This is a genomic window from Actinomadura chokoriensis (assembly GCF_039529475.1).
Lineage (GTDB): Bacteria > Actinomycetota > Actinomycetes > Streptosporangiales > Streptosporangiaceae > Spirillospora > Spirillospora bangladeshensis.
In genome coordinates, this window is record NZ_BAAAMW010000010.1 from 1 (window position 1) to 56,086 (window position 56,086).

The following is a 56,086-nucleotide window of genomic DNA, read 5'->3' on the forward strand; positions in this document are numbered from 1 at the left end:
GGTTGCTCACGTGTTACTCACCCGTTCGCCGCTCGAGTACCCCCGAAGGGGCCTTTCCGCTCGACTTGCATGTGTTAAGCACGCCGCCAGCGTTCGTCCTGAGCCAGGATCAAACTCTCCATTAAGGCCTAAACGACCACCAGCGGGGCGAACCGCCGGCAGCCAAACCTCGAAGAAAATCCCAGCAAAAGCCCGACCCCCGAAGAGGTCGCGCATTGCCTCAAAGAAATCCCCACCACCATCCCAAAGAGATGATGGCCACGGGGCGACCCGGCCAACTGACCGAGCCGATAAAGGCACTGGCTTTTAACACGCTGTTGAGTTCTCAAGAAACGGACACCCACCGCGCCGGATCCGCTTTCGCGTTTCCCGCCTCGGGGCTGACTCGTCTTACTTTATCGGATCCGGCCGGTCTGTCAATTTCGGCTTTCTCCGATAACGCCCGTCCAATGCCGTTTGCGCGGCACCTTCGGAGCGGTGGAGCTATTTCATCAGATCCGGCCCGATTGTCAAAACGGAGCCTTTCCGATGCCACCGCACGGCACAGCGGACGCGACGAAGCCGCATCGGCTGGTTCGTTAGGTGGTTTCCCCTCGGGCCGGCCGCCGGCAGGCGTCCCGCACCCCGTGGGGCGAAGTGAACAGTATGCCCAAGGGGGATGGACGTCAAACCGGCTCGCGGGAACGAATCGCCCCGAGTCGGCCCGTCCGCCCGGTCGTTGCGCGGCACGAGACCCGATCTACCTCGGATTATGTCCGATTCATCCCTGATCCGGCGCATCTGGCGCAGCGTTCGGACCGCCAATGTTTCTTTTCGGCAACGCCGCCCGGTCGGCTGCGCTCACGGCTTGGCGAGGTATCCGCCGACGAAGAGAACCGCCTCGGCGAGGACCCAGATGAATGCCGCGACGGTGAGGAACGCGTCCAACCGGCCGGGCCGGCGCCGGACGCCCTGCAGGGCCCAGGCGGTGACGGCCACGGCCAGGGCCATGGCGGCGACCGGAGACGAGAGCCTCACCGCGTCGTCGAAGCCGGCGCCGCATCCCGGATCGTGGCGGTCGTCCTCACCGCAGAAGGCCGCGTCGCCCCAGCCTCCGATGGCGGAGAAGAACCAGAGGGCGGCGAGCGCGCAGTTCGCGATGGTCGGGACGGCCGGCGATATCCACCAGCCGTTCGCCCGCCCGGACATGGCCTGCACGAACGGAAGGTACCTCGCCCCGCGGAGGCCGTGAAGGCCCATCCGCGGGCGCGGCCGCGGTCAGGTGATCTCCTTGGCCTCGTGGAGGTTCATGTCCATCACGATCGCGGTCATCACGGCCATCGTGCGGAGCGGTTCCCGGACGGGATCGGAGATCTCGATCGAGTACTTGTCCGCCGTCGTCAGCAGGTGGGTGGCGAGCCCCGCCCATTTCTTGCGCACATGCGCGACCTGGCCGCCGTCCGCGTCCTTCACCAGGAAGTTGTTGCGCGGCACGTCGACGTCCACGGCACCGATGAACGTCCCGTCGTCGTCGTAGATGACGTAGCGGCGCCCGACGCGCTCGGTGACGAAGGACCCGACGCGCTCGCCGTCCGGCCGGAAGACCTCGGTGTACTCGCGCCCGCTCTGCTTGTCCACCATCAGCAGCGGCTCGCCGTCGGGCGTGGTCAGCAGGACGGCCCGGGCGTCGAGGTTCGACTTGCCGGGAAACAGGCCCCGCATCTCGGAGCGGCCCTCGTCGTTCGTCTGGCCGGCGATCGCGAGGACGGTCCCGTCGCCGTCCATCACCTTGTACTGCGACTTCGCGAACGGGCCCCGGCGAGGCTGTTCGACCTTGAGCACCGGGGAGCTGAACACTTCGCTCACGTGTTCTCCTGCCTCATCGGCCGCATGCGCGGGCCGCCTCGCTTCCATGACCGCACACCCTTTGCCCGGGGTGTCCAACGGGCGATCCTGCCAAGCTCTGCCCCGGAAGGGAAAGCTCTTTCGGCCCCCAGCCCCGCCCCGTAACCCTCTGGCACACGCTCACACCGCAACTGACCTCACCAAACTCCAACCGCGACGGCAATGCGAAAGACACACCCTTCTCGCCGTCCAGGCACCCCGACCTACCCCACCCGTACACACACCACGACCTGGCAGGCACGTCGACCGGTCGTCGGAGGAAGCGCGGGGGCGCGCGTCAGTCGGTTGTGAGTGTCGGCGGTCAGTCGAGTGGCCAGTCTTTGTTCTCGTACAGCATCAGGTCGATCGCGAGGGGGGCGGCGGGCACCAGGACTCGGAGCGGGTCGGGGAGCGGCTGGAAGATCTCCAGCGAGTAGCGGTCGGCGGTCGTCAGGACCTCGGTGACGGCGCCCTTCCACTTCTTGTCGAGCTGGGCGACATGGTGTCCGTGGGCGTCCAGCACCGGGAAGCTGCGGCCGAATCGGCTGCCGTCCAACTGCCCTACCTGGCGGTCGGCCGCGTCCAGGAGCGCGTAGCGGTAGCGGTCGAGGTGCTGCACAGACCCGATCGGGACGCCCTGGGGCGCGTGCACGCGGGTTCGTCGTCTGCCGTCTCTGGCCACGATCAGCAGCGGGGCGCCCTGCGCGTTCTCGACATGGACGATGCGGCGGCCATCGCCTCCGCCGAGGGCCGTCCGAGCCGCCTGCCGGAGCAGAGAGACGTCACGCTCCTCCGCGGTCGCGAGCAGTGCGCCGTGGCCGTCGAACACCTTGTACCGGGAGCGGGCCGCCGGCGCGCCGCGCGGCTGGTCGACGCGCAGCACCGGGGAGCCGAAGAGGTCGTCCATGGGGCCGCATGATGGCAGGCCGCGGGGAACGCGAAAGGGGCGGCCCGGTGGGGGCCGCCCCTTGAGACTCACCGACGTGAGGAACCGCGTCAGAAGTCCATGCCGCCGGCGTCGGGCATGCCGCCCGCCGGGGCCGGGTTCTTCTCGGGCTTCTCGGCGATGACGGCCTCGGTGGTCAGGAACAGCGCGGCGATCGACGAGGCGTTCTGCAGCGCGGACCGGGTCACCTTGGCCGGGTCGAGGATGCCCGACTCGAACATGTTGACGTAGTCGCCGGTGGCGGCGTTGAGGCCCTCACCCGGGGTCAGGTTGCGGACCCGCTCCACCACGACGCCGCCCTCGAGGCCGGCGTTGACGGCGATCTGCTTCAGCGGCTCCTCGAGAGCGCGCTTGACGATGTTCGCACCGGTGGCCTCGTCGCCCGACAGCTCCAGCTTGTCGAACGCCTTGGTGCCGGCCTGCAGCAGCGCCACGCCACCGCCGGGGACGATGCCCTCCTCGACCGCGGCCTTGGCGTTGCGGACGGCGTCCTCGATGCGGTGCTTGCGCTCCTTGAGCTCGACCTCCGTCGCGGCGCCGGCCTTGATGACCGCGACACCGCCCGCGAGCTTGGCCAGGCGCTCCTGGAGCTTCTCGCGGTCGTAGTCGGAGTCGGTGTTGTCGATCTCGGTGCGGATCTGGTTGACCCGGCCCGCGATCTCGTTGGCGTCACCGGCGCCGTCCACGATGGTGGTCTCGTCCTTGGTGATGACGACCTTGCGGGCGCGGCCCAGCATGTCGGTCGTGGTGTTCTCGAGCTTGAGACCCACGTCCTCGCTGATGACCTGGCCGCCGGTCAGCGTGGCGATGTCGCCCAGCATGGCCTTGCGGCGGTCGCCGAAGCCCGGGGCCTTCACGGCCACGGACTTGAAGATCCCGCGGATCTTGTTGACGACCAGGGTGGCCAGGGCCTCGCCCTCGACGTCCTCCGCGATGATCAGCAGCGGCTTGCCGGACTGCATGACGCCCTCGAGGACGGGCAGCAGGTCCTTGTTGGCCGACGCCTTGCCCTGAACGATCAGGATGTACGGGTCCTCGAGGACCGCCTCCATCCGCTCGGGGTCGGTCACGAAGTAGTGCGAGATGTAGCCCTTGTCGAAGCGCATCCCCTCGGTGAGCTCGAGCTCCAGACCGAAGGTCTGGCTCTCCTCGACCGTGATGACGCCTTCCTTGCCGACCTTGTCCATCGCCTCGGCGATCATCTCGCCGATCTGCGGGTCGCCGGCGGAGATGGAGGCGGTGGAGGCGATCTGCTCCTTGGTCTCCACGTCCTTGGCGAGCTTGGACAGCTCCTCGCTGACCCGCTCGACCGCGGCCTCGATGCCGCGCTTCAGCGACATCGGGTTGGCGCCCGCCGCCACGTTCCGCAGGCCCTCGCGCACCAGCGCCTGGGCGAGCACGGTCGCGGTGGTGGTGCCGTCACCGGCGACGTCGTCGGTCTTCTTGGCGACCTCCTTGACGAGCTCCGCGCCGATCTTCTCCCACGCGTCCTCGAGCTCGATCTCCTTGGCGATCGACACACCGTCGTTGGTGATCGTGGGGGCGCCCCACTTCTTCTCCAGCACGACGTTGCGACCCTTGGGACCAAGGGTCACCTTTACTGCATCGGCCAGCTGGTTCATGCCGCGCTCGAGACCGCGACGGGCCTCCTCGTCGAACGCGATCATCTTTGCAGCCATAGGCTCCAGTCCTCCCGGAACAAGGTGGCTTAAAAGGATCGAGCCGACGCCCGCGACGGACGGCCCCCGCCGACGACTGCCATTCCGCCGCCGGACTGAGGCCTCATCGCCCCGACCCAGACTGTGAAGCTGTCACTCTCCACAGTAGAGTGCCAACCGTTTGTTTAGCACTCTACCCTGCCGAGTGCAAGCGCCACACATCCTGAGCGGGGGAAGGTTCATCTACCTGCCCCGACCCGTTCTCACCTGCGGCGGAACCCCGTCCGGGAGCCTCACGGGTGTGTCGCCGTGATCCACTGTGTGTGATCGTCCGTCGGTAGTCGCGGAACGATCGCGGAACGCGTGCACTGGGGTGGGGCAGCGGGACGACGGTCTGTTCCGCGCGTTCCGCGACGGGGGTAGGAGGAGCCCCGAGCGCTGCATCAATGCGCCGGTTCATGATCTCCTCGTCGCCGTCGATGCAGTGAGCATATGTGCTCTGGAGCATGGCCACCGAGTGCCCGGCACGAGCCGCCACGTTGGCCGCCGGCACCCCACCGTTCAGCCAGAGCGACAGGCACGCATGACGCAGGTCGTACGGCCGTTGAGCGAGGGGCGTGGCGAGTTGGGCAGCGGTCAGGACGTGTTCACGAGCCCGCCGCCAAACCGACTCGTAACTGACCGGCGCGAGACGGTTGCCGCGTTGACTGCGGAACAGCCGACCATCCTCGGCCGCACCGAACTCATCGACATGGGCACGCAAGATGGCAACCAGTTCAGGGCAGGCCGGTACCGGACGCTTCACCCCGTCGGCGCGCGCCTTGAGGCTGCGGGTTTGGTGGTACTGGCCGTCATCGGTCCACTGTTTCCCCGATGCTGGGCTTGAGCCCGCCAGGAGGAGACGGCCCCAGCCGGTTGCCGGAAGTTCGCAGTCATCCAGCCGCAGCGCGACCGCTTCCGAGGGACGAAGGCCCGCAAAGTACAGGCAGGCGAAGAACGCATACAGGTGACGTCCCACCCGAGGAGCGACGACCGGCACGGCAGCCAGCATCGCCCGAGCCTGCCGAGGGTTGGGCACCTGCCGAGGGTCGACCTGGCCCGCTGTCTTGGGAACCTCCCACCGGATGCCGCCGAGCGGATTTGCCGAAAAGACTTTGAGTTCAACGGCGTAGTCCAGGCAGGAGCGGAACACCGAGAGCCGCCGCGCGACCGACTTTGGCGCGGCCGGTTTCCCGTCCAGGTTGACCGCCATTCCGTCGAGGGCGTTCCGGAGGACAGCCGGGTCTTCCAGGTCAGCCAAAGGGACCGACTTCTTGGAAAGCCAGGCGAGGGCGGCCGCGATCTCTGCCGGAGGCGTCTGCTTTTCGGTGCGTTGCCGGTTGAACGCCCAGGTTGCGAGAGCCCGGTGCAGGGTCTCAGGGCCGGGTGTCCCCCGCTCGTCCAGGACCAGGCCCCGTGAGACCGAGGCCAGGCAGTCAGCCACAGTCGCGCGAGTCTTGGCAGCGCTACCCGACCAGTTGCGAGCGGTGTACGCCCGAGCATGGTCGTACCAGGACCCCACCTTGTGAATCCGTTGCTTGGACTCGGGGAGGCCCGTCACCGTGTCGAAGGCTTCACCGCGACGAGCAGCCTGGACGAGTTCCGAGCGGAAGTGCTCGGCCAGGGTTTTCGTGACGAACCATTCCGACTTCTCTTGCCCGCCCACGATCCAGCGGACGCCGAACGGACGACGGCGGTTCTTCACGGTCTTGATGGACCAGAACCGCACCTGATACGACATCATGCCGCCGCGCCCCCTTGCTCAAGGGAGTCGATCCAGGCGAGGACGTCAGCGCGCCGGAAGCGAAGTTCGCCGTTGGGCAGCTTGAGCCCGGCCGGAGCCCGCCCCGTGGAGCGCCAGCGGTAGAAAACGTTCCGATCCACGTTCCCGCCCAGTTCGGCGAGGACTTCTTGAGTGGTCATCAACTCACTGCGCTTCACGCCGCCTCCGCAGTTGCCGAAAGTTCCGGGGTGGGGTTGTGGGTCGCGGCGTCGAGCTGGCGGCGCCGTTGTATGCGTTCGTTGATCAGGAGCAAGAGCCGTTGTTCGGCGGGTTTCACGTCGGGGTCACCGGGGCTGGCTCTCTCCCAGACGTGGACCGCTTGGGGATCGGCCGGGTTGCTCACCGGGACACCGGCCTCAGCCAGCCGCGCCAGGACCCAGGCTTTGCGGTCGGCTTTGTGGTCGGCGAGGGTTTTGCCGGACCATTTGCGGGAGACCAGGACGCGGCGGCCGCCGTAGCCGAGATGTTCGCGTCGGTGGGCTTTGCCCTTGCAGTAGCCCGGCGTCATGCCCTTGCGTGCGTTCTTGGGTTGGACGCCGTAGCGCAGCCAATTCGCGCACGTCGGCGAGCACGGTTCGTAGCGGAGTGCTTCGGCCATCCGGTCGACGTGTTCACGCTGCGCCGCAGTCTCGGCCTGGTGGCATTCGGCCACGCCCTTGACCAGGTACTTGGTCAGGTAGCCGATGCAGCGCCGGGAGTCGGCCGAGTCGGCGAGAACGCCTTGCGCGTCGATCTGTCGCCCGAAGCGGACCACGTGCAGGGGTTCGGCGTCCTCGTCCTGACCGAGGGCGTCTAGCGCTTCGTCCCAGGTGGGGAGGATCTCGCCGGTGGCCGGGTCGAGGTAGCCGCCGTTACCGTTCTCGCCCGCGATGTCGTCCCAGACGGGCAGGTGTTCGCCGTCGAAGACGACGCGGTCGGTCGGAGGCCACCACACTTGGTGATAGGTGGCCGCCACCACCTGCCGCAGCTCAGCCCGCGAAATGGTGCCGCGTATGGCCATGTGCAGATGCGGGGCGAGACGCCGTTGCGGTTCGACGGCCGCGAAGTACTGGACGTCGTAGCCGACGAACCGGCGCAGGTTCTGCACGAACCGGTCGACCAGCTTGGAGAAGTGCAACGCGTCCCGCGCCGCCCGCGTGTAGTCGTAGGTGTGTGGGTCGACCGGCGTACCGTCCGAGCGCGCCCGCCCGTAGGAGTCCAAGGTGAGGGTCAGGAACAGCGATGGCCGGAAGGTCTTCCCGTCCGGACCCCGGAACACCTTGCCTACCGTGCGGGAGTCGACCGGGCGCCGAGGAAGGTCGGGCGCATCCTGCCGCCGCCGAGTCGACCGAGTGCGCCGGCCCTTGGCTTGGTCGCCGGTCTTGAGGGAACCGCGGACCCCGGTGCGTTCTAGCTCGTTGTCGAGGTCGCGAATGACCGCGTCCCAGAATTCGGTGTCTTCCCCGTCCGCCGTCCCGTCGACTGCTGCGCGGTCGCGAGCTGCCGTAGCGTGTGCCCGCAGTTCCATCCACGCGCGTTGTTCGGCGTCGGGGTCGGCGCGTGTGATGACCGGTTCTTCGGTCAGGTGCCAGCCCTGGCGGCACTGCACCGCGCGGAGTTTGCGCTTGCGTTCGGCACACGAGGGGCAGACCGAGGCCAGGGTGTGACCGCACGGAACGTAGACCATTTCCGCCTCGCCCGTGTTCAGGTCGACCCGCCGCATAGGCACGGGACGGATGCAGACGCCATGTTCGACCGCGACCGCTTCCAACACGCCCCGCGCCAGAGGAGCCAGCGTCTTGACGACCGGTGCCGGGCCGGGTTCGGCCGACGAGGACGGGGCGACGTCGGGAGCGTCGAGGGTGGGTTGGGTGACGCCGGGAGCCGATGCCGTCACGCAGCCCCCCAGATGTCGAGGTCAGGCACCCCGTAGGCGACCATGTCGCGGATGTCGGAGTCGCAGACGTACGCCGCCCGGACCCGCACCGGGTCAGGCGAGGTCTCCAGCCGGACGAACCCGACGCCCGCGCCGATCTCCGGGATGGAGGAGATCTGGTCTGCGAGGGCGCCACGGTCGCGGGCGCCGTCGCCGAGCACCATGTCCACCTGTTCGTCTTCATCGAGGCGCAGGGCGATGCGGTCGGGGAACAGGTTGCGCAGGTTGTTGACCTCTTTGCGCGCGTCCTGCTGCGCACCGATCACGCAATAGCCGACCGAGCGCCCCTGACTGGTGAGCACCGCAAGCGCCGACTCGGCCCGCTTGCGTAGATCCCGTTCGGGGCAGTAGGCGGTCAGGAACGCCAGCTCATCCACCACGATGACCCGGAACGGGTGCTCATACGAGGGCGCGAACGACCGCGTCACACCGGCGAACTGCTCGGCACGGGCGTTCATGTCCTCGGCCGCCGCCTCCAGCAACTCGACCATGCCGCCTTTGGGGTCGTCGCTGTAGCGCCCGTACCGCTCGAACAGCGGGCGCCCAAAGGACAGCTCCATGCGTTTGGGGTCGACGGCCCACACCTCCACCAGGCCCGCGAGCATGAGCGGGAGGAGTGCGCGGACCGTGGACCAGATGACCGAGCCCTTGCCGGCCCCCGTCGCCCCCGCGATGAGGACGTGCGTGCCGAGCAGCCGCAGCCGCCACGGCGACCCGTCCTCGCACCGCCCGATCTCCAGCCCGGACAGGTCGACCGCGGAGCCGTCCGGGACGGGCAGCGCCGGTATCGGGACGGCGAGGGCATCGCGGCGGACGAACTCCAGCCAGATGCGGCCCGGACGGTCCCCGTCCCGGACGCGGACGAGGGTTGCGCCGAAGCCGTGCGCGAGGTTGACCGCGACCCGTTCCCACGCGTCCGGAGCCTGCCCCTTGAGCATCCGCACGAGCACCCGATCCGAGGTCGGACCGCAGCGAACCCGCATCAGGGAGGGCAAGTATTCGCGGCCCTTGTGGACCTTGGTCAGGCCCGCCGTGACGAGGACGGGTTGCCAGTCCCGCCGGTACACCGCGACCAGCCGCCACCGGGCGAGCGCGGGACGGGCGATCCAGCGGACGAAGGACGGACGGTCCACCCCCGCCCACACCCCCAGGCCGACCGCGACGAGCACCAGGACCAGGACGGGGACCAGCCACCCGAAGCGGACGCCGAGCCAGCCCAGACCGGCGACGGTCGAGACGGGGACGATGTTGCGGACGAGGAACACGGCCGTCCGGACGAGCGCGCGGACAGCGTTGACGATGAGCACCAGGCCCTCGGGCATGTGCCACACCGGAGGCGCCCACTTGGGCGCGGCGAACGGGTCACGCTGCGCTTCAACGGCGACGTTCTCACCGGGGCCGAGCTTGCGGAACTCCCAGGCCATAACCTGGACACCTCTTCTCTTTCAAAGCTGTGGGAGAGCGAGAGAACGGGGCGGCCGGAGATGCGACCTCCAGCCGCCCCACCCAGATCAGCCGGGGACGACGCGCGGAACCTCGGCCGACAGCGACCGCGACCGGCACACCCCGCAACCGGAGTCGCCGCAGAACCGCGCCAGGGTGTGAGCCCACCGCACCGACCGGCGCCGTTCACCGGCGTCCATCACCAGCCGCAGCCCGAGCCCGCCGGCACCGGCCAGCACGACGAGCGCGAAGGCGAGCATGCCGAGCGTGTTCACGCCGCACACTCCCCACCGGACTCGCCCGAGTCGCCGTCCAGGACGGTCCGGGAGTGCAGACGCTCCACCTCGGCCGCGTAGGTCGCGAACGACTCGGCGAGCCGACGGGCGGCCCGAACGTCACCGGCGGTCGGCGCGGTAGGGTTCGTCGGGCAGAACGTCACGTCGGCGCGCGCGTGCATCACCGAGATCTGCGCCCGGTCACCACCCCGCACGCAGACGACGGTCATGTCCGCGTCCGGGTGCAGGGACACGTGGACCGCCGCCGTTCCGTCCGGGTCCACCCGGACCGTGGTGTAGCTGTAGGCGTCCATCAGGCAGCCGCCCCCTTCCCCGACGAGACCCGGCCCGACGACGACCCGCCCGACGAGGGGCGACGGCCGGAGCGGTACAGCCGCTCCACCTCCACCGCGTACGCCGCCGCCTGCTCGGCCAGACCCCGCGCGAACTCCACATCCCCGGCGTTCAGCCGCTCGGGAAGGGTCAGGGTGACCAGCACCCGGCCCGCCGAGACGGTGAACAGCGGCGTACGCGCCCGGAACGACCGGAACTCGGTCGAGGCCGCGCCGTCGATGGGCAGCGACAGCGCCGACATGCGCCCGCCCGCCATCACGCAGCCTCCTTGCCCGCCGCGCCGCCGTCCTTGCCCGAGCGACCCGCCCCGCCGGCCTTGAAGTTGGCCGGACGCACCGCCGACGCCTTCAGCGAGTAGGCCAGCCGACCGGTACCGGAGTTGACGTAGGGCGTCACCGTCAGGCCGTCGAACTCCACCGGCACGAACGGGAACCCCGCCGGAGCCTCCGGGACGAGGGGCTGCACCGGTGCCGCCAGCTTGACCTTGAACGTGCCCTTGGACTCGGGGTCGGCGTCCAGCACCTCCACCGCCCACACCAGTTCCCCGGTGTCCTTGTCCCGCGCCTGCACGAAGTTCTCACGGGTCGACCGGTCGAAGTCCCGCACCGCCTCCACCCCGCCCTTGACGAACGCCCCGAACGGGAACACGTCCCCGAACGCGACCTTGAACGGACCCTGCACCGCCATCACAAACCACCCTTGTCATTCACCCGACCGCTTGTCCGGACGAGTGCTTGTGACATGAGTGTACGTCGCCCACTCGACCGAACAAGCTCAGAAGGGAGTGACGTGCATCACATCAAGGGACGGGTCAGGTCGGGACGCTGTACACGTCCTCCAGCTCATGCAGCGACCCCGGCATCACGACCTCCACCACGAACCGCACCACGTCCGAGGCGTCATGCACGCCCGCCAGCATCGACAACACCGGCTCAGACTTCTTGATCTCCAGCAACCCGGCTTCATCACCGGCGGGAAGCCGCGCGGTCAGCCGCTCGGAGATGTGGTCGACCCGCAGGCCCTTGACCGTCCGCAGGTGATCCCGCAGCCCGACCGGCAACGCCGCATCCTTGTCCAGGTCGGTACCGAACACCAGCTCAGGCGGGAACCAGCAGGTCACCAGATCCGAGGAGATCCCATCCCGGACTGTCAGCGACCGCCGCGCCAACACCCACCCACGGCCGCCGTCGAGGCCGAGCAGCGCCGCCACCGGCCCCGGAGCGTCGACCTGGCCGACGTCGACCAGCCGCACGCCCGGCAGAGTCTCGGGACGGTCCAGCAGCGCCAGGCCCCGCCGACTGGCCCGCACATCGGAGGCGGGACGGCCCTTCACGAACGAGCCGCGCCCGTGCTCACGGGTGATCCATCCGTCCTGCTGGAGCATCTGCAATGCCCGCACCACCGTGGTACGCCCCACCGCGAACTCACGCACCAGCTGTGATTCAGAGGGGAGCATGGAACCGGACGGATAGTCGCCGTTCTCGATTCGGCGCCGCACCTCCAGCACCACCCGCGCATACTTCGGAGGCTCAAACTCCAAGCTCGACATATCGACCACCTGACTACTAGGACGCTTGACCGCATAAGTGCGCCTCACGGCACTGTAGCCCGTGTAACACCCACCCGTCAGCCTTCAACTACCCCGACCACATGCCCAGGACGAGCAGATCCGGCTACCGGCCGTAGCCCCCGTCACATCCGTCAGGCGGTACCGGGAAACCGGCCGCAACCAAGGCCGTCCGAACCTCGCCAACCCGCCGCGCACCCATTCCCCGCACCTCGGCCAATCGCCCCGAGGCCAACAACTCCAGTACATCCCTTACTCGCACTGAACGACCCAAGCCATGCCGCAACGCGTGCACCACATGCGCCGACAACCCCAGGCACTCGACCGGACAGGCCGCCGTCACCTGCTCGTGCTCGTGCCCGCCCTCAATGCTCGCCGCCGGATGCAGCCCCGACAATCGGCCCGCCTCCACCAGCAGGCCGACCAGATCCCCGACCGTCCGCACCCCCAGACACCAGACCGGGCACTCAGGCCCGATGCCCGAGTGCCCGACCCTGTGACCGCCATCGCCGTTCACCTCGGCCACGGCCACCCCCGCGCGTTCACGATCGCCTCCCGCAACTCCCGCGGACTCAACGCCTCCACCAGCCGCACATCACGGTGAACTCGCACCATCGCCCACCAGGCGCCCGTGGCCTGCCCGTACCAGACCACCCCGGAGAACTCGCGCTCAATCTGCGCCGCGATCGGTCGCCGACCCGTCTCGTCCGACGCTGACACCCACGACACCCCCATCACCCGCACCCACCCGACGACCCGGACGATGAGGGAGACGGCGCGGGAGACGACGAGGCCGGCGAGCTGGCGAAGGGCACCGCGACAACCCGCGCGATCCGGGTCACCGCCGTGACGACATCGGCGACCGGGCACAACGGCTCCAACTCCGGCGGAGACGTACGCGAAGGCCCCGGCCACACCCAATCCCACCAGAGCACCCCGTCCCGACGACGGCACACCACCTCCTGCCCCAACCCCGGCGCGAACACCTGCCCGCGCGGGTCATCCGGGTCCGGTTCACCAGCCGGGTTGCGCACCCGCACCACCCCACTGGCCCGCACCTCGGCCACCAAGCCGAGCCGCTCCAACTCCGCGACCAGACCCAACGCCGCCGGACGCCACGCGCCACCAGCAGCCCGAGACCACACCGACACACCCACAAGGCACCACTCCCGAGAACAAGAGAGCAGGACCGGCAGGAACGAGCGGCCACAGGGACGACCTACCACCCCGGAGAGAGCCACCACGACACCCCACCGGCCCCGCAGTCTGGACGAACTACGCCGCACGCACCTCACGCGATGGCGCACACCAGCGACACGGCACCCGCTCAACCTCCGGCCCGGCACCACCCGGCACCCCGACCAGCACCTCACGCCGAGCGTGAGCGAACTTCCACCCACGACCGCCGCAGTGCCCGCACTCGTTGCCCGCTTGCTCGTCTCGCATAGGCCAACACTCCCGCCGTGGAGCGTCCTAAAGAAGGCCGCCTATAGGTCTCTTATAGGACGTTATAAGGACGCTACTGAGCGTTAGACGGGTCACAGAGTCCGCTCAGTGCCCCTATGGGCGCTAAAGTCGGACCCGAAGAGGACTCACAGCGAAGGGGAACGAGGATGCCGCGCCCAGCAGGAAACACCCGTCTCAAAGCAGCCCGGCAACATGCCGGCTACGCATCCCAGCAGGCACTAGCCGACGCCATGACGGCCGCCGCCCCGCTGCTGGGCTTGGGGAACATGCAGGTCAGCGCCCGCCAGATCCGCCGTTGGGAGTCCGCCTCCCCGCCGTGGCCGCGCGCCGACCACCAGCGCCTCTTGGTCCACGTGCTGCAACTGCCCGTTGAGGAACTCGGCTTCACCCCGCCCTGGGAGACCTCGAACGCACCAGCGCCCGCGCGGCCCCACCCCAGCGCCTCCACCGGCCCCGCCCCAGGGACCGGCGCCGCACTCCCACTCCCCAAGGCCAACGCCGCCGTCCAGCCGCCCACGGTCGGAGCCGACTTCTCCGCCATCAACGGCGCGCTGCGTCGCCTCTACTTCTCCGTCCAGCCCGCCCAGCTCCACCCGACTGTGGTCGAGCACACCAAACTCGGCACACAGCTCCTCGCCGAGACCACCGGCGTCCCTCGCACCATCCTGGCCACCGCCCTCGCCGAGTCCCTGCTTCTGGTCGGCCGCATCGAGTTCTTCGACCTACGCCAGCCAGACGACGCCGACGCCTCCTACGTCCGCGCCCTCCAGGCCGCCGGCGAAGCCAACGATCCGCTGTTGGGCGCGGCGATCCTGGCGCACGCCGCGTTCATCCCCGGATGGGACGGCCGACGCGACGAGGCCGCCGAACGCATGCGCGCCGCCCGCACCTACGCCCGACGAGGCACCGCCCCCGCCGAGTTCCTGGCATGGCTGGACGCCGTCGAGGCCGAGTGCGAAACCCGTTGCGGACACCCCCGCGAAGCCTTGCGTCTCATCAACCACGCCGAACACCTGCTATCGGAGAGCACCGGGCAGCCGGCTCCCGAGTGGTTCAACTGGTTCTCGCCCATCAGCCTTGCGTCATTCAAGGGAGACACCCAGCTCAAGGCCGGGCAGCCCGCGCAGGCCAAGGCCACACTCCTCGGCGTCCTGGAGGCGATCGGCGACAGCAACGCCAAACAGCGCGCGGTCATCCTCGGCGACCTTGCCGCCGTCGAGGTCGCCCAGAACGACCCCGAGGCCGCATGCTCCTACGCCGAGCAGGCCCTAGACCAGCTCGCCGTCACTTGGTACGCCACCGGCATGGACCGCGTGCACACCGTCCGCCGCGCCCTCCAACCGTGGGCCGACACCGAATGCGTCCGCCGCCTGGACGACCGCCTCTACGGATGGCAAACGACCCTCAGCGCGCTCCAGCGTTGAACTCAGCGACACGGCCCGGAAGCTCGGCCAGCGAATCAATCCGCAACGTCGGAACGCGATCGGCTTCCGGGTCGTCCTGCTGAACGATCCCCCACGGCCCCCGCCGGATCAACGCCGTCCGCAACCCCATCGCAGCCGCGGGCCTGATGTCGTTGTCCAACCGGTCACCCACATACAGCACCTGGTCGGCCTCACACGGCGCAGCCTCCACCACGCACCGGAAGAACCCCGGATCGGGCTTGGACACACCCCAGTCATCCGACGTAGCGATCATGTCGGAAGGCAGCTCCAGCGACCGCAGGATCCCGCCGGCCCGCACCGTCTGATTCCCCGCGATCCCGACCCACAGCCCATCACCCCGCAGCTTCGCCAGCGTCGGACGCGCATCCGGGTACAAGTCCTCTTCCCCAAACGTCTCCGGTCGCCCCACCTCGGCCCGCTCCTCACGCTGCTGCGTCAGATTGAACCCCGGCGCGAACACCTGGAACGTCTCCCGGTAGTCCAACCCCCGAGCGATCACCGCCCCGAACATCGCCGAGAACGTATGCCGAGGCACCCCCAACCAGTCAGCCCACGTCCCATACTCCCGAGACTCATCAACCAGACACTCACCGACATCAAACACAACCGCACGAATCATGCCTAACACCTTACGACGGCCCGATCTCAAACAACTGACGGCGCCCTCAACGAACATCCTGCCCCAGCTGCGAAGTGGACCTAGTCAGCTCGCAGTGCTGCGACCAACCCTCAAGGTTCAGGAAAGCTGCATACATCTGTCCCATACACAGGTACAACACCCAAGCGGGCAGTCCGCTCATCAGCAAGCGCTAGGCTGGACTTCCAAGCCCATTCAGCACAACCGGCCCCCATGCACTTAAAGGGAAACCAAGGGTTTCCCATATTCACCATTAGCGGATTCTCTACAAATCGCCCCCGAAGGCGTTTTTCTTCATTCATTTCCTCGCCATGAGTTACCGTTTGGGGCCGGAAATGAACAAGTCGATTCCGCAGGTAAATTAGCATTGATGCATCTTGATAGGGATCACTGCCCCGATCAAATTTAGCCTTTCCTGCAAGCAGCAGGGCCATCTGGTATTTTTCGAGAACGCCAACATAGCGACTTCCACCCTCCGAAGCGTCCCAAAATTCCTTCATAATTCCCTGAGAGCGGCCATCGAGAGATCCCAGCCGACCAGGGTGGGCATCGGCAGCATCCTGAAAGACTTCATTAACCAGAGCTTCAAGGAAAGTGACTGCCGAAAGCACAGCACTAACGGAATGGCTATAGTGCTCCATATCGAAGGTCTTGCTCCCAAGAACCCTTTTTTCAACGTCTGCACACAGTCGGGCGTAGTGGCGAGATGACCAGAGATGAAGAGAAGCGAAATAGTGTCGGCTTGCTGAAGACGTAACCCGCAGGGTTACTCTTGCGGGGCCTATGTTCTTGGATCCACTATCAACCATCCCGCCATGATGGCTCTCTGCGAGGCCCCGAGCAACCGGTTTGACGACTGAAGCCAAGTCTGTGCAGTGCCTTGCCGAATTGGGCTGTTTGGGATCAAGGGGCGGCGGCGCTCAGGCCGCTGCGCGGCCCCGCGCCAGGCCGCCCGGAGCGTGCGGCGTGGGCGCCGGTCACCGGACGGCCGCGCCGGGCCGCGCATCGCGACACGTCCGCCGGCTCTGCCCCAACCGCCCGCCACGGGGGCGCGCCGCCGCCGAGCATTGTGCATCAAGCAGCTACAAGCCGTCCCCGGCACAGGGATGTTGCAAGTTGAGGCGGAAATCCGCGGGACTCCCCCCGACCCCGAGCTGTCGAGGATGGCGGCGGCCGGAACCCGTCAAGGGCGCCCTTCGGGCGTCACTTCGTGATGGCTTCGCCACCCTTGACAGAACCCGTCCACCGCTAAGTGCAGGTCTCGTCGGGGCCGGGGGGAGGAAGGTGGGGGAAGAACAGCGGCTACGCCGCAGGTCCCCGCTTGCGGTCCCGGTGGAACCATAGGGCGAGGCCCCGGACAATCTTCGGTAGGTCCTCAGGACGGGCCCGGAGTGCAATGATCATCCCCAGCACGAGCTGGACGCCGTACCGAACGGCCGTCGCCCCGAGCATCACCCACACGAACAACTGGGCGTCTGCGATTCCTGACACAGGCTGCGTCTCCTCGACATGCGAAGGCACAGCCTCTAGATGTCCCGAGATTCAAGGTGGGCGCGCGAGGCCCTTCGCATCGGGACGAGGCCGCATGAACAGTCGAAGTAAGCGCGTGTCCAGGCTACGCGACATGGACCAGGCCTGGCCCAACGTTGCCTCGCGGAGCAATCACGGAACGGACGGCCCCGTTCGTGCCGGGTGGGGTCGTCCGTTCGCTGGTCAGGTGGGGGTCAGTCTTCCTCTTGGTCACTCCACCCTGCCGAGTGCAAGCGCCACACATCCTGAGCGGGGGAAGGTTCATCTACCCGTCCAGACCCGTTCCCACCTGCGACGGAACCCGTCCACGACCCTCACGGGTGTGTCGTCGCCCTCCCCAGGTGCGTGTCCACCGGCCCGGCGCCGCCGAGCCAGAGCGACAGGCGCGCAGGGCGCGGCCCGTACGGCTGCCGAGCGAGCGACGTGGCGGACTGGGTGGCAGGTCCGGGGCAGGCCGGTACCGGACGCTTCCCTCGATGGAACCTCGACCGTTCTTGGACGCTCACATGCGATCGAGCGGTTCGGCGGGTTCAAAGGGTGTCCGTGTCGGAGAGCCGAGGTTGAGCTGTCCGCGGCAGGAGAGAACCTGATCCCGCGCCCACGCGCGAAAGGCGTCACCATCCCCGACCTTGTCATACGATCTGCGCGCTCGCTCTTGCAGTTCAGCGGCCCATGGGAATGGAGATGCACCCTTTCCATCGGGGTCATTCAGTACCTCTTCAAAGCAGGTCCGGGAACGTCTCACATCGCCGAGCAAACCGGCCACCACCGCTGCGTGGTACCAGTCCCAGATTGTTGAATTCCTCGTCAAATGTGATTCGAGGTGCTCTGCCACGGCAGCAAGTGTTGGGAAGTGCTCTCGATACGCTTCGACCTGGTCGGCGGCAGTCGTGGCCAGGCTACGGGCCGCCTTGGCGAACTGGGTGTCGTCCCTTTACTCGAACCACCACGAGCCACCAATCGTGGTCGTCGAGCCAAATGCGGGAAGAGCCGCGTTGCTCTGAGTCAGCAGGCGCGAGGCAGGGGAAATTTTGCTCACGCCTAGAGTCTGTCACTAGGGATGGGACCCGTCCTGGGAACAATTGAGAAACGGACGTCGAGGGCTCCTCTCGGTACGCCGCCTTGCAGGATGGGCGAGGTCGGCGGGTAGCCTCGCGCGGAGGTTCTTGATCGATCGGGGTGGAGTTGAGCATGTCCGAGTCTGCCGGCGGGTCCGCGCGGGACGTCGAGGTGCGTCCGGGGACGCGGGAGGACGTTCCGCGCGCCGTGCGCACGCTGGGGCGGGCGTTCGCCGACTACGCCTATACGCGGCACGTCATCGCGGCGGACGATCACGAGCGGCGCGTCGAGCGGTTCCAGGAGCTGTTCATCGACCGGATCGGCCTCCACCACGGCAGCGTCTGGGTCGCGGGCGGCGGTGACGCGGTCGCCGTCTGGACGACGCCGCGCACGGCCGACGCCGGAGACGTGTTCGACGAGCTCGGGCCGCGCTTCGCGGAGCTGGCCGGCGACCGCTTCACCGCGTACCAGGAGGCCGAGGCCGCCATGGCGGAGCATCGGCCCGAGGAGCCCGTATGGTTCCTCGGCGCGGTCGGCGTCGACCCCGGCCGGCAGGGACGCGGCCTCGGTGCCGCCGTCATCCGTCCGGGGCTGGACGCCGCCGAGCGTGAGGGCGTCCTCGCCTTCCTGGAGACCTCCGAGGCCCGCAACGTCGCCTTCTACGAGAGGCTCGGGTTCGAGGTGACCGCCGAATACGTCCTGCCGGGCGGCGGCCCCCGCACCTGGTCGATGACTCGTCGGCCGGGCGGCCGGCACCGGCCGCTTCGGCGTTGAGACGGGCGCCTGCTGGACTGGTCGGTTTTCCGCGATGGCGGATTATGGGACGTCCGGATGCATCTTCCGGATGGCGGCGAGGTGGGACTGGTGGGTTTCGATCCAGTCCTTGGCCACCTCGATGGTGAGTTCGACGCTGACCAGGTAGGAGTGGACGTCGGCCACGGTGACGGTCACCTGGTTGTCGTCGGTCTCCAGGTGGACTTCAGGGGCGCGCTGCCCTTCACGCCATGACGCGGCGTCGGCGCCTTCCGCCAGGGAGTCGAGGACGTTCTCCCATTCGGTGAGGTCCTCGGACGTCACGCGGGTCTTGATACCGCCGTTGACGAAGTAGCTGCCGATCTCGATGACGCCGTTCAGGCCGCGGGCGTCCTGGCCTGTTATGCGAAGGACGACGCTGTTTCCGAGGTCGTCGGCGAGATGGATGAGTTCGACCGTGTCATGCTCTGCCACCGCGCCATCCTAGGGTCCGGTCACCCGGCTCCGCAGGCGAGCGGGCCCGGCCGGAGCCGGGCCCGCAGGCGGCGTCAGCCGCCGGCGACGGCGGGGATGATGGAGATCTGGGCGCCGTCGGGGGTGGGGGTGTCGAGGCCGTCGGCGAAGCGGACGTCCTCGTCGCCGACGTAGACGTTGACGAAGCGGCGGATCTTGCCGGCGTCGTCCAGGATGCGGGCGGAGATGCCGGAGTAGTTCGTCTCCAGGTCGGCGACGACGGCGCGCAGCGTGGTGCCCTCGGCCTTCACCTCGGACTCGCCGCCGGTGTAGGTCCGCAGGATCGTCGGGATGCGCACGGAAACGCTCATGGTTCTCCTTCTCTCAGGCCAGGCCGGCGGCGCGGAACGCCTCCAGGGACGGGGCGATGTTCGCGGACGGCGCGACGACCGGGGCCACGGCGTCCAGGGTCTTCAGGCCGTCCCCGGAGTTGATGATCACGGTCTCGGCGGACGGGTCGAGGGTGCCCGCGCCGATGAGCTTGCGGAGGGTCGCGACGGTGACGCCGCCGGCGGTCTCGCCGAAGATGCCCTCGGTGCGGGCGAGGAGGCGGATGCCCTCGACGACCTCGGCGTCGGTGACGTCCTCGACGGCGCCGTTGGTGCGGCGGGCGACGTCCAGCACGTAGGGGCCGTCGGCGGGGTTGCCGATCGCGAGGGACTTGGCGATCGTGTCGGGCTTCACCGGGCGGACGACGTCGTGCCCGGCCTTGAACGCGGCGGCGACCGGGTCGCAGCCGGCGGCCTGGGCGCCGAACACGCGGTACGGCTTGTCCGCGACGAGGCCGAGCTTGATCAGCTCCTGGAACGCCTTGTCGATCTTGGTGAGCTGGGAGCCGGACGCGACCGGGACGACGATCTGGTCCGGGAGCCGCCAGCCGAGCTGCTCGGCGATCTCGTAGCCGAGCGTCTTGGAGCCCTCGGCGTAGTACGGCCGGACGTTGACGTTGACGAACGCCCAGTCGTCCTGCTCCCCGGCGATCTCCGAGGCGAGCCGGTTGACGTCGTCGTAGTTGCCGTCGACCGTCACGAACGTCCCGCCGTACACGGCCGTCGTGATGATCTTCTGCGATTCCAGGTCGGACGGGACGAACACCGCGCTGCGGATCCCGGCGCGGGCCGCGGCGGCGGCGACGGCGTTGGCGAGGTTGCCGGTGGACGGGCAGGCCAGCACCTTGAAGCCGAGTTCGCGGGCGGCGGCGAGCGCGACGGCGACGACGCGGTCCTTGAACGAGTGGGTCGGGTTGCCGCTGTCGTCCTTCACCCAGAGGCTCTGCAGCCCGAGGCTCTCGGCGAGGTTGTCGGCGCGGACGAGGCGGGTCAGGCCGGGCTCGGTGTTGGGCGTGTCCGCGACGTTGGACGGGACGGGCAGCAGCCCCCGGTAGCGCCAGATGTTGCGCGGCCCGGACTCGATCGACTCGCGGGTGACGCCCTGGAAGTCGTAGGCGATCTCCAGGGGGCCGAAACACTCCTCACAGGCGTAGAAGGGGCCGAGATCGCGCGTGGAGCCGCATTCGCGGCAGACGAGCGCGGTAGCCGGTCCGAGGTCTGTGGCAGGCGTGAGTGCCATGAGGGCGAGGCCTTTCTCCCCATCTTCCCTGCGCCACCTTGGTCGCAGGCCGGAGTTGGCACCATCTCCCGGCCGGCCTCGCAGGATCGCGAGCGCGCCATAGCCGGGTGGTTGCCGGGGCTTCGCAGGGCCGGTCCCTCCACCCCTCTGGATGAGCGGTATTCAGTTGTCGATGCACGAGTGCTTTGAACTCGTATGGGTGACTTTACATGAGCTGACCGGATGCCAGACAGCCGGGTCCACCGACTGAGACGGTACCCGGACGAGGTCTTGATCACGCCGGCGATTCCCGCCGGACGGTCCGCTGGGTCGGGTCCAGGAACACGTGCCGGACGATCGGGAGCCGCTCCCGGAGCCGCCGGTCGATCTCCCCGGCGACGTCCTCGGCCTGGTCGGCGCTGATGTGGTCGGAGAAGTTGACCTTGGCGGCGACCAGCAGCTGCTCGGGCCCGAAGTGCATGGTGAGCAGCTCGTCCACGCCGGTCACGCCGGGCGCGCCGAGGATCTCCGCGCGGATCTCGCGCTGCGCGTCGGGGTCGGCGGCGCGCCCGATGAGCAGGCCGGTGCTCTCCTTGCCGATCAGGAGCGCGAGCGCGACGAGCAGCAGCCCGATGAGGACGGAGGCGAGCCCGTCCCAGAAGTCCGACCCGGTGATCTGCCGCAGCACCAGCCCGCCGGCGGCGAGCGCCAGGCCGACCATCGCGGCGCTGTCCTCGAACAGCGCGGTCTTGAACGTCAGGTCGGGGGACTTGCGGACGTGCTCGACGAGGTCGCGGTCGTTCTCACGGGTCTCCTTGCGCGCCTGGTAGACGGCGCGGACCCAGGACGTCCCCTCCAGCACGGCGGCGAGGGCGAGGACGGCGTAGGCGAGCCAGACGGCCGTGCCCGTGCCGCCGTGGCCGGTCATGGTCAGGATTCCCTCGAAGATCGAGAACCCGGCTCCGGCGATGAAGATCCCGAACGCGGCGAGCAGCGACCAGACGTAGCGCTCGTTGCCGTATCCGAAGGGATGCCGCCGGTCGGGCGGGCGTTCGCTGCGCCGCAGCGAGGCGAGCAGGAAGCTCTGGTTGAGGGTGTCGGCGATCGAGTGGGCGCCTTCGGCGAGCATCGCGCTCGACCCGGCGAGCAGGCCGGCGACCAGCTTGGTGATCGCGAGAATGGCGTTGGCCGTCCCGGCGACGAGCACGGTCTTCGTCGTGTCGGACCTGCTCATTGCGATCGATTACCCCTTACAAAACGGGCTAATCCGACCGATGTCCGGCCGTGGCGGAAACCACGCGGGTCACTGTGGAGCACCCCGGTCACAACTGAGACCCTGCCGGTATGAGCCAAGTGCTGGTGGCATCCAACCGGGGCCCGGTGTCGTTCTCGCTGTCGGAGGACGGCGGGCTCGCCATGCGGCGCGGCGGCGGCGGGCTGGTGTCCGGCCTGGCCGCGGTCACGGGCGCGCCGCGCGACCCTGGTCCGCCCCGCCCCGCGGGGACGCCGGACCTCGCGGGGACGCTGGAACTCGCGGACACGCCGGAACTCGCGGAGACGGCGTCGCCGTCCGCCCAAGACCCGGATGTCCTCTGGGTGTGCGCGAGCCTCAGCGAGGCCGATCGGACGGCCGCCCGCCGTTCCCCCGACGGCCGCATTGACCAGGCGGGTTACGACACCGGCGGCGCGGCGGTGCGGATGCTCGACATCCCCCCGGCCACGTTCGACCGTGCGTACAACGCGGTGGCCAACTCGACGCTGTGGTTCGTCCACCACCTTCTGTACGACACACCCCGCAGCCCGCATTTCGACGCCCGCGCCCGCCGCGACTGGCAGTCCTACGAGGCGTACAACGCGGCGTTCGCGGACGCCCTGGCTCGGGACGCCGCCAACGGCGCGAAGGCCGCGATCCAGGACTACCACCTGTCACTGGCCCCCCGGATGCTCCGGGAACGACGTCCCGACCTGAGGATCGCCCACTTCTCCCACACGCCCTGGGCGCCGCCCGAGTACTACAAGCTCCTCCCAGACGACATCGGCCTGCAGATCCTCCTGGGCATACTCGGCGCCGACCACGCGGGGTTCCTCACCGAGCGGTGGGCCTCAGCGTTCCTCGACTGCTGCGAACTGGTCCCGGGCGCTCGGGTCGACCGTGCCGCCCGGACGGTCACCTGCTCGGGGCACACCACGCACGTAGGCGTCCATGGGCTCGGCGTCGACGAGGAAGCACTGCGCCAACGCGCCGCCCAGCAGGACGTCGTCGAGCGGGCGCGCGCGCTGAGGGAGCAGGTGGGCGACCGCCAGCTCATCGTGCGCATCGACCGGACGGAACTGTCGAAGAACATCGTGCGCGGTCTCGCCGCCTACCGGGAGCTGCTCGTCAACCATCCCGAATGGCGCGGACGCGTCGTGCACCTGGCGTTCGCCTACCCGTCCCGCTACGACCTGCCCGAGTACCGCGAGTACACGGCGGCCGTCCAGGAGATGGCCGAGCAGATCACCGACGAGTTCGGCACCGCCGACTGGGATCCGCTGATCCTGCAGGTGAACGACGACTATCCGCGGTCTCTCGCCGCGTACGGCCTGGCGGACGTCCTGCTGGTCAACCCCATCCGCGACGGGATGAACCTCGTCGCGAAGGAAGGGCCCGTCCTGTCGGAGCGGGGCTGCGCGCTGGTGCTGTCGCGGGAGGCGGGCGCGGCGTCCGAACTGTCCGACGACGCGCTGATGGTGAACCCCTTCGACGTGTCGCAGACGGCCGAGACCCTGCACCAGGCGCTGCTGATGCCGCGCGCCGAGCGGGCCGAGCGCTGCGCCCGCCTCACCGCCGCCGCGACGGCGCTCCCCCCGCAGCGCTGGTTCGCCGACCAGCTCGCCGCCCTCGACTAGCGTCGCGGTGTGCCGCCCACTCCGGGCGGGAGGGCGGCACACCGCAGGTTCAGGAGCTGCTGGCGGAGGTCTCGGTGACCAGCCGGCAGTCGACCGGGTTCGGTTCGTGCCGCTGCCGCCAGCGCTCGCGCAGCGCGTCCTTGCTCTGCGCCATGCGGCGGTGGGCGCTGACCCGGGTGAAATGGGCGAGCTGGGACGTGGACGGCTTCGGCAGGCCGCTCGGCTCGTAGCCGTACTCGGCGAGCCGCTCCCCGAAGGCGGCCTCGGCCAGGCTGATCTCCCACGGGTCGAGGCGCTCCGCCCACGACCCGATGCGGCCGGTGGTGACCTCGTCGCGCGTCCGGCCGTGCCACCTCTTGCGGGACGGGACGATCTGCCGCGCGAGGCCCTCCGGGTGCGTCATCGCCGGATCGAAGTCCTCGCCGAGGAAGCCGCAGAGCCGCGTCAGCTCGTCGGCCGGATCGGCGACGAGCCGCTCGTACTGCAGCTCGTAGTAGGTGTCGGGGCCGAGGCGCGCGGCGAGCCGGCGGCCCTGGTCGATGGTCTCCCGCCAGAGCGACACGGCGTGGTGGACGTCGCCGTCGTACCAGGGCATCTCCAGCAGGGAGGCGACGCAGTCCCGGCCGTCCCGGACGAGGTGGACGAACTGCGCGTCCGGGAACATCCGCAGCAGCGGGCCGGCGTACCGGGCGTAGCTCGGGCGCTTGTCGCCCCAGCGCGGCTTGCCGTGCAGGCGCGCGTAGGCGCGGAACACGATGCCGAGCGCGGAGCCGAGCGTCGGCGGCCCGTCGGTGATCTCGTCGATGACCTCGCCGGTGTCCAGGCCGAGCTCGCGCACCTTGGTGGACCGGTCGCCGGTGATCCACTCCGCGAGCGCGCGCCTGTTCTTCCTGTCCGCGAGGTCACCGAATCCGCACCTCGCCGTATAGGCGGGGAGGACGAACTTCGTCTCCGTGGGGATCGCGATGCGGGAATGCGAGTGGAGCATCAGCCGCAGCAGGGTCGTCCCCGAACGGGCGCAGCCGAGAACGAAGATCGGTCGGTCGTGGCGGGAGGCCGGTCCTGATGGCATGCACCGCATGCTGGTGGAGGCGCCCTGGTCACGGCCCTGATTATGCACGCACCGTTACCGTGCGATTACCGACCTTTGACGGCCCGGTCCCGGCGCGGGAACCGGCCGTCCGGTACGGGAGGGGTCAGGTGTAGGACTCGCCCAGCGTCTGCCGGACCTGCTTGCGCGCCTCGTGGATGCGGGACTTGACCGTGCCGAGCGGCAGGTTGAGCTGCGCGGCGATCTCCGCGTACTCCAGCTGGGACACGTCCCGCAGGACGAGGGCCTGGATGAGGTCGGGCTTGCGGGCCTCCAGGTCCTCCATGGCGTCGAGGATGTCGACCCGGGATCCGGCGATGACGCTGGTCCGGCGGGGGTCGGGGCGCTGCTGGGGGAGCTCGCCCGCCTGCTCGACCGACCGGCGCTTCAGCGACCGGTAGGTGGACCGCGCGGAGTTGGCGACGACGACATGGAGCCAGGTGCTGAACCGCGACCGGCCCTCGAACCGGTGGATGTTGCGCGCGACCTGGAGGAGCGCGTCCTGGCATGCCTCTTCGGCGTCCTGCCGGCAGGGCAGGAAGCGCGAGCTGTGCCGCAGCACGTCCGGCTCGATCTTGCGGAGGAGCTCGTTGAGGGCGCCCTGGTCGCCCTGAGCGGCCTTCACCGCCAACTCCTCGGTCCTCTCGTCGAATGCCATGCCGCCTCATCGCTCGTTCGCGGGGTCACCCCGTTTGCTGGGATGATACGGGAGTGTCCTTCCCAGCATCTGTAGGCCGTTACCGAATCGATCGCGTCCTGGGTTCGGGGGCGTTCGCCTCTGTGTGGCTGGGGCACGACGACGCCTTGGAGTCGCAGGTCGCCATCAAGGTGCTGAACAGCAATCTGGTGGACGACCTGGACGTGCGCAACCGCTTCCTGGAGGAGGCCCGGATCCTGCGCCGCGCCGACTCCGAGCGGCTCGTCCGGGTGCACGACATCGGCGAGCTGCCGGACGCCCGCCCCTACTTCGTCATGTCGTACGCCGACCGCGGGACGCTCGGCGACCGCATGCGGGAGCGGCCACTTCCGGTCAGCGAGGTCGTCGCGCTCGCCGAGCAGATCGCCTACGGCGTCGAGGTGATCAACACGCTCGGGGTGATCCACCGCGACCTCAAGCCGTCCAACGTGCTGTTCCAGTCGACGCCGGACGGCGGCGAGAAGCTGCTCATCGCCGACCTCGGCCTGGCCAAGGCCCTCGCGCACGCGTCCGGGGCGTTCACGCTGCCGGTCGGCACCCCCGGGTACATGTCGCCGGAGCAGGCGCGGTTCGGCGGCGGCCTGGACGTGCGCGCCGACGTGTACGGGCTCGGCGCGCTGACCTACCACATGCTCACCGGACGGGCCCCGGGCCCGGCGCCGGTCAAGTCGCCGCCGAGCGAGCTGCGCGAGGGGCTGCCGCCGGCGTTCGACCAGGTCATCATGCGGGCGCTGGAGGTGGAGCGGGAGAAGCGGTGGCCGACCGCGGAGGCGTTCGCGGAGGCGCTGTCCACGCTGCGCCCGACGACGGCCCCGGCCGCGCCCGCCGCGCAGCCCGCACAGCCCGCGCCCCCGGTTCCGGCTCCGGTCCCGCGGATCGACGCGGACGCCACCGTCCAGGACTTCTACCGCGACGGCACCATGGCGCAGCCGCCCGCGGCGGGCCCCGGCCGTCCGCCCGGTCCCGGCCCCGGTCCCGTGCAGCAGCCGCCCGGCCCGGGGCAGACCGTCGCCGCGAACCAGGCCGAGCCGCCCGACATGCGGACCCGGCTCGACCAGCCCGTGGAGGACGACGTCCGCACGTCCGAGATGCGCCTGCCGCCGGGCCCGCGCGGCGACGGCCAGGCGACGATCGTGGACGACCCCGCCGGGCGCGCCACCCCGTTCGGGCAGGGCGAGGGCCCCACGTCCCCGGACAATGACAACGACCGCACGGTGTCGTACCAGGGGCCGCCGCAGGGCGGCGACAACAAGACCGCCGTGTTCCCGACCCAGCCGCCTCCGCAGGGCGGCGCGCCCATGCCTCCGCAGGGCGGCGCGCCCATGCCGCCGGTGGGCGGACCCTACGGCGGCCCGCCGCCGCCCACGGGTTTCCAGCCCCCTGCCCCGGGCCCGGTGCAAGGCCAGGGCGGTGAGCAGGGCGGGCTGATGAACAGGCTGTCGGGCGGCGGCTCGGGCGGCGGTGCGCCCAAGAAGTTCGTCACGCCGCTGGTCATCACGGTGGTCGTGCTGGCGGTCGCGGTCGTCGGCGGGCTGACGCTCGGCCTGCTGTTCTCCGGCGGCGACGGCAAGGACGGCAAGGACGAGAAGGGCGCGGCGATCCCGAAGGACTTCGTCGCGGCCTCCGACACCGCCGGCAAGATCAAGACCGCGGTGCCGAAGGCGTGGCCGCTGGACAAGGAGCAGACGTGGACGCCGTCCAGCGTCGGGCTGACCGACAACCAGCCGCGGGCCGTGCTCCGCGCCACCCCTGACAAGGCCGCGTTCCTCGGCAACGGCAAGGGCCCCGGCGTCTTCATCGGCGTCACCACCGACCTGCGCCCCGGCCAGCTTCCGCCGCCCAGCGCGTCCAACCACCCGCAGTGCACGAAGGCCGCCCCGGAGAACTACACCACGCCGGACGGCGCCCTCAGCGGGACGATCACCCGCTTCACCGCCTGCAAGACCGGCACGCCGTCGGTGACCGAGATCGGCCTCAAGGACAAGGCCGGCAAGTTCGGCCTGTGGATCCGCGTCAAGGAGACCGACGACCGCGACGCCACCAAGGACATCCTCGACAACCTCAAGGTGACTCTGTAACCCCGGGACGCGGCGGCCGCGCGAGCGGTGGGCGATGCCGCCTTCTCGTCGTCGGTGAACGCCGCGCCCTCCAGTAAGGAGCGCGCGGCGCCGGTGTCGGTGTCGACGTAGGGGACTCGCTGGGGCCGTCGGTGCCGCACCCGTCGATGCTCCGTCGTCTATGTGCGTCAGTCGCCGCTTTCCCGTCCCGCACAGATTCTCGGCGATGCAGCCCGTCGTGAACCCGCGAGCGCGAATCCCGGACGGCCCGAGCCTTCTCGCGACGTGATGCAGATCACAATAGTCGTCGTTGCATCGTCGAGCTATTCCGATATATCGTTAATGCATCGCAACCGATCACTAGACGAAGGAGACCGCGATGCACGACCACACGATGAGAAGGCGCGGCGGGGGCCGGGGGCCCATGGAGCGCGGGCGGCGCGGGGATCCGTTCGGTCCCTGGGGGCCCGGCGGTCCCGGGCTCGGGCCCGGTCCGGGCGGCCATCACGGACGCGGTGGGCGCGGCCGGCGCACCCGGCGCGGCAACGTCCGGGCGGCGCTGCTCGCCCTGCTCGCCGAGCGCCCCATGCACGGCTACGAGATGATCCAGGAGCTGGACGGCCGCACCGGCGGCGTCTGGCGCCCGAGCCCCGGCTCGGTCTACCCGACCCTCCAGATGCTGGAGGACGAGGGCAAGGTCGGCAGTGAGGAGCAGGGCGGCAAGCGCCTGTTCTCCCTCACCGACGCCGGCCGCGAGGAGGCGGAGGCGCAGACCACGGCCCCCTGGGACGAGGTCACCGCGGCCGCCGGCGAGAACGTCCTGCGCGGACGCGAGGCGATCGGCCAGCTGATGGGAGCCCTTCAGCAGGTGATGGCGGTCGGCAGCGAGGCGCAGAAGGCGCGCGCGCTGGACGTCGTCAACGACGCCCGCCGCCGCCTCTACGGGATCCTCGCCGACGACCCCGAAGCCGAGTGAACCCGCACGACCGGAACCGCCGCGCCCCAGCCGGGCCGCGGCGGTTTCGCGTTCACGCGCTCAGCGCGGGAAGGGCGCCTGCTTGGCGAGCTGGTCGGCCATGTAGAGCTGCTTCCACACGTACAGGCCCATGTCCGTGCGCTTGACGGCCCGGTTCACGGGGACGTCCACCGTCGCGCGCACCAGGAACGACGAGTTCGGCGGCAGGTACTTGTCGCCGCCGTCGCCCGGGACGAGCTGGCCGCCCGCGAGATGCCGGACGACCTGGCTCCGCGTCGGCGGGGTGCACATGTCCTCGGGGACGCCGGCCTGCGGCATGCACCGTCCCTGCGCGTCCGGCGCCACCAGGCTCCGCCTGACGAACACGTCGCCGGGGAAGTCGAGCAGGACGTTCTTCTGCGTCGGGTTGCTGAGGATGTACTCGACATAGGGGAACGACGTCCCGGACGGCGGCGAGGACTGCGACGTCGGGGCCACCCCGTCGCTGACCCCGCTCGTCACCGCCGCGAGCCGGTACTTGGAGCCGTCGGCGGTGCCGACCGTGATCGGCGTGCCCGCGTCGGGCAGCTCGCCGGTGCCGATCGGGCTCTGCTCCCCGCTGGACGGCGCCGCCTCCGTCCCGCCGCCGTCGTCGCCCGATCCCGGCGTGAGGACGAGGCCGGCCGTGACGAGCCCGGCGAGCACGAGCACGCCCGCCGCGACGAGCCCGCTGCGGCGCCCCGCGCGGCGGCGCGCCTGCCGGTCCCGCTCCCGCTCCCGCGACCCCAGCCGGACCTGCACGCCGCTGGTCTCCCGGACCCCCATCGGCCCGGTCGTGGACGAGCGCTCCTGGCGCTCGGAGTAGGCGTCCTGCGCCTCCGGCACCCCGGCCCACTCCGCGGCACCCGCCCGCGCCGGCCCAACGGGCTCGGACGGCCCGCCGACCCGCGGCCATCCCCCGGTCTGCGACAGGTCGGACGGCTGCGGACCGGTACCGCTCCCGGTTCCGGCCTGCGACAGGTGGATGGTCTGCGGAAGCCCACCCGGCTGCGGCAGCCCACCCGTCCGCGAGACGCCCTCCGGCCACGAGACATCACCGGCCTGCGGGACGCCACCGGTCTGCGGGGCCGCGCCCAGCTGCGGCACGCCGCCGGTCTGCGAAGCGACGCCCGGCCGCGAAGCATCGACCGGCCGTGAGACATCGCCGGACTGCGAGATGCCACCTGGCTGCGGGGCCGCGCCCGGCTGCGGGACGCCACCGAGTTGCGGGGGGACGCCCGGCTGCGGGCTGGTGCCCCGGGGTGGGGTGGCGGGTTCTGGGGGCGTGCCCCAGACGCGCGGGGTTTCGGTGGGGGATGCCTGGACGATGGGGCGGGTCGGTGCGCCCGGCGGGATGGGCGCGCCCGGCGGCTGGACGGGCGTCCCCTCCCTCGGGGTGGCCCTTGGAAGGCCACTGGCGGGCGTGTGCCTGATGTCGTCCGGACGGCGCGGGGCTCCCGGTCCCGTGTCCACCATCAAGCCTCCCCATGTCCTCGGCGTGACTCCCCCGTGAACCACGCTTGTCGCAATCCACCATATTTTGGCGCAATTGGACCCGACGTCTACGGGCGCCCCCAGAGTCTCGCGAGATGCGACAACTCCGGTTCGGAGTCTTGTCACTTCTCCGACAAGGTAGTGCCCAGGTCAGGACGGTACGTCCACCAGGGCGCCCATGAGGTCCACCACGCCGGCCGGGCCGTCGACCACCACGTCCGCCCGCTCGGCGAGCTCGGTGACCTCCGCGGACCCGCTGCACACCAGCACGCCCGGCACGCCCTCCGCGCGCAGCGCCTCGACGGCGTCGAACGCGGCCAGGTCGCCCAGGTCGTCCCCCGCGAACAGGACGGCCGACGGGCGGGCGCCGAGCTCGTCGACGAACCGGCGCAGCGCCATGCCCTTGTCCATGCCGTGCGGGCGCAGTTCGAGGACGAGGCGTCCGGGCTCGACGGTGAGCCCGGTCCGCTCGGCGAGCGCGGCGATGATGCTCCGCAGCCGCTCCAGCGCGACCTCCGGCTCGGCGCAGCGCCGCGTGTGGACGGCGAGCGCCTGCCCCTTGTCCTCGACGAAGGTCTCGGGCGGGGCGCCCGCCGCCGCGAGGACGCCGGGCAGCTTCGCGCGGGCCTCGGCGACGCCCGGCGGCGGCTCCGGCTCGGTCAGCACGCCGGACTCCCAGCGTTCGAGCCCGTACTGCCCGAGGACGACGAGCCCGTCGATGCCCTCGAAGCCGCCGTACTCGACGGCGACCGCGGCCGGACGTCCGGTCACGATCACCAGCGCGCCGACCAGCGGGGCCAGCCGGGCGAGGGCGGGGGCGGCGCCGGGATGGGCCCGGGCCGAGGCCGGATCGTCCACGATGGGCGCGAGCGTGCCGTCGAAGTCGAAGCCGAGCACGGCCCCGGCCGGGTTCCTGCGGATCGCGTCGAGGCCGCCGGCGCCGGCGGCCGTCACAGAGCGGGGAGAGGTCACCCGACCCAGTGTGGTCGGGTCAGGGCCGGATGCCGAGTCGGCGCGCGGCGCGGCTGCGTTGCCGCTGTGACCGCATCCGGCGGAGGCGCTTGACGAGCATCGGATCGCACTCGAGCGCCTCGGGTCGGTCGATCAGGATGTTCAGGAGCTGGTAGTACCGCGTCGCCGACATGTCGAACAGCTCGCGGATGGCCTGCTCCTTGGCTCCGGCGTACTTCCACCACTGCCGCTCGAAGGCGAGGATCCGCCGGTCGCGCTCGCAGAGGTGGTCGGCGTGGAAGGCGGCGTCGTCGGCCCCTCCCTCGTCGTCTTCGGTCAGGGGTCGCGGGGGTCGGCCATCGTCCATGCTTCCGTCCAGTGGGGGGACGTCACCGCGGGGGCCGTCGGGGGCGTTCGCCGCTCGCATCAGGTCCCCTCTGTGGTTACTGATCCCGGCTCGTCCGGGTTCGGGCGGGTGCCATGCTACGCGCCCGGGCCGACAAGTTCCGGTGGTTCACGGGGAACGGGGGCCGGTGGTTCAGTGCATCACATCCCGGTTCACCTGCGGCTCTTTCGCGCCGTGTGTCTCATCGCGAACGGCAGTCCCACGGGTCCCGATCATGTGCAGACTACATAGGTTAAAGTGAGGAGTTCGCCGCGTCCGGCGTCCGACACGCGAACGGAGACCTTGCATGGCGACGGAGACTCCCGGCCCGGGACGGCCCGCCGAGCCGGACGCACCGGCGCCGCCCGAGCCGCAGGGGGATCCCACGCTCACCGACATCGCGATGGCGCTGTTCCACCTGCGCCGCGTGTGGGCCAAGCCCGACCTCATGAAGCGGATCCGCGCCCAGACGTCCGCCGGTCCGGACGGGCGGCCGCTGCAGTTGTCGAACCTCATGGTGGTGAACGCCGTCGCCGCGCTCACGGCCGCCGCCGAGAAGCCGGAGTGCGCCACGCGCCCCTGCGAGGTCACGGTCGGCGCCGTCGCGGAGCGGCTGGAGATCGACCCGTCCACCGCGAGCCGGCTGGTCGGCCACGCCATCGACGCCGGGCTGGTGTCGCGCCGCCCGTCCCCGGTCGACGCGCGCCGCGCCAACCTCGGGCTGACCGAGGCCGGGCTGCGCGTGAAGCGGGTCGCCGACCGGTCCCGCCGCGCCTACCTCGACGCCCTCATGGCCGGCTGGACGGCGGACGAGCGCGCCGAGTTCGCCCGCCTGCTCACCCGCTTCGCCGACGCCGCCGGCCGCGCCCCGGAGTACTCCGACGGCATCGGCCGGATCTTCGAAGAGGCCGCCGCCGACTGACCCCGCCGGCCCGCGGCGGAGGCGAAGCGGGTACGGCGGCCGGCGTCTCGCCGTCGCCGGACGCGCCTCCGCACACGCCGCCGCCCCCGGCCGGAGGAGCCGAGATCGGTCTCCGGACCGAGGGCGTCCCGGACCGAGGGCGTCCCGGACCGAGGACGTCCCGGACCGAGGGCGACGGCCCGGGCCGGAGGCGGTGGTGCGCCGCCCTGGCGAGCCCCCGCCGGGCGGCGGCGGTCAGTCGCCGTCGCGGAGGGCGGACATGCGCATGAGGTACTCGTCCTCGTCGATCTCGCCGCGGGCGAACCGCTCGGCGAGGACCGACCGCGCCTTGGTCATCGGGTCGGCCGCCGCCGCGGCCGCCGTGGCGTTCGTGGTCATGCGGCGCCGGATCAGGTAGAACACCGTTCCGAGCACGGCCAGCCAGAACAGCCCGAACGTGATCGGGAAGACCGGCCAGAAGGCGGGGGCGTCCCCGTCGTTCCAGCCGCCCGGGTGCATGGCCGCGGCCTGCGCCGCCAACGTCGTCAGCATGGTTCATCGACCCTTCCTGTGTGCGGATACGTCGATGCTCGGCGACGGGTACGGGGTGCCGCGTCGGCCGGCCGGAGGCACTCGCACTACGCCCGGCGGAGTACCGCGATCACCACCAGGGCGGCCGGTAGTCCTCGTCCTCGGCGGGGCGCGCGTGGTGCGGACCGCGTCCGTGCGGGTCGTCGCCGGGCCGGTCCGCGCCGGGCCCGTAGGCGGTTTCGGCGTCGCCGGGACCCGGCGGCGGGACGGCCGGGAACGCCCCCGTGGCCTGCTCGTCCGCGGGAAGTACGGGCGGGGGCGGCGCCTCGTCCGGCGGCTCGGCGGATACCGCGGGGAGCGGATCGGTCTCGCCGGGATCCGGCAGGTCGAGGGCGCCGCGCCGGAACGCCTCCCAGTCGTCGTCGTCCAGGGTGGGCTCGTCGTCGTCCGCGGCGGCGCCGTTCAGGTCGCCGGCGCTCACGTCGGCGGCGTGGCGGCCGTTGGCGTGGCGGCCGTTGCCCGGGCCGTGCCCGTTGGCATGCCCGTTGCCGGACGCGTGCCCGTTCGACGCGAACTCGCCCGGGACGAACGGACGCAGCTCGTGCGACATCATCGGGGGCTGCTTCGGCTCGATGGGCGGCGGCAGCGGCTCGCCGCCGGGAGGGGACCACGGCTCGGCGTCCCAGGACGAGGGCTCCGGGGACGCGTCGTCCCAAGGCGACCGGTCCGGCGGCGCGGCGTTCCGGTGGGGGTCGGCCTGCGGGAGGGGGTCCAGGGGCGGTCCCTGGTAAGCCTGCGTGTTCTGCCAGAGCGGCACGCTGACCGGCGCCCACCCGGGCTCGCCGTCGGCCTGCCCGGGGACGTGCCCGGACGCGGCGGGGCCGGGCACGGCGGGGCCGGGCACGGCGGGGCCGGGCACGGCGGGGCCGGGCACGGCGGGGGCGGGTCCGGGCGCCGCGGCGGGCACGGACGGCAGCCCGTACTCGGGAACGTCCTCGGTCTCCTCCAGGCCGTCCTCGGGACGGCGCCGCTGCCGCCAGCCGAGCACGAGCCCGAGGACGACGAGCAGCCCCCCGCCGCCGAGGACGAGCGGGAGCAGGACGCCGGCGTCGCGCTCGGGCAGCGCGGTGACGGGGGTCGGCGTGGGCGAGGGCGCGGGCGGCGGCGTCTCCACCGGTCCGCTCGACGTCTTGTTGATCTTGTGCGCGGCGTAGAGGGTGCGCAGCGCGTCGACCGTCCCGCGGCAGGCGGTCGACCCGGTCGGGTAGCCGCGGCGGGCCGGGGAGCCCTGGATGAGCGCCTGCCTGACCTCGGCCGGGGTGAGCTTCGGATAGCGCGAGCGGACCAGCGCGGCGACGCCCGCGACCATCGCCGACGACGCGCTCGTGCCCGTCCCGACGACGTAGCCGTTGCTGGCGTCGGCGCTGACGATGTCGACGCCGGGCGCGCAGACGGCGGCGTGCGAGCGGCGGTTGCTGTCCTTCCAGAGGCGCAGCCGGCGGTCGAGCGCGCCGACGGCGATCACGCCCGGGTAGGAGGCGGGGAAGTTCTCGCGGTTGGCGCCGGACCCGTCGTTGCCGGCGGACGCGATCAGCACGACGCCCTTGGACAGCGCGTACTTGATCGCGCTCTCCTGCGACTTGGTGCCGGTGTAGAACTGGCGGCCGCCGCCGAGCGACATGTTGATGATGCCGGCGCCGTGGTCGACGGCGTAGCGGATGCCCTGGGCGACGGCGTCGTGCTCGCCGGTGCCGCCGTTCTGCTGCCCGTTGTCGCGCCGCAGCGGGTCGTCGTTCTCCAGCGTGACGCGCACGGACAGGACGTGGCTGAGCGGCGCGACGCCCATCATCCCCTGCGACAGCCCGGGGCCGTGGCCGTGCCCGGAGATGATGCTGGCCATCGACGTCCCGTGCAGGCCCCAGTAGCGGGTGCCCGGGGACCGGACGCCGCCGGTGAGGTCGGGCCCGCCGACCACGTGGCCGGTGAGGTCGGGATGGTTCGCGTCGACGCCGGTGTCGAGGACGGCGACGGTGACGCCGCGCCCTTTGGAGTACTTCCATGCCTTCTGCGCGTGCAGGACCTTCAGGTGCCATTCCCGGGACCGGATCTGGTCGGCCCGCGCGTTCACCGGCGCCCCGGCCGCGGCCCCGCGGACGGCCTGCTGCCGCGCGGTGCGCTCCCCTCCGGAGACCATCGCCACCGGCACGGCCACCGCGGCGCCGAGCGTGACGGCGGTCAGGACCGCGGTCGCCCGGGCGCCGAGCCGGTGCGGGGAGAGAGTCGGTCGGGATCGCCCCTGACGGCGTCGACCGGCTTCGGACACGCCGCCGCACCTCCCTCCGGCCACCGCCGCGCTCCACGGCGGGTGACATTCTGCCATGGCAACCGCGTCCCGGCCCCGGCACTCGGCACATTCGGGCAGGCCCGGGACAGTCTGGATCTTTCCCCCCGCCCTTCCCCGCCAGGCGTCCTGTACTCATGGGTAACCGCAGGGTGGACGAATGGTAACCCGCCCGCGCCCGCGCGCGTCAGCCCCGGGTACCCGATGGTCGGCGTCAGTGCGCGCCGGCGCCCGTGAGCGCCCGGACGGACAGGTCGTCGTAGCGTTCGGTGTCGGCCTTGTCGCGTCCGAGGAACGTCCCGGCGACCGCGCACGCGAACCCGATCGGGATCGACACGAGGCCCGGGTTCTCCAGCGGGAACAGGTGGAAGTCGACGCCCGCCGGGAACAGCGACAGGCTCTCCCCCGTCACCGGGTCGACCTTCCCCGACACGATCGGCGAGAAGAACACGAGCACCAGCGCGCTCGCCAGCCCGCCGTAGATGCCGGCGACGATCCCGGCGGAGTTGAACCGCCGCCAGAACAGCGACAGCACGATCGCCGGGACGTTCGCCGACGCCGCCATCGCGAACGCCAGCGCCACCAGGAAGGCGACGTTCAGGTTCCGCGCCACCACCGCGAGGACGATCGCGAGCGTCCCGACGAGGAACGACGCGAACCGCGCGACCGCCACCTCCTGCGACTCGCGCGGCCGTCCGAGCATCAGCACCTGCCCGAAGTAGTCGTGCGCGAGCGAGGTCGACGACGCCAGCACGAGGCCCGACACGACCGCGAGGATCGTCGCGAACGCCACCGCGCCGATGAACGCCAGCAGGACGTCCCCGCCGAGGCGCCCGCCGATGTGCTCCCCGACGGCCTGCGCGAGCTGGGGCGCCGCCGTGTTGCCGGACGGGTCCTGCGCGACGATGGCCTGCCGTCCGACCAGGGCCGCCGCGCCGAAGCCGAGCGCCAGCGTCGTCAGGTAGAAGACGCCGGTGAGGCCGATCGCCCAGGACACCGACGTCCGTGCGGCGCGCCCGTCCCGGACGGCGAAGAACCGGCTGACGATGTGCGGGAGGCCGGCGGTGCCGAGGACCAGCGCGAGCGCCAGGCTGATGAAGTCCAGCTTGTTCACGATCGTCTGGTACGCGTCGCCGGGGACGTCCCGCCCGTAGCGCTCGCCGGGACGCAGGAACGCCTCCCCCTTCCCGCTCGCGTCCGCCGCCGACCCGAGCATCGAGCTGACGTCGAACCCGAACCTGCCGAGGACGAGCGCGGTCAGCACGACGGCCCCCGCCATCAGCAGCACCGACTTGATGATCTGCACCCACGTGGTGGCCTTCATCCCGCCGAACGCCACATAGAAGATCATCAGCGCGCCCACCGCGACGATCGTGGCGGTCTTCGCGGTGCCGGCGTCCATGCCGAGGAACCGCTCGCCCCGGTGGATGCCGAGCAGCAGCGACACCAGGGCCCCGGCGCCGACCATCTGCGCGAGCAGGTAGAACACCGACACCGTCACGGTCGACACGGCCGCGGCCCGCCGCACCGGCGCCTGCCGCCGCACCCGCCGCGCGAGGACGTCCCCCATCGTGAACCGGCCCGCGTTGCGCACCAGCTCGACCAGCAGCAGCGCGAGCAGCCACGCCACTAAGAAGCCGATCGAGTACAGGAACCCGTCGTAGCCGTTCAGCGCGATGATCCCGGCGATGCCGAGGAAGGACGCGGCCGACATGTAGTCGCCGGCGAGCGCGACCCCGTTCTGCGCGCCGGAGAACGTCCGGCCCCCCGCGTAGAAGTCGTCGGCGCCCCGCGTGTTCACCCGCGCCCAGACCGTGATCCCGAGCGTGATGAGGATGAACGCGACGAACAGCCCGAACGTCAGCGTCCGCCCGGTCACCGCAGCTCACCCGCCAGCGGGTCCAGCCGGCGCCGCGCGTAGGCCGCGTACCCGGCGGCGAGCGCGAACGTCGAGGCGAACTGCAGCAGCCCGAGCAGCAGCGCCACGTTGACGTGCCCGGCGACCGTCCGCGCCATGAACCCGCGAGCGAACGCGGACAGCCCGACGTAGACGAAATACCACCCGAGAAACACCCCCGCGACCACCGCCGCCGCGCGCCGGAACCTCCTTCTGAGCAGCAGGAACCGCTCGTACTCCGCCACCGGCGCAAGTCCCCCCACCATCTGGCCTCCCCCTGACCGGACGTGACTCTCCGCATTGATCCGAGTGCACTATGAGATCAAAGATTCACGTACGACAAGACCCATTTGGCGAGATGCGTACACAAGGCCCTACTCGCTCTCGACCTCGACCGCCTGGACCACCTGCTGATGGAACCGGTCGACGGCGACGTCGACGCTGCGCACGAAGCCCGCCTCGTCCGTCCCGCGCCTGGAGCCCATGCCGGTGGACAGCGTCAGCCGGAACGAGGTGATCTCCGCGCCGCCGGACACGAGCAGCCCCGGCTCGCTCCGCAGGTTCTTCAACAGATCGCACGGGCCCTCGTCGCGGCCGTCCGCCAGCGCCTCCACGCGCAGCTCCTGCGGCGCGTCGGCCAGCTGCCGCAGCAGCCACTGCACCCGGGTCAGCGCGCGGGCCCGGGCGGCCGCCGGGACCGCCACGCTCGTCTCGATCTGCCCGGTCCGCAGATCGGCCTCGACCCGCACCGGCCCGCCGGCGTCCGGCATCCGGATCTCGGCGCCCATCCGCCCCGCCGCGAGCAGCGACGCCACGACCTCCGCGCGCCGGGACTCGGCGGTCGACCGCCTGCGGCGCGTCACCGGCGCGACGTTCAGCCCGGTCTCCCCGCTCAGCCGCAGGCACAGCTGCCGGACGAGCTTCTCCCAGCTCTCCGCCACCCGCTCCGCGTGCCGGTCGCCGGGCCGCAGCGTGCCCGCCGTGATCGCGTTGCGCAGCGGCACCCACGACGCCCCCATGTCCTGGAACCCCTGGCATCCGGCGTTGTCGTGCCGCAGGTAGTGCAGCAGCTCGCCGAGCATCCACGCGTGGACGGGGCTGGCCAGCCCGTAGTGGTGGCACAGCATGTGGGCCTCGTGCGCGACCTCCGCCCAGGACAGGTGCCGCAGCGCGACCTTGCGCAACCGCCTCCTGTCGACCGTCAGGGGGTGCTCGCCGTCCAGCGCCAGGTCGTTCGACAGCGTGATCACGGTCTCGTAGCCGTTCCGCGCGGCGACCTCCAGGTACGCCTCGACCTGGTCGGACTTCAGCGGGCTGCCGCCGGTCTTCGTCTCGACCAGCGCCGTCCAGATCCGGCCGGCCCGCGCGACGCGGACGGCCCCGTCCGGGCGGACCTTGGTGTCGCCGTGCTTGAAGGACGTCTCCACGAACGTCTGGACGGTGCCGACCGGCGCGCCGAACCGGGCGGTGAGGCGCCGCCCGAACTCCGGGACCTGCGCCATCACCGCCAGCAGCGTCGACGTCGCCCGCGCCTCGCGCTCGTGCTCACTGCGGAGCCCGGCGACCGGGAACAGCCGCGCGCCCTGCCAGGACGGGTGATCGGCGAGATCCGCCTTGGGTGCTTTCGGCAGCGTGCTGCGCTTCTTCGCCGTCCGGACGCGCCCGGCGGCGCGCCGCTTCCGCGCGCCCTCCCCGGACCCGGCTCCCGCCGCCGCCGTCTCTCCGGCGGGGGCTTCCGCGATGGCCGGCGGGCTCTGCCGCTCCGCGTCGTCCGCACGCGTGCCGGCGGCCTCCTTGCGGGCGGGAGCTTCGTCGGCGGGGGTCTTTTCAGCGTCGCCGTCCTCGGGGTCGCCGTCCTCGGCGTCGCCGTCCTCGACGTCGCCGTCCTCGACGGTGATGCCGAAGTCTCCCGCCAGGCCCGCGAGGCCGGATTCGTACCCCTGCCCGACCGCTCGGAACTTCCAGCCGTCGCCCCGCCGGTACAGCTCGCCGAAGACGAACGCGGTCTCCGTCCCGGCGTCACCGATGTCGAAGCCGAGCAGGGCCGCGCCCGTGCTGTCGTAGAGCGTCAGGCCGAGGTCGTCGAGCTCGCCGAAGGTGGCCCCGCCGTACCGGCTGGCCGTCACGACGACCCGCTCGACGTCCGGGGTGAGCGCCGCCAGGTCCAGCATGATGCGGTCCTCGCTGCCACCGCCGGTCGGCGTCTTGCCCAGCAACTGGACGGACCCGTCGCGGGTGGCCGGCTGGTTGTAGAAGACGAAGTCGCCGTCATCGCGCACCTTGCCGGAACCGCCGACCAGCAGGGCCGCGACGTCCGCCTCCCCGCTGCCGGACGGGTCCGCCCACCGCAGCGCCACGGTGACCGGCCCCTTGGCCTCGGTCAGGCTCGCCAGCTCGGCATTGGCCCCCTTGAGCATGTTCTGCACGCGCCACTCCCCGCATCGACCGGACTCGCGTCGTCGGCCACCGCGACGCCATCGCGATGGGCGCCGCGGCCGGGAGCAGGCCGAGCCCGAGAATGCCACCGCCGCGCACCCTTTTCGCCGTCCACACGGGTATATGGCGGAGTCCGGCCACGGAACGTAAAGCCACTGACACACAACCGCCCCCGGTGCTACCCCCCGGGGCAGGCGATCGGGCGACTACGGCGACTGGAGTCACCGGAGTGGGCCGGGTGGGTCAGCGGGGCATGCGGCGGTGTTTGCGGCGGGCTTGGAGGCTGGCGACGAGGGCGACGCCGAGCATCGCGAGGCCGACCTGGAAGACGAGTTCGATCCAGTCGATGCCCGAGGTGGTCCGGACGCCGATGATCTGGGCGATCCCCGTCCCGATGAGCGCCGCGATGATGCCGACGATCACCGTGAGGATGACGCCGATCGGCTGGCGGCCGGGCAGCAGCAGCCGGCCCACCGCCCCGATGATCGCTCCGATGATGATCGCCGAGATGATCCCCGTAATGTTCATGCCGCCCCTGTGCCCACTCAGGGTGGCCTCTCACCTGCGCTGACGTCTCCCGTGGTGGACGGCGGCCGCCGTCCCGCGGCACTGTGCCGACTCTTTTTAGTCACGAATCTTGATTATCAAGATGTATGACCATAGTGTGTGGCGCATGAAGCCGCGCTCCGGGAGGACAGGGCCATGAACGACAACGCCACCGCCTTCGGCACCGAGCCGCTGACCGTTGACGCCACCGGGCCGGCGGACGTCCGCGCCGCGATCCTCACCGCCCGCGACCGCGGTCTGCCGCTGACCGTGCAGGCCACCGGGCACGGCACGGTCGTCCCGCCGGACGAGGGGCTGCTGCTCAGGACGTCCCGCATGTCGAGCGTGCTCGTCGACTCGTCCCGCCGCATCGCCCGGGTCGGCGCCGGCGCCCGCTGGAGCGACGTGATCGCCGCCGCCGCGCCGCTCGGGCTCGTCCCGCTGTCCGGTTCGCACGCGTCCGTCGGCGTTACCGGCTACACCCTCGGCGGCGGGGTCGGATGGCTGTGCCGCCGGTACGGGTTCGCCGCCGACCACCTGCTGCGCGCTCGGATCGTCACCGCCGACGGCCGATACCTGACCGCCGACGCCGACCGCCACCCCGACCTGTTCTGGGCACTGCGGGGCGGCAGCGGCAACTTCGGCGTCGTGACCTCGCTGGAGTTCCGGCTCCACCCGGTTTCGACGGTCTACGGCGGGGTCGCGCTGTTCCCGGTCGAGCGGGCCGCCGACGTCCTCACCCGGTTCCGGGACGAGGCGGACACGCGTCCCGATGCGCTGTCGGTCTCGGTCGCCCTGACCGACCATGCAGTCCATGGCCGGGTCGTCGCCGTCCGCGCTGTCTACGCGGGCTCCGCCGAGGACGGCGCCCGGGCGCTGCGGTCACTGCGCGAGGCCGGCGGGCCTCCGCTCCAGGACGATTTCCGGCCGATGCCGTACGCGCAGACCGAGTCGCTGGGCGGCACCGCACCCCGCCACTTCCACCTTCACGCCGATCTTCCCGACGCACTGATCACCGCGATCGCCGGCAGCCGGGCGTCCGGCATCGAGGTGAGGCACTGGGGCGGCGCGATGGCCCGTCCGGCGGCGGACGCGGGTCCCGTCGGGCACCGGGACGTCCCGTTCTCGCTCACCGTCGACGGCTCCGACGCCGACGACGCAGCCTTCCTGCCGTACGCGACCGGCGGCTCGTTCCTGAACTTCCTACACGATCCGGCCAGGACTGCCGCCGCCTACACCCCGGCGAACCTCCGGCGGCTGCGGGAGGTCAAGCGCGCCTACGACCCGCAGAACGTGTTCCACCGCAACCACAACATCCCGCCCGCGTGAAATGCGAGGAAGCCGGCACGGCCGCGGCCGTCTCCGTCGCCGCGCCGAGGCTCGGCTGCGAGCTCGTCAGGCTCGGCGCGTGACCCGCATGGGGACGGCCCCGGCCGGCCGGTACGTGATCTCCGCGCGCCACGGCACGTTCACCCCCGGGGCCAGGTCCAGCCGATGGGTGCGGGTGATGGTCGCGAGAACCAGCGTCGCCTCCAGCATCGCGAACCCGGCACCGACGCAGATGCGCCTGCCGCCCCCGAACGGCAGATACGAATAGCGAGGACGCTGCTGCTCCCCCATGAACCGTTCCGGCTGGAAACCCTCGGGGTTGGGCCAGATTTCCGCGTTCCGGTGAATCAGGTAAGGCGGGACGGCGATGGTCGATCCGGCCGGCACATTCACACCCGCGATGTCGTCGCTTTCGACCGCGTCGCGCTCGATCGTCCAGGCCGGCGGGTAAAGGCGCATGGCCTCGGACAGGACGGCCTTCGTCCACGGCAGGTCGTCGACGTCCTCGGCCTTCGGCTCCCGGCCGCCGAGCACATCGTCCACCTCGTTCTCGAGCCGGTCCCGCGCCGCCGGATACCTGGACAGCAGCATCAACGTCCAGGCCAGCGAAGCGGCCGTGGTCTCGTGCCCGGCGAGCAGGAGCGTCAGAACCTCGTCCCGGAGTTCCTCGGCATCGAGTTCGCCCCGCTCCTTGAGCAGATTGAGCATTTCTCCACCGGACGATCCCTCGACGACGCGCCGCACCAGCCCGTCCAGATGAGTGAGCGCGCCCCCGAGCCCCGGCACGCGCCGGTAGATTCCCCTTTTCGCCGTCGCTCCCGGGAGGAACGTGCCGATCACGGCGCCTCTTTGCAGTGCCTCCAGGGCCTGGCCGGTCCGCTGCGCCTCCCCGGCCAGCGCACTCCCGAAAAGCGCTCGCCCGACGATGTCGAGCGTCAGTTTCCGCAATTCCCTGGCGGCGTCGAGCGTCACCCCGTCGGGCCACCGCTCAACGCCCGCGACGGCCGTCTCCACCATTTGCGGCGCGAAACCGACGACGTGCCGTTGCGAGAAGGCCGGCTGCACCAGCCGCCGATGCCGCCGCCACGTGTCGCCCTCGCTGGTGAGCAGGCCGTCCCCGAGGACGGCCCGCAGCGGCCGGTACGTGAACGCCTTCACATAGTTGTCCTGGTTGGCCACCAGGACCCGTTCGGCGTGCTCGGGCCGGGACAGCAGATAGAACGCCCGCCGCCTCCCGAACGGGACGCGCACCGCGTCCCCGTACCGGGTCGCGAGCCCCACGTACGTCTCCAGCGGACTCCGGGCCATCCGCCCCCACCACCCGAAAGCCTCGGCGTTCCCCGGACCGGCAACACCCAACTCGCCCATATCCCCACCGTAAAACGCCCCCGCCGACTCCCTCCCCCGGGGCCACGTCCGGCCACCCCGCGCGTCACAGCCGCAGGCGGTAGCCCGCGCCCCGCACGGTTTCAAAGCGGTCGGCACCGAGCTTGCGCCGCAGATAGCGGACGTACACGTCCACGACATTCGAGCCGGGATCGAAATCGAAGCCCCACACATGCGCCAGCAACTGCTCCCGCGTCAGCACCTGGTCGGGATTGCGGCAGAACATCTCGGCGAGGGCGAATTCGCGCGAGGTCAACTCGACCGTCCGTCCGGGGACGTGGGCGCGCCGGGTCCGCAGGTCGAGGGCGAGGTCGCCGACCCGCAGCAGCGTGGGCTCGGGGATGCGATCGGCGCGCAGCCGCAGCCGCACCCGGGCGAGCAGTTCCTCGAAGGCGAACGGCTTGGCGATGTAGTCGTCGGCGCCTCCCTCCAGCCCGGCGACGGTGTCGGCCACGCCGTCGCGGGCGGTGAGGATGATGACGGGCAGCGCGACGCGCTCCTCGCGGAGCCGGCGCAGCACGGTGAACCCGTCCCGCAGCGGCAGCCCGATGTCGAGGATCATCAGGTCGAACGCCCCGCCGCGGGCCTGCTCGTAGGCGGTGACGCCGTCGGCGGCGACGGCCGTGCCGAACCCGGCCGCGCCCAGGCCCTTCTCCAGGAAGGACGTGATGCGCGGTTCGTCCTCGGCGATCAGGATCCGGCTCATGCGCCCTCCTTGACGGCGGGCACGGCGGGCACGGCGGGCACGGCGGCGGATTCGTCCAGGCGCAGCGGCAGTTCCAGGACGAACCGGGCGCCACCGCCGGGCGGGTGCTCGACCGCCGCCCGGCCGCCGTGCGCGCGGGCGATCGAGGCGACGATCGCCAGCCCGAGCCCCGCGCCGTCGGTCGGCCGCGGCCCCGAATCGGCGCGGACGAACCGGTCGAAGATGCGCGCGGCGTCCGCCTCGGCGACGCCCGGCCCGGTGTCGCGCACGGATAGCACGACCATGGAGCCGCGCACCGCCGAACCGATCTCGATGGTGTCGTCCTCGCCGGTATGCCGGACGGCGTTCGCCGCGAGCTGCATGAGCGCCTGCGTGAGCCGCTGCCGGTCGGCGACCATCCGCACCTCTGCCACGCCGCCGACCCGCCACCGCCGGGCGGCCATCCCGCGCGCCTTGGCGACCGCCTCGACCGTGAGGTCCGCCAGGTCCACATCGCCCGGCGCGAGGAAGTCGGGGCGTTCGGCCTTGGCCAGGACCAGCAGGTCTTCGACGATGCGGCTCATCCGGTCGAGCTCGTCGAGGAGCAGCTCCCGCGTCTCCGCCCGCTCTCCCGGATCGTCGCCCATCAACTCCAGATGCCCGCGGATGACGGTGAGCGGCGTCCGCAGCTCGTGCCCCGCGTCGTCCACGAACCGGCGCTGCGTCGCGAACGCCGCCTCCAGGCGGTCGAGCATCACGTTGAAGGTCGCGGCCAGCGCGGCGACGTCGTCGTCACCGCGCACCTCCAGCCGCCGCGTCAGGTCGGACCCGCTGATCCGCTCGGCGGCCTGCCGCACCAGTCGGACGGGCGCCAGCACCCGTCCCGCGATCAGCCAGCCCGCCAGCCCGGCGGCGGCGAGCGCACCGAACGCCGTGAGCCCGAGCACCCGCGTCGTCTCCACGACCTCGTCCTCCTGCAGGTCGCGGAACTGGACCACGACCAGGGCGCCGCGCGTCGGATCGGCCGCCACCCGGACGGGCAGGACGGCGTACCGGACGCGTCCCGCCGCACTGTCCGCCCATCCGTAGGCCGGACGGTCGGAGCGCGCGACCCTCGCAACGAACGCCGCGTCATGGTCGAGCCGGGCGGGCGGCGGGTAGGGGCTGCGGCGGTCCGCGCGGCCGCCCACCACGCTGAAGAAGGACTCGTGGCCGTCCGGCAGGTTCTGCGCGAGGTACGCGGTGAGCAGCGTCCGGACGTCCCGCACCGGACGCCCGGTCGCCGGGTCGACACCGCCGCGGGCGTACTCGCGGAGCTTCGCGGCCTCGTGCCCCAACTCCTCGTTGATCCGGTCGTCCAGCCGCGCCGACAGCACCGACCAGGTCGCGAAGACCGACCCGGCCAGTGCGAGCGCGACCAGCAGCAGCATCCAGCCGACGATGCGGGCCCGGGCGCTGACACCGTGCGTCCCGGCCTCAGTCGTCGTCGGCATCGCCGTCATCGACGTCGTCATCGTCATCGCTGCCCGGCGGCGGCGGTGCCGGGACAGGGCGCGCCTTCTCCTTGGACGCCGGACTCGCCGTCCCGGACGGACTCGGGGACTTCGACTCGGCCGGCGGCGACACCCGCACGATGTCACCGAGCCGCGGAGGGTCACTTGTCTGGGCGCGGGCGAACCCGGCGGCGAGGCCGAGGGTGACCAGAGCCGCCGTCCCCACACCGGCGATCGCCGCACGGGTGGCCATGCGCCCACTATCTCCCGCCGCCCCGCCCCCGCGACGCGTCGCGGATGAGAACCCTCTCATTCGGATGAGAAGGCCCTCACCGTGACCTCACCGCCGCCTCATCGACCGACGGGAACCTGTACGCGACCAAAGGAGGACACTGTGCGCGACGACATCGTCTATGGCCTGGCCACCGACCTGGTGGCGATCACGGCACTGGCGCATCTGATCTACTTCCGGCGACACCGCAGGCGCGACCTCCAACTCGCCTACGTGGCGGTCAACGTCGGCGTCTTCACCGTGGTGTCGCTCCTCCTGCTCCAGCGCGCGGACCTCGCGATCGGCTTCGGACTGTTCGGCGTGCTGTCCATCATCCGCCTACGCTCCAGCACCCTCACCCAAGAGGAGGTGGGCTATTACTTCGTCGCCCTGGCACTTGGCCTAGTGAACGGCCTGGCCGCCCAGGTCCCGTGGCTGGCGCTGACACTGAACGTCGTCCTCCTAACCGTCATGTACGCGGCAGACCACCCACGCCTCCTGGCCCGCACCCAGCACCGCCTCATCACCCTGGACGTCGTGCACGGCGACGATGTGGCACTGCGCGCCGACCTGGAGAACCGGCTCGACGGCATCGTCCTGCGGCAGTCGGTGACCGAAGTCGACTACGTCCGGGACGTCATGGTGGTGGACGTCCGCTACCGCCGCGGAGAACACCAACGCCTCACCGCCCGGAACCTCCGATGAGCACACCCCTGGCGGCGCTCCCCGCCGTAGACCTCACGGAGGTACTGGCCCACTCCACGCTGCAACTCCGCCTAGACCGCAAGTACCTCGTCCCCGCCCCCTTGCTCCCCCACCTCCTGGAGGCGATGGGGGACACCTACGCGGCCCTCGAAATCAACAGCCTCCGCACGTTCCGCTACACCTCGACTTACTTCGACACCCCCGACCTGCTCACCTACCGGCAACACCTCCAGGGCAGGCGCCGCCGCTTCAAGATCCGCACCCGGACGTACCTGGACAGCGGCGAGTGCACCTTCGAGGTGAAGCTGAACGGCGCCCGAGACGCGACCGACAAGCGCCGCATGCCCTACGACCCCGCCCGCCGCCGCGACCTGACCCCGTCCGCCACCGACTTCCTCTGGCAGACCCTCCTCTCGGCCTACCGGATGAACCCCCCATCGCCCCTGACACCAACGGCGACGACGTCCTACAACCGCACCACACTCGTCCAACGCCAAGGCACGGGCCGCGTAACCCTGGACACGGCCCTGGTCTGCACCGCTCAAGCCACCCGCATCGAAGCGAACCAAGCCTGGGTCCTACTCGAATCCAAGTCCGCGACCCCCGACGCCCCAGCAGACCGCCTACTACGCCACCTGGGCCTACGCCCCACAAAGCTGAGCAAGTACTGCCTGGCGGTAGCCGTCCTCTACCCAGGAGCAACGTCCAACCCGTGGCACCGCCCCCTACGCCGCTACTTCCCCCTCCCACCACCCTGAGCACGACTCCCACGAAGTCGACTACGATGCGGAACGAGCCCGCCGGCGTAGCTCAATTGGCAGAGCATCTGTCTTGTAAACAGAAGGTTAGGGGTTCAAGTCCCCTCGCCGGCTCCCACGTCAAAGCCCCCCTCCACACGGACGGGGCTTTCTAGCGTCAGCAATCACCAGCAGCGCATCGTCTCAACTCCAGACCGTCCAAATAGACGATGCTGGCGTCATCGGATGCCTTGCCACGCGGCCAGCGCACGCCGTCCGGGTCGGTTGCCTCTGCCTCACGGGTCCGTGCGATCAGTTCCCCCGGTCCGTCCTTGTGCAGGATGGCGAGCACGTCAGGCCAGGTCATCAGGTCGAAGCGGTCGGCCAACCGGCTGGCACCGTCACTCAGCAGCGCGGCCGCGTCCAGGCCGGCGAGGGGCGTGGACCCCATCAGTGCCTCATGCGCCGCTTCCGGTTTCGTGCTGGCCACCCAGAAGCCGCCCGGTTGATTGCGGTACTCGGCGAGCCGTTCCACTCGGCTCCGCAGGCGTCCCGTGTGCGCGTCACTGCCGACGGCGGGGCGATCGTCCGGTTCGTCCAACCGCGCGATCACCTCAGCCAGCCGCCCATCCGTGACGACAGTCGCCCCCTGGTCGAGGCGATCGAGGACGAGAACAGAGTCCGAGAGCACCAGGTGTTCAAGCCACCCGTCATGGACCCTTGCCAGCGCCACAGTCGCGGAGGGCGAGCCAGGGTGCCGAAGGTCGCATGTCGTGGCGTGCAGGGCGTTGACGCGTTCGATGCTCACCGCAAGCGCCTCGCCCAGGCCCACGGCGGCATCGCCAGCTGCGGCGAGTAGCAGCCCGCCGAGGTTCCGCGCGTACCAGGACACCGAATGCACGCCCGCGTGGTCGCCTCGCTGGAGGCCAAGCACCTTGAGGCGGCCGAGCACCTGGACGCCGCTCGCGAGGACCTGCTGGCCTTCACCGGCTTCCCGCGCCAGCTGTGGCGGCAGATCTGGTCGAATAATCCCCAGGAGCGTCTCAACAAGGAGATCCGGCGACGCACCGACGTGGTCGGGATCTTCCCCGACCGGGCCGCGATCGTTCGCCTCGTCGGCGCCGTCCTGATGGAGCAGACCGACGAGTGGACCGAGGCCCGCCGCTACATGGGCCTGGAGTTCCTGGCCAAAGCCGCCTCCGAGTAATCGACGCCACCACACCCGACCCCGAGACCGACCACCGAGAACTCACCGCTTAACCTGCAGAAACAGGATCACGCGAAGATCGACTCTTTACACCACTCCAGCGGACGTGACCCCGAGGATCAACTCACGATCCAAGCTGTGGCCGTGCTCCTCACAGGGTTAGTGAAGGCGTTCGACCTGCATGCCGACGTCAGCCAGCGCGAGCCTTCAGCTTGCGCGCGCACGCCGACGAGGTGCGGAGCCACCGCGATGACCTACTCAAGTTGATCGGTGTACCACCCGGTACAGCATTGTCAGACTCCGGTGGCCACGGAGAGTGGACTGTTACTATCGGAAAGCTTTGCTTCCGACGACGTCCAATGGCCGCTGCAACAGTCACGCGACCCGTGGTCAACTGCCAGCTAGCCACCGGCGGCTCAGTCTCTCTGAGATCAACGCCAGAGAGGTTGACGGCAACGACGCCATCCACCGAGGACCACGGGCGCACGCCGAAAACCGTCCGACCTTGCTCGACGGACGACCCGCAGGGGGTGCTCATCGACCGCGCGCCGTCGGTAACCAAGCAGCACCACGGGCGCACGTCCACCACCGTCCGACCTCGGGAGACGCTACGGCCGCAGGGTGATCGCTACTTCTGAAAAGCGGAAGGTCGGCGGTTCGCCCCTGCCCCTGCCCCCGAATGACCGGAACCAGATCAGGTTCTGGGCTTTTTGACAGCAACGGTGACCGCAACAGCCTCAGCCCAGCACATCCTCCAACTTCCGAAGCGCCGCCTGCTTCTCGCGGACGGCCGCACGAGCGTAGATCGTCATCATCACCTCGCAGCGAGACGCAGATGTGCGGCATGTCGTGGAACCGGACGCCGTCAAGGGCGCCGCTACGCGTCGCCGGCGGCCGCGCCCGGCTCTGGGAGCCGGGCATGCGGCCTGTCCCGTTCGGTCCCGTTCACACCGCCGTGCACGGCCGCTCTGGCAGCCAGAACGCGCCTTCGTGGAGTTCGGTACGATTAGGCCGTTCTGCGCCGACGCAGGTGGGTGCTGCGAGCCGAGCAGAGTGCCGCCCACGGGAGCGCAGATCGTCCTTTCGGCCTACTCATGATCTTGGGTAGCCGGCATAGGCGACGGCGGCGCTCTGTCTACCCAGGGTGCCGTCCGCCGATCAGGTGGTGAGGCATTCCTCGTCCACTGGTCCGATGGGTAGAAGAAGGGGCAGGGTGACACTATGCGTGCACCCATAGTGGTGTACGCCTAGCTGGGTTTCCCGGCCTGGCGTCAGGGGCGGCGGCGATCAAGGGAAATACCCCCATCGCTTTCACCGCCCTCGCAATCGCGCTCGGCTACCTGGGTCTGATCGTATGGATCGCAGTCAGCGCGAACCGAAGGAAGACCACTCCCGCCGCTCGTAAGGCGGCGCTCGAAACTCTCCGAATCTTGACCGGCCAAGTTCACCCCCAGACCGTATCGTCTCCTCCGCCCACGTCCCAGTCGGCTAATGGCCAAGGGCAGCAAGGGGGGCCAGCGTGATTCGGTCGACTTGGTCCAGAGGGCCGCCACTAGGGGCTCGAATCTCCAGATAGCGGAGACGTGTTCATATTAGCCGACGCTGATTCGCCAATCATCAACGTGGCCTATGCAGCCGTCGCTTAAACGTGCCCGAAGCAGCGACCTCGCGGCCCCCAGCCCCCTGCGGGCCGGAGGGTACGCCCGCGCGAATCGGTCTGTCACAGCTTCTCGTCATTCGCGCGGGCGCACCCTCCGGGACAGGGGGCTAACGGCGGCGCTAACAATGGGGTCGGATGGTCTTTGACGAGTGTGGACGTCCGGGGACGTTGCGGCGCTGGTCAGCGGGCACGTGGAGACATGTCTGGACGGCCTTGATCTCGCTTGTAATCAGATGCTTTGGGTCTCCCGTCCCCGGAAAACCAGGCGGCCCCGTAGGGAACGGCGTGCCGGACTGACGCCGTGTCCAGTCCCAGGATGAGCGAATCTGAATACCTGCGAGAGGTCGAAGCTCGTAGTCGCGCCGTGGTCGACGCCGCTGCTGGCGAAGAATGGCTTACCTACGATGAGGAAGTCGAAGAGACGCATGTGCTCCGCAGGGCCGTGAACGAGTTGGCCCTGACGCTCCGGCACTACCACTACCAAGGTGACGGCTGTCTGGACGAGGAGGACGACCGGCCGCGGATGCGCCTGGCCGGTGTCGTCCTTCTGAGGCCGGTGGCCATGTCCTTCGGGATGGACGACGACTACGAGACGGCATGTCAGCGGCTCAACCTGGACCCTCGCCCCGAGGGGTGGGCGGTCTGGAACACCTGGAGCAAGCAGGGGCAACCGGTCATGCTCGTGATGACCGACCTGGATGGGTCGGAAGGGCTGCTCATCAACTGGGCATAGGGAATCTCCACCTATCCGGTCACCCCCGTTCCGAGTCAGATTATTCACGTGCACCAGGGCTGGACGGCACCGATGACGGTCTCACCAAGGGCGCGGCGTCAACTGGGTGTAGATGGTCTGCCGCTGGAAGCCAAGCCGGTGCGAAACCTTCCGGCGCAGGCCAGTGACAGCCAACACGAGTCGGATGACTGACTGGCGCTGTACAGCAGGTCAGTGAGCTCAAGCGGTGACATCGGGTTGGTTCCAAGCTCACAGCTTGACGTCCCCTTGAGCGGCATGCTGTACCAGCACGGAAGTACCGCAACGGAGGCTTACGACTGCTGGCATCAGCGACCGGGCGCACACGGGCCTACCTGTCGTGATGGTGTCGGTCGTAGGGTGGTTGGTTTCTTGCAACAGAAGGTTAGGGGTTCAAGTCCCCTCGCCGGCTCCCACGTCAACGGTCCCCTCCGGACGGAAGGGGCCTCTGGTGCTAGCCATCGTCTGCTGCGTACTCTCGGCACCGGGCCGTTCAAGGGCTCGCGCTTGCTTGTTGGATGGCTTGCCGCGTGGCGCGTGCCGTCGGGGTCGGGTGGTTCGGTGTCATGGGGGCGTGCGGTTAGTTCGCCAGTGCCGACTCCCTGCGGGTTGCCGAGCACCTTGGGCCAGCCCGTCGGATCGAAGCAGTCGGCCCCACCGTCCATGCGTGACGCGTCATCTGTGAGGGCGGGTCATCGGTCGGGCGTTCGGGCGGTTCTCGACGGGTGGTGGGTGCCTTCCGGGTTAGGACGTTGCTGCCATCACTGCGGCGGTTAGGGCTGTTAGGGCGCAGATTACGGCTATGGCTGCGAACGCTAGGCGGTAGGGGTATCGCTCGGCCTTGGTTATTAGGCCGGGGTGCGTTTCGGCGAACTTCTTGGGGGCTACTGGGTGGTCGTAGCCGATGCAGGGCAGTCCTAGTTCGGCTATCAGGAGGTCTAGGTCCTCGCGTTTGAAGGCTGCGCCCGGCACTCTGATCAGCAGGTTGTGGTGGGCGTCCAGGATGAACAGGCTTTCGCCGGACGCTCCGCGGGGTGCGGTTATGGTGGCGCGGACGATCTCGGCTGCTTGTGCGCGGGGACGGCGCTGCTGGGAGAACACGCCTCGTACGACTATCTCTTGCTGCGTCAGGACGATCCGCGTTCGGAGAAGGCTTCCGATGCCTAGGACCGCCAGCGTCGTGAACAGTGCGGCCACGTACGGGGCGAACACCGTTGGGGCGTCGCCTATCAGGATCGCGGCGACGATGCCCGCACCGGCGACCACTAGGACGGTCACGACGATCAGTCCTGCGCGGGCGTCCGGTCGCAGGACTAGGTCACTCTCGGGGACGGTCATCTCGCCCCTTTCCTCGGCTTCCCATGAGCCTGCCGCATCGGGGGCGGTGCTCCAGCCGTGGGGGGCGGTCGGCTTCCGGGGCGGAAATTGGTCCGGGCGAGTGTCGATTCGGGGCCGCGGCGTTCGTGTGGGGGGTGAGAGGTCGGACGTGAGGAGGCGTCATGGGGAAGGTCGTGCTGGTCGAGCATCTGTCGCTGGACGGGGTCATGCAGGCGCCCGCAGGGGTCGATGAGGACGTCCGGGGCGGGTTCGCGCGTGGTGGGTGGGCCGTCCCGGGGAACGACCAGGTCATGGGGGACGTGCTCGCGAAGGGCCGGGACGGCAGTGGCGCGCTGCTGTTCGGACGCCGGACGTACGAGCAGTTCCACGGGTACTGGCCTAAGCAGACGGACAACCCGTTCACCGATGTGCTGAACAAGTCCACGAAGTATGTGGCGTCGCGGACGTTGCGGGAGCCCCTGCCCTGGGCCAACTCGGTGCTGATCGGCGATGTCGGGGACGTCGGCCAGATCGAGGAGCGGCTCACCGTGCTGGGGAGCGGGGTGCTCGCGCAGGAGCTCATGCGGCGCGGGCTCGTCGGCGAGTGGCTGCTGATGGTGCATCCGGTGGTGCTGGGGACGGGGCGGCGGCTCTTCGAGGGGGTCGAGACGGAGTTGCGGTTGGTGGAGTCGGTGACGACGACTACCGGGGTAGTCATCGTGAGGTACGAGAAGGAGGAAGCATGAAGCTCTACGCGCTCAACATGATCCAGCCGGTGGGCCCTCCGCCGCCGCCGGAGGTCCTCGACAAGGTGATGGCGGACCTCGCGGATATCCGGCAGGACTTGGAGATGCAGGAGTCATGGGTGTTCGGGCGGGGCTTCCACGGTCCCGAGGCGAGCACGATGGTCCGGTGCCGGGGGGACGAGCTCGTCGCCACGGACGGGCCCTGGACGGAGGGCAAGGAGCACATCGGCGGCATCACGATCATCCAGGTCGAGGATCTGGACGCGGCGCTGAAGGTCGCGGCCCGGTTCTGCAAGGCGACGGGCTTGCCGATGGAGGTGCGGCCGTTCCAGGGTGAGGTGTGATCGAGCGGGTCTTCCGGGAGGAGCACGGGCGGGCGGTGGCCGTCCTGGCCCGGGCCTTCGGTGATCTCGACGTCGCCGAGGAGGCGGTGCAGGACGCGTTCGTGGAGGCGGTCCGCAGGTGGCCGTCGGACGGGACGCCGCCCAGCCCGGCCGGCTGGATCATCACCACGGCGCGGAACAAGGCGATCGACCGGCTGCGCCGGGAGGCCCTGCGGGACGGGAAGCACGCGCAGGCCGCGCTGGTGCACGAGGGCGGACCGGTCGAGGTGGGCGGGGTGGAGGACGACCGGCTGCGGCTGATCTTCACGTGCTGCCATCCGGCGCTGGCGATGCAGGCGCGGGTCGCGTTGACGTTGCGGCTGCTGGGCGGGCTGACGACGGCCGACATCGCGCGGGCGTTCCTCGTGCCGGAGGCGACGATGGCGCAGCGGCTCGTGAGGGCGAAAGGCAAGATCCGGGACGCGCGGATTCCTTACCGGGTGCCCGAGGAAGCCGAGCTTCCGCAGCGGCTCTCCGGGGTGCTCGCCGTCATTTATCTCGTGTTCAACGAAGGCTATGCCGGGCGGGGCGAACTCGGCGCCGAGGCCATCAGGCTGGGAAGGGTCCTCAAGGAACTCATGCCGGACGAGCCCGAAGTGCTGGGGTTGCTGGCGCTGATGCTCCTCGTGGAGTCGCGTAAGGCCGCTCGCATCAGGGATGGCGAATTGGTCCTGCTCGGCGACCAGGACCGTGGGTTGTGGGATCGCGGGCTCGTGGACGAAGGGCAGGCGCTCGTCCGGCGGTGTCTGGAGATCGACCGCCCTGGGCCGTATCAGATTCAGGCGGCCATCAACGCCGTGCACAGTGATGCCGCGAACGCGCAGGACACGGAGTGGGGCCAGATTCTCCAGTTGTACGACCAGTTGATGGCCGTGGCGCCCACTCCCGTGGCCGCGCTGAACAGGGCCGTGGCGGTGGCCGAGATCGACGGGCCCGAGGCCGGTCTCGCGCTTGTCGGCAAGCTCGATCTCGACCGGTACTACCTGTTCCACGCGGTCCGCGCCGACCTGCTGCGGCGGCTCGGGCGGAACGCGGAGGCCGCGGAGGCTTACGCCGCGGCCATCGCGCGTACCGGGAATGAGACAGAGCGGGCCTTTCTCGAAAAGCGGCGGGTCGGTGTACGGCCGTAAAAGGCTCAGGCGCGTCCGGCCGGCTGTGGAATCGGCGCGACCGGCGCGGGCGGGGCGGGCGTCCTGTTGAAGGTCTGGCCGGCGACCAGGGCGCCCAGGGCGATGGTGAATCCGATGACCTGCCAGAAAGTGAGGGTCTGGCCGAGGATCAGCAGGCCCGCCATCGTCGCCACCATCGGATTGGTCAGGCCGAGCAGCGACACCGACGTGGGGGCCAGGCGGTCGATTCCGCGGAACCACAGCGCGTAGGCGATCGCGGTGCCGACGATTCCGAGATAGGTGAAGCCCAGCACGTTCTCACCCGTGACGGACGACGGGACGCCCTCGGTGAGCAGCGTCAGCGGCAGCAGCGCCAGGCCGCCGACCGTGAGCTGCCAGCCGGTCATGACCAGCGGCGATTCGGGACGTCCCCACTTCTTCGCCAGGACGATCGCGACGGCCATGAGGGACGTCGCGGTGAGCATGGCGGCGATGCCGAGCGGGTCGAGGCGGGCGTCGGCGGTCAGGGTGAGCAGGGCGACGCCGCCGGTTCCGGCGAGTGCCGACAGCAGGACGGCGCGGGCCGGGCGGACCCGCAGGATGCCGAGCGACAGCAGCGCCACGACCAGCGGCTGCACGGATCCGATGGTCGCGGCGACCCCGCCGGGCAGCCGGTAGGCGGCGAAGAAGATCAGCGGGAAGAACGCGCCGAAGTTCAGCATGCCGAGGACGATCGACTTCCACCACCAGTCGCCGCGCGGCAGGCGGCGGGTGACGGCGAGCAGGACGAGCCCCGCGGGCAGGGCGCGCAGGGTGGCGGCCAGCAGCGGGCGGTCGGCGGGCAGGAGGGTGGTCGTGACGACGTAGGTGGTGCCCCAGCTCGCGGGCGCGAAGGCGGCGAGGGCGAGGTCGGAGGCGTAGCGGGCGCGCGGCGTCCGCCGGGCCGCGAGGGCGGTCACGAGAATCACCTCAACGGAGCGTCGGGGGGAACAGATACATGAACGATAAGTATCTGAACGTTGAGATTATTCCCGTTGAAGTGATTCTCGAGCGGTCAGGCGCGCAGGCGGCTGACCTCGTACAGGGCGATGCCGGCGGCGACCCCGGCGTTCAGCGACTCGGCCCGTCCCGGCATCGGGATCGTGACCAGCATGTCGCAGGTGTCGGCGACCAGCCGTCCGAGCCCCTTGCCCTCCGAGCCCACGACCAGCACGAACGGGCCGGACGCGATCTCCAGGTCGCCGACGGTCACGCCGCCGCGGGCGTCCAGCCCGGCGACGAAGCAGCCCGCCTTCTGGTACGCCTTGAGCTGCCGCGTCAGGTTCGTGGCCTGCGCGACGGGGCACGTCGCGAGCGTCCCGGCGGACGACTTCCACGCGCCCGCGGTGACCCCGGCGGCGCGCCGCTCGGGGACGACGACGCCGGTCGCGCCGAACGCGGCGGCGGAGCGGACGATCGCGCCGAGGTTGCGCGGGTCGGTGATCCCGTCGACCGCGACGATCAGCGGGGCGGTGCCCTTGAGCAGGTCGTCGGGGTGCGCGTACCGGTACGGCTTGACCTGCAGCGCGATGCCCTGGTGGACGGCGCCGTCCGTCAGCCGGTCGAGCTCGTTCTTGCCGGTCTCCAGCAGCGGGACGCCGCGGTCGGCGGCCAGCTGGATCGACTCCCGGACCCGCTCGTCGGTGCTGGACATCACGTACAGCGCCGTGCCCGGAACGCCCGCCCGCAGCGCCTCGACGACCGGGTTCCGGCCCGTGACGAGCTCGGGGACCTCGCCGTTCGCGCGCCGCGCCCCGGCCGGACGTCCGGCGGCCGGCGCGGCGGCGGGCTTCGCGCGCCCGCCGGGGCCGAGCGTCGGCGTGCCGGTGCGCTTGGCGTTCTTGACGGCGCGGGCCTTCTGGCGCTTGCCGTGCCAGTGCCGGTCCTCGGCCTTGGGAGTGGGTCCCTTGCCCTTGCGCTTGGCCATTGTCCGTTACGCCCCTCGCGATGACGATTGCGTGCTCGCTCGCCCTCGCGGCTGCCGGGGCGGCTCCGATCTCAGCGGGACGGCGACGACACCCCCGCGAACGTTCGATTTTATCCGGCGTGGAGCGCCGCTCAGTCCCGCTTGAGCTCCCATCGGGGGCCTTGCGGGGTGTCCTCGACGAGGATTCCGGCGTCGGCGAGCCCGTCGCGGATCGCGTCGGCGGCCGCGTAGTCCTTCCGCGCGCGCGCCGCCTGACGTTGCTCCAGTGCCACACCCACCAGGGCGTCCACGACGGGACGCAGGTCTTCCTCGCCCGTACGGCTCCACTGCGGGGACA

The 56,086-nt window shown here is 70.4% G+C and carries 52 protein-coding genes, 1 tRNA gene, 1 rRNA gene, 1 pseudogene and 1 riboswitch (1 of these 56 cut by a window edge); of the genes and pseudogenes, 15 read left to right on the forward strand and 40 right to left on the reverse strand.

Annotated features, from left to right (window positions below):
• The 14 genes from ABFX46_RS21760 to ABFX46_RS21825 all read right to left on the reverse strand — a co-directional run.
• Positions 1 to 125: ribosomal RNA gene (locus tag ABFX46_RS21760) — 16S ribosomal RNA — on the reverse strand; the annotation flags it as partial.
• A 715-nt stretch (positions 126 to 840) separates the two neighbouring features.
• Positions 841 to 1,197, reverse strand: coding sequence for a hypothetical protein (locus ABFX46_RS21765; RefSeq protein ID WP_346044657.1), 357 nt, complete (start codon positions 1,195 to 1,197; stop codon positions 841 to 843).
• Between the two features lie 60 nt (positions 1,198 to 1,257).
• Entirely contained in the window at positions 1,258 to 1,845 is a 588-nt protein-coding gene (locus tag ABFX46_RS21770; RefSeq protein WP_346044659.1) for a phospholipid scramblase-related protein, read from the reverse strand.
• A 340-nt stretch (positions 1,846 to 2,185) separates the two neighbouring features.
• Positions 2,186 to 2,770, reverse strand: coding sequence for a phospholipid scramblase-related protein (locus ABFX46_RS21775; RefSeq protein WP_346044660.1), 585 nt, complete (start codon positions 2,768 to 2,770; stop codon positions 2,186 to 2,188).
• A gap of 89 nt (positions 2,771 to 2,859) precedes the next feature.
• Positions 2,860 to 4,488, reverse strand: a complete 1,629-nt coding sequence (gene groL / locus ABFX46_RS21780; protein ID WP_131938620.1) for a chaperonin GroEL — start codon at positions 4,486 to 4,488, stop codon at positions 2,860 to 2,862.
• Between the two features lie 172 nt (positions 4,489 to 4,660).
• On the reverse strand, positions 4,661 to 6,250 hold the full coding sequence (locus ABFX46_RS21785) for a tyrosine-type recombinase/integrase (protein ID WP_346044663.1): 1,590 nt from the start codon (positions 6,248 to 6,250) through the stop codon (positions 4,661 to 4,663).
• Positions 6,247 to 6,447: a helix-turn-helix transcriptional regulator gene (locus ABFX46_RS21790; protein WP_309237546.1), complete on the reverse strand. Its 201-nt coding sequence runs from the start codon at positions 6,445 to 6,447 to the stop codon at positions 6,247 to 6,249. The genes ABFX46_RS21785 and ABFX46_RS21790 overlap by 4 nt, the downstream gene beginning before the upstream one ends.
• A complete protein-coding gene (locus ABFX46_RS21795; protein WP_346045080.1) occupies positions 6,444 to 8,042 on the reverse strand; it encodes a replication initiator in 1,599 nt (532 codons plus the stop codon). Before ABFX46_RS21795 ends, ABFX46_RS21790 begins: the two co-directional genes overlap by 4 nt.
• 119 nt (positions 8,043 to 8,161) lie before the next feature.
• On the reverse strand, positions 8,162 to 9,628 hold the full coding sequence (locus ABFX46_RS21800) for an FtsK/SpoIIIE domain-containing protein (RefSeq protein WP_346044665.1): 1,467 nt from the start codon (positions 9,626 to 9,628) through the stop codon (positions 8,162 to 8,164).
• An 87-nt stretch (positions 9,629 to 9,715) separates the two neighbouring features.
• A complete protein-coding gene (locus ABFX46_RS21805) occupies positions 9,716 to 9,922 on the reverse strand; it encodes a hypothetical protein (protein ID WP_346044667.1) in 207 nt (68 codons plus the stop codon).
• The gene (locus ABFX46_RS21810; RefSeq protein ID WP_346044669.1) at positions 9,919 to 10,236 is read right to left on the reverse strand and encodes a hypothetical protein; all 318 of its coding nucleotides are present in this window, start codon (positions 10,234 to 10,236) and stop codon (positions 9,919 to 9,921) included. Before ABFX46_RS21810 ends, ABFX46_RS21805 begins: the two co-directional genes overlap by 4 nt.
• Entirely contained in the window at positions 10,236 to 10,532 is a 297-nt protein-coding gene (locus tag ABFX46_RS21815; RefSeq protein WP_346044670.1) for a hypothetical protein, read from the reverse strand. The genes ABFX46_RS21810 and ABFX46_RS21815 overlap by 1 nt, the downstream gene beginning before the upstream one ends.
• A complete protein-coding gene (locus tag ABFX46_RS21820) occupies positions 10,532 to 10,963 on the reverse strand; it encodes a plasmid replication, integration and excision activator (RefSeq protein ID WP_346044672.1) in 432 nt (143 codons plus the stop codon). Before ABFX46_RS21820 ends, ABFX46_RS21815 begins: the two co-directional genes overlap by 1 nt.
• A 124-nt stretch (positions 10,964 to 11,087) precedes the next feature.
• A complete protein-coding gene (locus ABFX46_RS21825; RefSeq protein ID WP_346044673.1) occupies positions 11,088 to 11,825 on the reverse strand; it encodes a GntR family transcriptional regulator in 738 nt (245 codons plus the stop codon).
• Positions 11,826 to 13,456: 1,631 nt separating this feature from the next.
• Here ABFX46_RS21825 and ABFX46_RS21830 point away from each other — a divergent pair.
• On the forward strand, positions 13,457 to 14,734 hold the full coding sequence (locus tag ABFX46_RS21830) for an NsdA family TPR-like regulatory protein (RefSeq protein ID WP_487046970.1): 1,278 nt from the start codon (positions 13,457 to 13,459) through the stop codon (positions 14,732 to 14,734).
• Here the strand turns inward: ABFX46_RS21830 and ABFX46_RS21835 are convergent.
• Both ABFX46_RS21835 and ABFX46_RS21840 read right to left on the reverse strand, forming a co-directional pair.
• The gene (locus ABFX46_RS21835; protein WP_346044677.1) at positions 14,715 to 15,431 is read right to left on the reverse strand and encodes an HAD family hydrolase; all 717 of its coding nucleotides are present in this window, start codon (positions 15,429 to 15,431) and stop codon (positions 14,715 to 14,717) included. The genes ABFX46_RS21830 and ABFX46_RS21835 overlap by 20 nt on opposite strands.
• A 53-nt stretch (positions 15,432 to 15,484) precedes the next feature.
• Positions 15,485 to 16,033 carry a hypothetical protein gene (locus ABFX46_RS21840; protein WP_346044678.1) on the reverse strand — a complete coding sequence of 183 codons (549 nt, stop codon included), beginning with the start codon at positions 16,031 to 16,033 and terminating at the stop codon, positions 15,485 to 15,487.
• 2,080 nt (positions 16,034 to 18,113) lie between these two features.
• On the opposite strand from ABFX46_RS21840, the gene ABFX46_RS21845 reads away from it, so the two are divergent.
• Positions 18,114 to 18,755: a GNAT family N-acetyltransferase gene (locus tag ABFX46_RS21845; RefSeq protein WP_346044680.1), complete on the forward strand. Its 642-nt coding sequence runs from the start codon at positions 18,114 to 18,116 to the stop codon at positions 18,753 to 18,755.
• A 42-nt stretch (positions 18,756 to 18,797) separates the two neighbouring features.
• Here the strand turns inward: ABFX46_RS21845 and ABFX46_RS21850 are convergent, their stop codons facing one another.
• The 4 genes from ABFX46_RS21850 to ABFX46_RS21865 form a co-directional block, all read right to left on the reverse strand.
• Positions 18,798 to 19,208: a DUF5959 family protein gene (locus tag ABFX46_RS21850; protein ID WP_346044682.1), complete on the reverse strand. Its 411-nt coding sequence runs from the start codon at positions 19,206 to 19,208 to the stop codon at positions 18,798 to 18,800.
• Between the two features lie 74 nt (positions 19,209 to 19,282).
• Entirely contained in the window at positions 19,283 to 19,558 is a 276-nt protein-coding gene (locus ABFX46_RS21855; protein WP_067800797.1) for a MoaD/ThiS family protein, read from the reverse strand.
• Positions 19,559 to 19,571: 13 nt separating this feature from the next.
• Complete coding sequence (gene thrC / locus ABFX46_RS21860; RefSeq protein WP_346044684.1) at positions 19,572 to 20,816, reverse strand: threonine synthase; 1,245 nt, start codon at positions 20,814 to 20,816, stop codon at positions 19,572 to 19,574.
• 16 nt (positions 20,817 to 20,832) lie between these two features.
• Positions 20,833 to 20,974, reverse strand: a riboswitch (SAM riboswitch).
• 116 nt (positions 20,975 to 21,090) lie between these two features.
• Positions 21,091 to 22,029, reverse strand: a complete 939-nt coding sequence (locus ABFX46_RS21865; protein WP_346044686.1) for a cation diffusion facilitator family transporter — start codon at positions 22,027 to 22,029, stop codon at positions 21,091 to 21,093.
• A gap of 110 nt (positions 22,030 to 22,139) precedes the next feature.
• On the opposite strand from ABFX46_RS21865, the gene ABFX46_RS21870 reads away from it, so the two are divergent.
• A complete protein-coding gene (locus ABFX46_RS21870; protein WP_346044687.1) occupies positions 22,140 to 23,684 on the forward strand; it encodes an alpha,alpha-trehalose-phosphate synthase (UDP-forming) in 1,545 nt (514 codons plus the stop codon).
• A gap of 49 nt (positions 23,685 to 23,733) precedes the next feature.
• On the opposite strand, the gene ABFX46_RS21875 is transcribed toward ABFX46_RS21870, so the two are convergent.
• Positions 23,734 to 24,756 carry a sulfotransferase family protein gene (locus ABFX46_RS21875; protein ID WP_346044689.1) on the reverse strand — a complete coding sequence of 341 codons (1,023 nt, stop codon included), beginning with the start codon at positions 24,754 to 24,756 and terminating at the stop codon, positions 23,734 to 23,736.
• Between the two features lie 124 nt (positions 24,757 to 24,880).
• Positions 24,881 to 25,432: an RNA polymerase sigma factor gene (locus ABFX46_RS21880; RefSeq protein WP_163061338.1), complete on the reverse strand. Its 552-nt coding sequence runs from the start codon at positions 25,430 to 25,432 to the stop codon at positions 24,881 to 24,883.
• On the opposite strand from ABFX46_RS21880, the gene ABFX46_RS21885 reads away from it, so the two are divergent.
• Positions 25,426 to 27,549, forward strand: coding sequence for a serine/threonine-protein kinase (locus tag ABFX46_RS21885; RefSeq protein ID WP_346044691.1), 2,124 nt, complete (start codon positions 25,426 to 25,428; stop codon positions 27,547 to 27,549). The two genes, ABFX46_RS21880 and ABFX46_RS21885, sit on opposite strands and share 7 nt — an antisense overlap.
• Before the next feature lie 358 nt (positions 27,550 to 27,907).
• Positions 27,908 to 28,504, forward strand: coding sequence for a PadR family transcriptional regulator (locus ABFX46_RS21890; protein ID WP_346044693.1), 597 nt, complete (start codon positions 27,908 to 27,910; stop codon positions 28,502 to 28,504).
• A 60-nt stretch (positions 28,505 to 28,564) separates the two neighbouring features.
• On the opposite strand, the gene ABFX46_RS21895 is transcribed toward ABFX46_RS21890, so the two are convergent.
• The 3 genes from ABFX46_RS21895 to ABFX46_RS21905 all read right to left on the reverse strand — a co-directional run bounded on the left by ABFX46_RS21895 (position 28,565) and on the right by ABFX46_RS21905 (position 31,334).
• Positions 28,565 to 29,629: a hypothetical protein gene (locus ABFX46_RS21895; RefSeq protein ID WP_346044695.1), complete on the reverse strand. Its 1,065-nt coding sequence runs from the start codon at positions 29,627 to 29,629 to the stop codon at positions 28,565 to 28,567.
• A 537-nt stretch (positions 29,630 to 30,166) separates the two neighbouring features.
• A complete protein-coding gene (gene otsB, locus ABFX46_RS21900; RefSeq protein ID WP_346044697.1) occupies positions 30,167 to 30,988 on the reverse strand; it encodes a trehalose-phosphatase in 822 nt (273 codons plus the stop codon).
• A 19-nt stretch (positions 30,989 to 31,007) separates the two neighbouring features.
• Entirely contained in the window at positions 31,008 to 31,334 is a 327-nt protein-coding gene (locus ABFX46_RS21905) for a DUF3263 domain-containing protein (RefSeq protein ID WP_346044698.1), read from the reverse strand.
• 325 nt (positions 31,335 to 31,659) lie between these two features.
• Here ABFX46_RS21905 and ABFX46_RS21910 point away from each other — a divergent pair, with 325 nt between their 5' ends.
• Positions 31,660 to 32,274 (forward strand): MarR family winged helix-turn-helix transcriptional regulator, encoded by a 615-nt coding sequence (locus tag ABFX46_RS21910; RefSeq protein ID WP_346044700.1) that lies wholly within the window; start codon positions 31,660 to 31,662, stop codon positions 32,272 to 32,274.
• 234 nt (positions 32,275 to 32,508) lie between these two features.
• Here ABFX46_RS21910 and ABFX46_RS21915 read toward each other — a convergent pair whose 3' ends face one another.
• From ABFX46_RS21915 to ABFX46_RS21940, 6 genes are all read right to left on the reverse strand, one after another.
• Positions 32,509 to 32,805 (reverse strand): SHOCT domain-containing protein, encoded by a 297-nt coding sequence (locus tag ABFX46_RS21915; protein WP_346044701.1) that lies wholly within the window; start codon positions 32,803 to 32,805, stop codon positions 32,509 to 32,511.
• Between the two features lie 109 nt (positions 32,806 to 32,914).
• Complete coding sequence (locus tag ABFX46_RS21920; RefSeq protein ID WP_346044702.1) at positions 32,915 to 35,107, reverse strand: S8 family serine peptidase; 2,193 nt, start codon at positions 35,105 to 35,107, stop codon at positions 32,915 to 32,917.
• Positions 35,108 to 35,339: 232 nt separating this feature from the next.
• Positions 35,340 to 37,004 (reverse strand): solute symporter family protein, encoded by a 1,665-nt coding sequence (locus ABFX46_RS21925; protein ID WP_346044704.1) that lies wholly within the window; start codon positions 37,002 to 37,004, stop codon positions 35,340 to 35,342.
• Complete coding sequence (locus ABFX46_RS21930) at positions 37,001 to 37,288, reverse strand: DUF485 domain-containing protein (protein WP_346044706.1); 288 nt, start codon at positions 37,286 to 37,288, stop codon at positions 37,001 to 37,003. The genes ABFX46_RS21925 and ABFX46_RS21930 overlap by 4 nt, the downstream gene beginning before the upstream one ends.
• A 108-nt stretch (positions 37,289 to 37,396) precedes the next feature.
• Complete coding sequence (locus ABFX46_RS21935) at positions 37,397 to 39,439, reverse strand: TerD family protein (RefSeq protein WP_346045081.1); 2,043 nt, start codon at positions 39,437 to 39,439, stop codon at positions 37,397 to 37,399.
• Between the two features lie 262 nt (positions 39,440 to 39,701).
• Positions 39,702 to 39,986: a GlsB/YeaQ/YmgE family stress response membrane protein gene (locus ABFX46_RS21940; protein ID WP_346044708.1), complete on the reverse strand. Its 285-nt coding sequence runs from the start codon at positions 39,984 to 39,986 to the stop codon at positions 39,702 to 39,704.
• A 174-nt stretch (positions 39,987 to 40,160) separates the two neighbouring features.
• Here ABFX46_RS21940 and ABFX46_RS21945 point away from each other — a divergent pair, with 174 nt between their 5' ends.
• Positions 40,161 to 41,333 carry an FAD-binding oxidoreductase gene (locus ABFX46_RS21945; RefSeq protein WP_346044710.1) on the forward strand — a complete coding sequence of 391 codons (1,173 nt, stop codon included), beginning with the start codon at positions 40,161 to 40,163 and terminating at the stop codon, positions 41,331 to 41,333.
• Positions 41,334 to 41,399: 66 nt separating this feature from the next.
• On the opposite strand, the gene ABFX46_RS21950 is transcribed toward ABFX46_RS21945, so the two are convergent.
• Genes ABFX46_RS21950 through ABFX46_RS21965 form a run of 4 tightly spaced genes read right to left on the reverse strand, consistent with a single transcriptional unit; the run spans position 41,400 to position 45,150 of the window.
• Positions 41,400 to 42,860, reverse strand: a complete 1,461-nt coding sequence (locus ABFX46_RS21950) for a cytochrome P450 (protein WP_346044712.1) — start codon at positions 42,858 to 42,860, stop codon at positions 41,400 to 41,402.
• Positions 42,766 to 43,425 (reverse strand): response regulator transcription factor, encoded by a 660-nt coding sequence (locus ABFX46_RS21955; protein ID WP_346044713.1) that lies wholly within the window; start codon positions 43,423 to 43,425, stop codon positions 42,766 to 42,768. The genes ABFX46_RS21950 and ABFX46_RS21955 overlap by 95 nt, the downstream gene beginning before the upstream one ends.
• The gene (locus ABFX46_RS21960) at positions 43,422 to 44,897 is read right to left on the reverse strand and encodes a sensor histidine kinase (protein ID WP_346044715.1); all 1,476 of its coding nucleotides are present in this window, start codon (positions 44,895 to 44,897) and stop codon (positions 43,422 to 43,424) included. Before ABFX46_RS21960 ends, ABFX46_RS21955 begins: the two co-directional genes overlap by 4 nt.
• Positions 44,881 to 45,150, reverse strand: a complete 270-nt coding sequence (locus ABFX46_RS21965) for a hypothetical protein (RefSeq protein ID WP_346044717.1) — start codon at positions 45,148 to 45,150, stop codon at positions 44,881 to 44,883. Before ABFX46_RS21965 ends, ABFX46_RS21960 begins: the two co-directional genes overlap by 17 nt.
• 141 nt (positions 45,151 to 45,291) lie before the next feature.
• On the opposite strand from ABFX46_RS21965, the gene ABFX46_RS21970 reads away from it, so the two are divergent.
• The 3 genes from ABFX46_RS21970 (at position 45,292) to ABFX46_RS21980 (ending at position 46,745) form a co-directional block, all read left to right on the forward strand.
• The gene (locus tag ABFX46_RS21970) at positions 45,292 to 45,873 is read left to right on the forward strand and encodes a DUF4956 domain-containing protein (protein ID WP_346044719.1); all 582 of its coding nucleotides are present in this window, start codon (positions 45,292 to 45,294) and stop codon (positions 45,871 to 45,873) included.
• Entirely contained in the window at positions 45,870 to 46,631 is a 762-nt protein-coding gene (locus ABFX46_RS21975; RefSeq protein WP_346044721.1) for a polyphosphate polymerase domain-containing protein, read from the forward strand. Before ABFX46_RS21970 ends, ABFX46_RS21975 begins: the two co-directional genes overlap by 4 nt.
• A gap of 41 nt (positions 46,632 to 46,672) precedes the next feature.
• A tRNA-Thr gene (locus ABFX46_RS21980) sits at positions 46,673 to 46,745 on the forward strand.
• 43 nt (positions 46,746 to 46,788) lie between these two features.
• Here the strand turns inward: ABFX46_RS21980 and ABFX46_RS21985 are convergent.
• Positions 46,789 to 47,502 (reverse strand): integrase, encoded by a 714-nt coding sequence (locus ABFX46_RS21985; protein WP_346044723.1) that lies wholly within the window; start codon positions 47,500 to 47,502, stop codon positions 46,789 to 46,791.
• 12 nt (positions 47,503 to 47,514) lie between these two features.
• Between ABFX46_RS21985 and ABFX46_RS21990 the strand changes: the two are divergent.
• Both ABFX46_RS21990 and ABFX46_RS21995 read left to right on the forward strand, forming a co-directional pair.
• A pseudogene (locus ABFX46_RS21990) lies at positions 47,515 to 47,870 on the forward strand (transposase); the annotation flags it as partial.
• A 1,923-nt stretch (positions 47,871 to 49,793) separates the two neighbouring features.
• Positions 49,794 to 50,210, forward strand: coding sequence for a hypothetical protein (locus ABFX46_RS21995; RefSeq protein ID WP_346044724.1), 417 nt, complete (start codon positions 49,794 to 49,796; stop codon positions 50,208 to 50,210).
• A 762-nt stretch (positions 50,211 to 50,972) separates the two neighbouring features.
• Here ABFX46_RS21995 and ABFX46_RS22000 read toward each other — a convergent pair.
• Entirely contained in the window at positions 50,973 to 51,566 is a 594-nt protein-coding gene (locus ABFX46_RS22000; RefSeq protein WP_346044726.1) for a hypothetical protein, read from the reverse strand.
• A gap of 161 nt (positions 51,567 to 51,727) precedes the next feature.
• Between ABFX46_RS22000 and ABFX46_RS22005 the strand changes: the two genes are divergently transcribed.
• Genes ABFX46_RS22005 through ABFX46_RS22015 form a run of 3 tightly spaced genes read left to right on the forward strand, consistent with a single transcriptional unit; the run spans position 51,728 to position 53,804 of the window.
• Positions 51,728 to 52,291 carry a dihydrofolate reductase family protein gene (locus ABFX46_RS22005; RefSeq protein WP_346044728.1) on the forward strand — a complete coding sequence of 188 codons (564 nt, stop codon included), beginning with the start codon at positions 51,728 to 51,730 and terminating at the stop codon, positions 52,289 to 52,291.
• A complete protein-coding gene (locus tag ABFX46_RS22010; protein ID WP_346044730.1) occupies positions 52,288 to 52,635 on the forward strand; it encodes a YciI family protein in 348 nt (115 codons plus the stop codon). Before ABFX46_RS22005 ends, ABFX46_RS22010 begins: the two co-directional genes overlap by 4 nt.
• Complete coding sequence (locus tag ABFX46_RS22015; protein WP_346044732.1) at positions 52,632 to 53,804, forward strand: RNA polymerase sigma factor; 1,173 nt, start codon at positions 52,632 to 52,634, stop codon at positions 53,802 to 53,804. Before ABFX46_RS22010 ends, ABFX46_RS22015 begins: the two co-directional genes overlap by 4 nt.
• Before the next feature lie 5 nt (positions 53,805 to 53,809).
• Here the strand turns inward: ABFX46_RS22015 and ABFX46_RS22020 are convergent, their stop codons facing one another.
• The 3 genes from ABFX46_RS22020 to cysS form a co-directional block, all read right to left on the reverse strand.
• Positions 53,810 to 54,742, reverse strand: a complete 933-nt coding sequence (locus ABFX46_RS22020; RefSeq protein ID WP_346044734.1) for an EamA family transporter — start codon at positions 54,740 to 54,742, stop codon at positions 53,810 to 53,812.
• 95 nt (positions 54,743 to 54,837) lie between these two features.
• The gene (rlmB, locus tag ABFX46_RS22025) at positions 54,838 to 55,749 is read right to left on the reverse strand and encodes a 23S rRNA (guanosine(2251)-2'-O)-methyltransferase RlmB (RefSeq protein WP_346044736.1); all 912 of its coding nucleotides are present in this window, start codon (positions 55,747 to 55,749) and stop codon (positions 54,838 to 54,840) included.
• Positions 55,750 to 55,880: 131 nt separating this feature from the next.
• Positions 55,881 to 56,086: the end of a cysteine--tRNA ligase gene (cysS, locus tag ABFX46_RS22030; protein ID WP_346044738.1), read on the reverse strand. The gene runs 1,189 nt beyond the window's last position; only the last 206 of its 1,395 coding nucleotides appear in the window; its start codon lies off the right edge, out of view; it ends in the stop codon at positions 55,881 to 55,883.

Bases quoted from the DNA above. Each gene is read 5' to 3' on its own strand.
- ABFX46_RS21940 (WP_346044708.1), bottom strand. From the start codon at position 39,986: ATGAACATTACGGGGATCATCTCGGCGATCATCATCGGAGCGATCATC.
- ABFX46_RS21830 (WP_487046970.1), top strand. From the start codon at position 13,457: ATGCCGCGCCCAGCAGGAAACACCCGTCTCAAAGCAGCCCGGCAACAT.
- ABFX46_RS21995 (WP_346044724.1), top strand. From the start codon at position 49,794: ATGAGCGAATCTGAATACCTGCGAGAGGTCGAAGCTCGTAGTCGCGCC.
- ABFX46_RS22005 (WP_346044728.1), top strand. From the start codon at position 51,728: ATGGGGAAGGTCGTGCTGGTCGAGCATCTGTCGCTGGACGGGGTCATG.
- ABFX46_RS21910 (WP_346044700.1), top strand. From the start codon at position 31,660: ATGGCGACGGAGACTCCCGGCCCGGGACGGCCCGCCGAGCCGGACGCA.
- ABFX46_RS21825 (WP_346044673.1), bottom strand. From the start codon at position 11,825: ATGTCGAGCTTGGAGTTTGAGCCTCCGAAGTATGCGCGGGTGGTGCTG.
- ABFX46_RS21800 (WP_346044665.1), bottom strand. From the start codon at position 9,628: ATGGCCTGGGAGTTCCGCAAGCTCGGCCCCGGTGAGAACGTCGCCGTT.
- ABFX46_RS21975 (WP_346044721.1), top strand. From the start codon at position 45,870: ATGAGCACACCCCTGGCGGCGCTCCCCGCCGTAGACCTCACGGAGGTA.
- ABFX46_RS21775 (WP_346044660.1), bottom strand. From the start codon at position 2,770: ATGGACGACCTCTTCGGCTCCCCGGTGCTGCGCGTCGACCAGCCGCGC.
- ABFX46_RS21885 (WP_346044691.1), top strand. From the start codon at position 25,426: ATGCCATGCCGCCTCATCGCTCGTTCGCGGGGTCACCCCGTTTGCTGG.
- ABFX46_RS21820 (WP_346044672.1), bottom strand. From the start codon at position 10,963: ATGGCGGTGCAGGGTCCGTTCAAGGTCGCGTTCGGGGACGTGTTCCCG.
- thrC (WP_346044684.1), bottom strand. From the start codon at position 20,816: ATGGCACTCACGCCTGCCACAGACCTCGGACCGGCTACCGCGCTCGTC.
- ABFX46_RS22000 (WP_346044726.1), bottom strand. From the start codon at position 51,566: ATGACCGTCCCCGAGAGTGACCTAGTCCTGCGACCGGACGCCCGCGCA.
- ABFX46_RS21840 (WP_346044678.1), bottom strand. From the start codon at position 16,033: ATGGAGCACTATAGCCATTCCGTTAGTGCTGTGCTTTCGGCAGTCACT.
- ABFX46_RS21890 (WP_346044693.1), top strand. From the start codon at position 27,908: ATGCACGACCACACGATGAGAAGGCGCGGCGGGGGCCGGGGGCCCATG.
- ABFX46_RS21960 (WP_346044715.1), bottom strand. From the start codon at position 44,897: ATGCCGACGACGACTGAGGCCGGGACGCACGGTGTCAGCGCCCGGGCC.
- groL (WP_131938620.1), bottom strand. From the start codon at position 4,488: ATGGCTGCAAAGATGATCGCGTTCGACGAGGAGGCCCGTCGCGGTCTC.
- ABFX46_RS21950 (WP_346044712.1), bottom strand. From the start codon at position 42,860: ATGTCGTGGACGTGTACGTCCGCTATCTGCGGCGCAAGCTCGGTGCCG.
- ABFX46_RS21870 (WP_346044687.1), top strand. From the start codon at position 22,140: ATGAGCCAAGTGCTGGTGGCATCCAACCGGGGCCCGGTGTCGTTCTCG.
- ABFX46_RS21880 (WP_163061338.1), bottom strand. From the start codon at position 25,432: ATGGCATTCGACGAGAGGACCGAGGAGTTGGCGGTGAAGGCCGCTCAG.
- rlmB (WP_346044736.1), bottom strand. From the start codon at position 55,749: ATGGCCAAGCGCAAGGGCAAGGGACCCACTCCCAAGGCCGAGGACCGG.
- ABFX46_RS21945 (WP_346044710.1), top strand. From the start codon at position 40,161: ATGAACGACAACGCCACCGCCTTCGGCACCGAGCCGCTGACCGTTGAC.
- ABFX46_RS22010 (WP_346044730.1), top strand. From the start codon at position 52,288: ATGAAGCTCTACGCGCTCAACATGATCCAGCCGGTGGGCCCTCCGCCG.
- ABFX46_RS21835 (WP_346044677.1), bottom strand. From the start codon at position 15,431: ATGTTCGTTGAGGGCGCCGTCAGTTGTTTGAGATCGGGCCGTCGTAAG.
- ABFX46_RS21915 (WP_346044701.1), bottom strand. From the start codon at position 32,805: ATGCTGACGACGTTGGCGGCGCAGGCCGCGGCCATGCACCCGGGCGGC.
- ABFX46_RS21905 (WP_346044698.1), bottom strand. From the start codon at position 31,334: ATGGACGATGGCCGACCCCCGCGACCCCTGACCGAAGACGACGAGGGA.
- ABFX46_RS21935 (WP_346045081.1), bottom strand. From the start codon at position 39,439: ATGCTCAAGGGGGCCAATGCCGAGCTGGCGAGCCTGACCGAGGCCAAG.
- ABFX46_RS21875 (WP_346044689.1), bottom strand. From the start codon at position 24,756: ATGCCATCAGGACCGGCCTCCCGCCACGACCGACCGATCTTCGTTCTC.
- ABFX46_RS21930 (WP_346044706.1), bottom strand. From the start codon at position 37,288: ATGGTGGGGGGACTTGCGCCGGTGGCGGAGTACGAGCGGTTCCTGCTG.
- ABFX46_RS21810 (WP_346044669.1), bottom strand. From the start codon at position 10,236: ATGGACGCCTACAGCTACACCACGGTCCGGGTGGACCCGGACGGAACG.
- ABFX46_RS21785 (WP_346044663.1), bottom strand. From the start codon at position 6,250: ATGATGTCGTATCAGGTGCGGTTCTGGTCCATCAAGACCGTGAAGAAC.
- ABFX46_RS21955 (WP_346044713.1), bottom strand. From the start codon at position 43,425: ATGAGCCGGATCCTGATCGCCGAGGACGAACCGCGCATCACGTCCTTC.
- ABFX46_RS21815 (WP_346044670.1), bottom strand. From the start codon at position 10,532: ATGGCGGGCGGGCGCATGTCGGCGCTGTCGCTGCCCATCGACGGCGCG.
- ABFX46_RS21845 (WP_346044680.1), top strand. From the start codon at position 18,114: ATGTCCGAGTCTGCCGGCGGGTCCGCGCGGGACGTCGAGGTGCGTCCG.
- ABFX46_RS21855 (WP_067800797.1), bottom strand. From the start codon at position 19,558: ATGAGCGTTTCCGTGCGCATCCCGACGATCCTGCGGACCTACACCGGC.
- ABFX46_RS21865 (WP_346044686.1), bottom strand. From the start codon at position 22,029: ATGAGCAGGTCCGACACGACGAAGACCGTGCTCGTCGCCGGGACGGCC.
- ABFX46_RS21965 (WP_346044717.1), bottom strand. From the start codon at position 45,150: ATGGCCACCCGTGCGGCGATCGCCGGTGTGGGGACGGCGGCTCTGGTC.